The 57,671-nt window shown below is 70.1% G+C and carries 49 protein-coding genes and 1 pseudogene (1 of these 50 running past the window's edge); 28 read left to right on the plus strand and 22 right to left on the minus strand.

The window, feature by feature from the left end; translation table 11 throughout:
* From ABZ260_RS02470 to ABZ260_RS02495, 6 genes are all read right to left on the minus strand, one after another.
* Positions 1 to 1,475: biotin carboxylase N-terminal domain-containing protein (locus ABZ260_RS02470; protein WP_355611926.1), on the minus strand; the 1,475-nt coding region annotated here is incomplete at its 3' end.
* A gap of 2 nt (positions 1,476 to 1,477) precedes the next feature.
* A complete protein-coding gene (locus ABZ260_RS02475) occupies positions 1,478 to 3,010 on the minus strand; it encodes a carboxyl transferase domain-containing protein (protein WP_350955894.1) in 1,533 nt (510 codons plus the stop codon).
* A gap of 47 nt (positions 3,011 to 3,057) precedes the next feature.
* Positions 3,058 to 3,717: a TetR/AcrR family transcriptional regulator gene (locus ABZ260_RS02480; protein ID WP_355554753.1), complete on the minus strand. Its 660-nt coding sequence runs from the start codon at positions 3,715 to 3,717 to the stop codon at positions 3,058 to 3,060.
* A 153-nt stretch (positions 3,718 to 3,870) separates the two neighbouring features.
* Positions 3,871 to 4,881, minus strand: coding sequence for a nitronate monooxygenase (locus ABZ260_RS02485; RefSeq protein ID WP_355611929.1), 1,011 nt, complete (start codon positions 4,879 to 4,881; stop codon positions 3,871 to 3,873).
* A 298-nt stretch (positions 4,882 to 5,179) separates the two neighbouring features.
* Complete coding sequence (locus ABZ260_RS02490) at positions 5,180 to 7,114, minus strand: protein kinase (protein WP_355611932.1); 1,935 nt, start codon at positions 7,112 to 7,114, stop codon at positions 5,180 to 5,182.
* Between the two features lie 212 nt (positions 7,115 to 7,326).
* Positions 7,327 to 8,688: an FAD-linked oxidase C-terminal domain-containing protein gene (locus ABZ260_RS02495; protein WP_355611935.1), complete on the minus strand. Its 1,362-nt coding sequence runs from the start codon at positions 8,686 to 8,688 to the stop codon at positions 7,327 to 7,329.
* 379 nt (positions 8,689 to 9,067) lie between these two features.
* Here ABZ260_RS02495 and ABZ260_RS02500 point away from each other — a divergent pair, with 379 nt between their 5' ends.
* Positions 9,068 to 11,761, plus strand: a complete 2,694-nt coding sequence (locus ABZ260_RS02500; RefSeq protein ID WP_355611938.1) for an immune inhibitor A domain-containing protein — start codon at positions 9,068 to 9,070, stop codon at positions 11,759 to 11,761.
* A gap of 84 nt (positions 11,762 to 11,845) precedes the next feature.
* A complete protein-coding gene (locus tag ABZ260_RS02505) occupies positions 11,846 to 12,784 on the plus strand; it encodes a YegS/Rv2252/BmrU family lipid kinase (protein WP_355611941.1) in 939 nt (312 codons plus the stop codon).
* A 7-nt stretch (positions 12,785 to 12,791) separates the two neighbouring features.
* Here the strand turns inward: ABZ260_RS02505 and ABZ260_RS02510 are convergent, their stop codons facing one another.
* Genes ABZ260_RS02510 through ABZ260_RS02520 form a run of 3 tightly spaced genes read right to left on the minus strand, consistent with a single transcriptional unit; the run spans position 12,792 to position 16,234 of the window.
* Positions 12,792 to 13,985, minus strand: a complete 1,194-nt coding sequence (locus ABZ260_RS02510) for a CU044_5270 family protein (RefSeq protein WP_355611944.1) — start codon at positions 13,983 to 13,985, stop codon at positions 12,792 to 12,794.
* Positions 13,978 to 14,574, minus strand: a complete 597-nt coding sequence (locus ABZ260_RS02515) for an RNA polymerase sigma factor (RefSeq protein WP_355611946.1) — start codon at positions 14,572 to 14,574, stop codon at positions 13,978 to 13,980. Before ABZ260_RS02515 ends, ABZ260_RS02510 begins: the two co-directional genes overlap by 8 nt.
* A gap of 58 nt (positions 14,575 to 14,632) precedes the next feature.
* Positions 14,633 to 16,234 carry an NERD domain-containing protein kinase family protein gene (locus tag ABZ260_RS02520; RefSeq protein WP_355611950.1) on the minus strand — a complete coding sequence of 534 codons (1,602 nt, stop codon included), beginning with the start codon at positions 16,232 to 16,234 and terminating at the stop codon, positions 14,633 to 14,635.
* Between the two features lie 310 nt (positions 16,235 to 16,544).
* On the opposite strand from ABZ260_RS02520, the gene ABZ260_RS02525 reads away from it, so the two are divergent.
* The 13 genes from ABZ260_RS02525 to ABZ260_RS02585 all read left to right on the plus strand — a co-directional run bounded on the left by ABZ260_RS02525 (position 16,545) and on the right by ABZ260_RS02585 (position 28,265).
* A complete protein-coding gene (locus ABZ260_RS02525; RefSeq protein ID WP_355611953.1) occupies positions 16,545 to 16,943 on the plus strand; it encodes a phage holin family protein in 399 nt (132 codons plus the stop codon).
* Positions 16,940 to 17,590 carry a DUF3618 domain-containing protein gene (locus ABZ260_RS02530; protein ID WP_355611956.1) on the plus strand — a complete coding sequence of 217 codons (651 nt, stop codon included), beginning with the start codon at positions 16,940 to 16,942 and terminating at the stop codon, positions 17,588 to 17,590. The genes ABZ260_RS02525 and ABZ260_RS02530 overlap by 4 nt, the downstream gene beginning before the upstream one ends.
* Before the next feature lie 435 nt (positions 17,591 to 18,025).
* Positions 18,026 to 18,586 (plus strand): hypothetical protein, encoded by a 561-nt coding sequence (locus tag ABZ260_RS02535; RefSeq protein WP_355611959.1) that lies wholly within the window; start codon positions 18,026 to 18,028, stop codon positions 18,584 to 18,586.
* 9 nt (positions 18,587 to 18,595) lie between these two features.
* Positions 18,596 to 19,066 (plus strand): VOC family protein, encoded by a 471-nt coding sequence (locus ABZ260_RS02540; RefSeq protein WP_355611962.1) that lies wholly within the window; start codon positions 18,596 to 18,598, stop codon positions 19,064 to 19,066.
* 211 nt (positions 19,067 to 19,277) lie between these two features.
* Positions 19,278 to 20,438, plus strand: coding sequence for an acyl-CoA dehydrogenase family protein (locus tag ABZ260_RS02545; protein ID WP_355611965.1), 1,161 nt, complete (start codon positions 19,278 to 19,280; stop codon positions 20,436 to 20,438).
* Entirely contained in the window at positions 20,438 to 21,265 is an 828-nt protein-coding gene (locus ABZ260_RS02550) for a CoA ester lyase (protein WP_355554726.1), read from the plus strand. The genes ABZ260_RS02545 and ABZ260_RS02550 overlap by 1 nt, the downstream gene beginning before the upstream one ends.
* Before the next feature lie 4 nt (positions 21,266 to 21,269).
* A complete protein-coding gene (locus tag ABZ260_RS02555; RefSeq protein WP_355611968.1) occupies positions 21,270 to 21,707 on the plus strand; it encodes an HIT family protein in 438 nt (145 codons plus the stop codon).
* Positions 21,708 to 21,842: 135 nt separating this feature from the next.
* Positions 21,843 to 23,042: a histidine kinase gene (locus ABZ260_RS02560; RefSeq protein ID WP_350928767.1), complete on the plus strand. Its 1,200-nt coding sequence runs from the start codon at positions 21,843 to 21,845 to the stop codon at positions 23,040 to 23,042.
* 232 nt (positions 23,043 to 23,274) lie between these two features.
* Positions 23,275 to 24,036, plus strand: coding sequence for a LytTR family DNA-binding domain-containing protein (locus ABZ260_RS02565; protein ID WP_211263913.1), 762 nt, complete (start codon positions 23,275 to 23,277; stop codon positions 24,034 to 24,036).
* Positions 24,033 to 24,518, plus strand: a complete 486-nt coding sequence (locus ABZ260_RS02570) for a hypothetical protein (RefSeq protein ID WP_355554719.1) — start codon at positions 24,033 to 24,035, stop codon at positions 24,516 to 24,518. Before ABZ260_RS02565 ends, ABZ260_RS02570 begins: the two co-directional genes overlap by 4 nt.
* Before the next feature lie 49 nt (positions 24,519 to 24,567).
* A complete protein-coding gene (locus ABZ260_RS02575; protein WP_350955866.1) occupies positions 24,568 to 26,067 on the plus strand; it encodes a cation acetate symporter in 1,500 nt (499 codons plus the stop codon).
* A 198-nt stretch (positions 26,068 to 26,265) separates the two neighbouring features.
* Positions 26,266 to 26,595, plus strand: coding sequence for a DUF485 domain-containing protein (locus ABZ260_RS02580; protein ID WP_030908181.1), 330 nt, complete (start codon positions 26,266 to 26,268; stop codon positions 26,593 to 26,595).
* Positions 26,592 to 28,265: a cation acetate symporter gene (locus ABZ260_RS02585; protein ID WP_355611973.1), complete on the plus strand. Its 1,674-nt coding sequence runs from the start codon at positions 26,592 to 26,594 to the stop codon at positions 28,263 to 28,265. The genes ABZ260_RS02580 and ABZ260_RS02585 overlap by 4 nt, the downstream gene beginning before the upstream one ends.
* Positions 28,266 to 28,335: 70 nt before the next feature.
* Here the strand turns inward: ABZ260_RS02585 and ABZ260_RS02590 are convergent, their stop codons facing one another.
* A complete protein-coding gene (locus tag ABZ260_RS02590) occupies positions 28,336 to 29,259 on the minus strand; it encodes an aldo/keto reductase (protein WP_355611976.1) in 924 nt (307 codons plus the stop codon).
* Positions 29,260 to 29,361: 102 nt separating this feature from the next.
* On the opposite strand from ABZ260_RS02590, the gene ABZ260_RS02595 reads away from it, so the two are divergent.
* A complete protein-coding gene (locus ABZ260_RS02595) occupies positions 29,362 to 30,408 on the plus strand; it encodes an alpha/beta hydrolase family protein (RefSeq protein WP_355611979.1) in 1,047 nt (348 codons plus the stop codon).
* 147 nt (positions 30,409 to 30,555) lie between these two features.
* Entirely contained in the window at positions 30,556 to 31,929 is a 1,374-nt protein-coding gene (locus ABZ260_RS02600; RefSeq protein WP_355611982.1) for an NADP-dependent succinic semialdehyde dehydrogenase, read from the plus strand.
* Positions 31,930 to 31,953: 24 nt separating this feature from the next.
* Here ABZ260_RS02600 and ABZ260_RS02605 read toward each other — a convergent pair whose 3' ends face one another.
* The 8 genes from ABZ260_RS02605 to ABZ260_RS02640 form a co-directional block, all read right to left on the minus strand.
* Complete coding sequence (locus ABZ260_RS02605; protein ID WP_355611985.1) at positions 31,954 to 33,453, minus strand: wax ester/triacylglycerol synthase family O-acyltransferase; 1,500 nt, start codon at positions 33,451 to 33,453, stop codon at positions 31,954 to 31,956.
* 267 nt (positions 33,454 to 33,720) lie between these two features.
* Complete coding sequence (locus ABZ260_RS02610) at positions 33,721 to 34,974, minus strand: sulfite oxidase (protein WP_355611988.1); 1,254 nt, start codon at positions 34,972 to 34,974, stop codon at positions 33,721 to 33,723.
* Positions 34,975 to 35,064: 90 nt separating this feature from the next.
* Entirely contained in the window at positions 35,065 to 36,750 is a 1,686-nt protein-coding gene (gene polX, locus ABZ260_RS02615; protein WP_355611991.1) for a DNA polymerase/3'-5' exonuclease PolX, read from the minus strand.
* A gap of 67 nt (positions 36,751 to 36,817) precedes the next feature.
* The gene (locus ABZ260_RS02620; protein WP_355611994.1) at positions 36,818 to 37,486 is read right to left on the minus strand and encodes a cupin domain-containing protein; all 669 of its coding nucleotides are present in this window, start codon (positions 37,484 to 37,486) and stop codon (positions 36,818 to 36,820) included.
* The gene (locus ABZ260_RS02625; RefSeq protein ID WP_355611997.1) at positions 37,468 to 38,307 is read right to left on the minus strand and encodes a PmoA family protein; all 840 of its coding nucleotides are present in this window, start codon (positions 38,305 to 38,307) and stop codon (positions 37,468 to 37,470) included. Before ABZ260_RS02625 ends, ABZ260_RS02620 begins: the two co-directional genes overlap by 19 nt.
* Positions 38,298 to 39,329, minus strand: a complete 1,032-nt coding sequence (locus ABZ260_RS02630) for a Gfo/Idh/MocA family oxidoreductase (protein ID WP_355612000.1) — start codon at positions 39,327 to 39,329, stop codon at positions 38,298 to 38,300. Before ABZ260_RS02630 ends, ABZ260_RS02625 begins: the two co-directional genes overlap by 10 nt.
* Before the next feature lie 43 nt (positions 39,330 to 39,372).
* The gene (locus ABZ260_RS02635; protein ID WP_355612003.1) at positions 39,373 to 40,644 is read right to left on the minus strand and encodes a glycoside hydrolase; all 1,272 of its coding nucleotides are present in this window, start codon (positions 40,642 to 40,644) and stop codon (positions 39,373 to 39,375) included.
* 178 nt (positions 40,645 to 40,822) lie between these two features.
* Positions 40,823 to 41,836, minus strand: coding sequence for a LacI family DNA-binding transcriptional regulator (locus ABZ260_RS02640; protein ID WP_350928793.1), 1,014 nt, complete (start codon positions 41,834 to 41,836; stop codon positions 40,823 to 40,825).
* Between the two features lie 178 nt (positions 41,837 to 42,014).
* On the opposite strand from ABZ260_RS02640, the gene ABZ260_RS02645 reads away from it, so the two are divergent.
* The 6 genes from ABZ260_RS02645 to ABZ260_RS02670 all read left to right on the plus strand — a co-directional run bounded on the left by ABZ260_RS02645 (position 42,015) and on the right by ABZ260_RS02670 (position 51,522).
* The gene (locus tag ABZ260_RS02645) at positions 42,015 to 43,310 is read left to right on the plus strand and encodes an extracellular solute-binding protein (protein ID WP_355612006.1); all 1,296 of its coding nucleotides are present in this window, start codon (positions 42,015 to 42,017) and stop codon (positions 43,308 to 43,310) included.
* Between the two features lie 82 nt (positions 43,311 to 43,392).
* Positions 43,393 to 44,367, plus strand: a complete 975-nt coding sequence (locus ABZ260_RS02650; RefSeq protein ID WP_051751874.1) for a sugar ABC transporter permease — start codon at positions 43,393 to 43,395, stop codon at positions 44,365 to 44,367.
* Positions 44,364 to 45,188 carry a carbohydrate ABC transporter permease gene (locus ABZ260_RS02655; RefSeq protein WP_355612009.1) on the plus strand — a complete coding sequence of 275 codons (825 nt, stop codon included), beginning with the start codon at positions 44,364 to 44,366 and terminating at the stop codon, positions 45,186 to 45,188. Before ABZ260_RS02650 ends, ABZ260_RS02655 begins: the two co-directional genes overlap by 4 nt.
* Positions 45,189 to 45,237: 49 nt before the next feature.
* The gene (locus ABZ260_RS02660) at positions 45,238 to 46,704 is read left to right on the plus strand and encodes a cellulase family glycosylhydrolase (RefSeq protein ID WP_355612012.1); all 1,467 of its coding nucleotides are present in this window, start codon (positions 45,238 to 45,240) and stop codon (positions 46,702 to 46,704) included.
* Positions 46,705 to 46,845: 141 nt separating this feature from the next.
* Positions 46,846 to 49,803 carry an endo-1,4-beta-xylanase gene (locus tag ABZ260_RS02665; RefSeq protein ID WP_355612015.1) on the plus strand — a complete coding sequence of 986 codons (2,958 nt, stop codon included), beginning with the start codon at positions 46,846 to 46,848 and terminating at the stop codon, positions 49,801 to 49,803.
* 144 nt (positions 49,804 to 49,947) lie between these two features.
* Positions 49,948 to 51,522, plus strand: a complete 1,575-nt coding sequence (locus tag ABZ260_RS02670) for a glycoside hydrolase family 43 protein (protein ID WP_355612018.1) — start codon at positions 49,948 to 49,950, stop codon at positions 51,520 to 51,522.
* Between the two features lie 86 nt (positions 51,523 to 51,608).
* Here ABZ260_RS02670 and ABZ260_RS02675 read toward each other — a convergent pair whose 3' ends face one another.
* From ABZ260_RS02675 to ABZ260_RS02685, 3 genes are all read right to left on the minus strand, one after another.
* Positions 51,609 to 52,232, minus strand: coding sequence for a DUF4142 domain-containing protein (locus tag ABZ260_RS02675; protein WP_355612021.1), 624 nt, complete (start codon positions 52,230 to 52,232; stop codon positions 51,609 to 51,611).
* Positions 52,233 to 52,546: 314 nt separating this feature from the next.
* Positions 52,547 to 53,521 carry an aldo/keto reductase gene (locus ABZ260_RS02680; protein WP_355612024.1) on the minus strand — a complete coding sequence of 325 codons (975 nt, stop codon included), beginning with the start codon at positions 53,519 to 53,521 and terminating at the stop codon, positions 52,547 to 52,549.
* 167 nt (positions 53,522 to 53,688) lie between these two features.
* On the minus strand, positions 53,689 to 54,162 hold the full coding sequence (locus ABZ260_RS02685) for an Lrp/AsnC family transcriptional regulator (RefSeq protein WP_350928809.1): 474 nt from the start codon (positions 54,160 to 54,162) through the stop codon (positions 53,689 to 53,691).
* A 170-nt stretch (positions 54,163 to 54,332) separates the two neighbouring features.
* Here ABZ260_RS02685 and ABZ260_RS02690 point away from each other — a divergent pair, with 170 nt between their 5' ends.
* The gene (locus ABZ260_RS02690) at positions 54,333 to 54,962 is read left to right on the plus strand and encodes a nitroreductase family protein (protein ID WP_355612028.1); all 630 of its coding nucleotides are present in this window, start codon (positions 54,333 to 54,335) and stop codon (positions 54,960 to 54,962) included.
* A gap of 162 nt (positions 54,963 to 55,124) precedes the next feature.
* Here the strand turns inward: ABZ260_RS02690 and tnpA are convergent.
* Positions 55,125 to 55,554, minus strand: a pseudogene (gene tnpA, locus ABZ260_RS02695) (IS200/IS605 family transposase).
* Positions 55,555 to 55,569: 15 nt separating this feature from the next.
* On the opposite strand from tnpA, the gene ABZ260_RS02700 reads away from it, so the two are divergent.
* From ABZ260_RS02700 to ABZ260_RS02715, 4 genes are all read left to right on the plus strand, one after another.
* Positions 55,570 to 56,721 carry a transposase gene (locus tag ABZ260_RS02700; RefSeq protein ID WP_355612031.1) on the plus strand — a complete coding sequence of 384 codons (1,152 nt, stop codon included), beginning with the start codon at positions 55,570 to 55,572 and terminating at the stop codon, positions 56,719 to 56,721.
* Between the two features lie 73 nt (positions 56,722 to 56,794).
* Positions 56,795 to 56,989: a hypothetical protein gene (locus ABZ260_RS02705; protein ID WP_355612034.1), complete on the plus strand. Its 195-nt coding sequence runs from the start codon at positions 56,795 to 56,797 to the stop codon at positions 56,987 to 56,989.
* Positions 56,990 to 57,009: 20 nt separating this feature from the next.
* Positions 57,010 to 57,321 (plus strand): hypothetical protein, encoded by a 312-nt coding sequence (locus tag ABZ260_RS02710; RefSeq protein ID WP_355612037.1) that lies wholly within the window; start codon positions 57,010 to 57,012, stop codon positions 57,319 to 57,321.
* Between the two features lie 292 nt (positions 57,322 to 57,613).
* Positions 57,614 to 57,671, plus strand: partial view of a methyltransferase domain-containing protein gene (locus ABZ260_RS02715; RefSeq protein ID WP_355612040.1) — the beginning only. Its footprint extends 1,373 nt past the window's final position; 58 of the gene's 1,431 nt are visible here — the first part of the coding sequence; the start codon lies at positions 57,614 to 57,616; its stop codon lies beyond the right edge, outside the window.

Below are 57,671 nucleotides of genomic sequence, written 5' to 3' on the forward strand. Positions count from 1 at the left end.
GCTCCGGCGGTCTGCCGTCCGGGCGCCGGTCCGGTGAGGCCGTGCTCGGTCAGGAAACCCGTATGGGTCTCCCCGGCGAGGAACGCCGGATGGCGCAGGACCTCGACCAGCAGGTCCCGGTTGGTGACGGGGCCGTGGATCCGCGCGCCCGCCAGCGCGAAGGCCAGCCTCCGCACGGCGTCGGAGCGACTCACGCCGTAGGAGACGACCTTGGCGAGCATCGGGTCGTAGTGCACCCCGATCACCGAGCCGTCCTCGACGCCGGAGTCCAGCCGCAGTCCGTGCCGCCCGCCGGACGCGGGCGCGAAGCGGGAGTCCACGCCGGGGATCTCGAGGCGGTGCAGGGTTCCGCTCTGCGGGAGCCAGTCGCGGGCCGGGTCCTCGGCGTACAGGCGCGCCTCGACGGCGTGCCCGGACGGCTCGGGCGGTGACGCGGGCAGCCGGGCGCCCTCGGCGATCCGCAGTTGCAGCTCGACGAGGTCGACGCCGTAGACGCACTCGGTCACCGGGTGCTCCACCTGCAGGCGGGTGTTCATCTCCAGGAAGGCGACCGTGTCGCCCTTGACGAGGTCGCCCCTGACGAGGAACTCGACGGTTCCGGCGCCGACGTAGTCGATGGCCCGCGCGGCCGTGACCGCCGCGTCGCGCAGCCGCGCCCGCGTCGCCGGGGAGATCGCCGGAGAGGGGGTCTCCTCGATCACCTTCTGGTGCCGCCGCTGGATCGAGCACTCCCGCTCGCCCAGCGCCCACACCGTCCCGTGCCCGTCGGCCAGGATCTGCACCTCGATATGCCGGGCGCCCTCCAACAGGGGCTCGACGAATACCGTGCCGTCCCCGAACGCCGACGCGGCCTCGGCGCGCGCCGACTCGACCGCCTCCGGCAGGTCGCCGGTCAGCCGTACGACGCGCATCCCGCGCCCGCCGCCCCCGGCCGACGCCTTCACCAGCAGGGGAAGGGGTCCGCCCATCGGGGTGAACACGGCGTCCAGGTCCCGTTCCAGGTCGTCCGTCGAGTGGCCGGGACCCGTGGTGAATCCCGGCAGCACCGGGACCCCCGCGGCCGCCATCAGCTCCTTGGCCTCGATCTTGGAGCCCATCGCGGCGACGGCCTCGGCCGGTGGACCGACCCAGGTCAGGCCGGCGTCCCGCACGGCCCGCGCGAAGGCGGCGTTCTCCGACAGGAAGCCGTAGCCGGGATGGACCGCGTCCGCCCCCGATCTGCGGGCCGCGTCGATGATCTTCTCCACCGACAGGTAGGTGTCGGCGGGTCTGACACCGCCGAGCCGCACCGCGTGGTCCGCCTCGGCCGCGTGCGGGGCGTCGGCGTCGGCGTCGGAGAAGACCGCGACGGTCTCGATGCCGAGGTCGCGGCAGGTACGGAAGACGCGGCGGGCGATCTCACCCCGGTTCGCGACGAGCAGGCGGCGGATCGGCGAGGCGGTCACGGGCATGTTCGCGGGCATGTTCGCGGGCATGGTCACATCCGGAAGACGCCGAAGCCCGCGGGCTCCGGGGCGGGGGCGTTGTGTACGGCGGACAGGCACAGGCCCAGGACCGTCCGGGTGTCGCGGGGGTCGATCACCCCGTCGTCGTAGAGGCGGCCGGAGAGGAAGAACGGCAGCGACTCGGCCTCGATCTGCGCCTCGACCATCCGGCGCATCGCCGCGTCGCCCTCCTCGTCGTAGACCTGCCCCCGGGCCTGGGCCGCGGCCCTGCCGACGATGGACAGCACTCCGGCGAGCTGGGCGGGCCCCATGACCGCCGACTTCGCGCTGGGCCAGGAGAACAGGAAACGAGGGTCGTAGGCCCGGCCGCACATGCCGTAGTTGCCCGCTCCGTACGAGGCGCCCATGACGATCGTGAGGTGCGGGACCGTCGAGTTGGACACCGCGTTGATCATCATGGCGCCGTGCTTGATGATGCCGCCCTGCTCGTAGTCCTTGCCGACCATGTAGCCGGTGGTGTTCTGCAGGAAGACCAGCGGTGTGCGGGCCTGGCCGGCGAGCTGGATGAACTGCGCGGCCTTCTGCGCCTCCTCGCTGAACAGCACCCCCCGGGCGTTGGCCAGTATCCCGATCGGGTAGCCGTGCAGGCGGGCCCACCCGGTCACCAGGCTCCCGCCGTACAGGGGTTTGAACTCGTCGAACTCGCTGCCGTCCACGATCCGTGCGATCACCTCGCGCGGGTCGAACGGGATCTTCAGGTCTTCGGGCACGATGCCCAGCAGCTCGTCCTCGTCGTACAGCGGGTCACGCACGGCCCCGGCGGAGGCACCGAGCCTTCGCCGGTTCAGGCCCCTGACGATCTGCCGCCCGATCCGCAGCGCGTCGTGCTCGTCGGCGGCCAGGTAGTCGGCCAGCCCGCTGACCCGGGCGTGCATCTCGGCACCGCCCAGCGACTCGTCGTCGGACTCCTCCCCGGTGGCCATCCTGACCAGCGGCGGCCCTCCGAGGAAGACCTTCGCGCCCTCCTTGACCATGACCACGTGGTCGCTCATCCCCGGTACGTACGCCCCGCCGGCGGTGGAGTTGCCGAAGACCAGGGCGATCGTGGGGATCCCGGCCGCCGACAGGCGGGTCAGGTCGCGGAAGATCCGGCCGCCGGGGATGAAGATCTCCTTCTGGGTCGGCAGGTCGGCCCCGCCGGACTCCACCAGATTGATCAGCGGCAGCCGGTTCTCGAAGGCGATGTCGGCCGCCCTGAGCGTCTTGCGCAGCGTCCACGGGTTGGACGAGCCGCCCCGCACCGTCGGGTCGTTGGCGACGAGTACGCACTCGACGCCCTCGACCACCCCGATCCCGGTGACCACGCTCGCCCCCACGGGGAAGTCGCTGCCCCAGCCCGCCAGCGGTGAGAGCTCCAGGAACGCCGAGTCGGGATCGACGAGCAGCTCGATCCGTTCCCTGGCCAGCAGCCTGCCCCGCGCGCGATGCCGGTCGACGTACTTCTCGCCGCCGCCGGCCACCGCCCTGGCCTGCTCGGCGTCGAGCTCGGCCAGCTTGGCGAGCATCGCGTCGCGCCGGGCCAGGTAGTCGTCACCGGAGGTGTCCAGCCGGCTCACGAACCCGCCTCCTTTATTGACGTTGGCGTCATGTTGTTGCCCCGGCTCGCGGGCGTCAGGCCGATGGCCCGGGCCCAGAGCGTGGAGAGCATGGTTACGGCGGTCCGCTCGTCGGCGTGCTCGCCGAGGTCGAGCCAGACGTGGGCGAAGTGCTCGACCATCCCGCCCAGCATCACGGCGGTCAGCCGGGGGTCCAGCGACGGATCGGCCAGGCCCTGCTCCTGCAGGCGGCGCAGTCCCTCCGCGCCGCGCCGCACGAAGACCTCGCGCAACTCGAGCAGGAGGCCGCGGAACCCCTCGTCGGCGATCGCGACCTGCTCCAGCATCCTTACCAGCCGGGAGTTGGTGGCCCAGGCGCGCAGGTAGAGCAGGTTGGCGGCCTCGATGCGGGCGTACGGGTCGTCGGGAGCGCTGGGCCCGACCACGCTGGCGGTGAACATCTCGCCCACCACGGTGGCCGCCACCTCACGGAACAGCTCCTCGCGCGAGCCGAAGTAGGTGTAGAAGGTGCCGTGTGAGACACCGGCGCGCGCGCAGACGTCGTCGACACGCACGGCGTCGTAGCCTCGCTCCTCGAACATCTCCCGTCCGGCCTGGACGAGCGCCGCTCGCGTGCGCCGGCCCCGGGTGCTGAGCGTCTCAGACTTGACGATCACGTCAGTTACGGTAACCCAGAACCCATCCGCCTGCCAGAGGCCGGGATGGATTCGATGTCGCCCTCACTCCGGCGAGGCCGCGGCTGCCGGCTCCGACGGCGCCGGAGCCGTCCCGCCCGTCGACACCGCTGATCGAGCCCGGCTCTGACCGATTCAGATCGCGGCCAGGTCCACGGTGACCCGCGCCGCCGGTACGGGTCGCGCCCGGTTCCAGGAGGTTCCGGCCCATAGGTGCAGCGCCTCGGCGTCCCCCTGTGCCGCGGCGGCGCGCCGCAGCGGCGCCGTCAGGTGATGGACCTGCGGATAGGCCGCGGGCGCCCGGCCGGAGTACTCCGTCATGAACCGGTTGACCAGGCCACGCGCCGGACGTCCGGTGAAGGCCCTGGTCATGGCGGTCCGGGTGAAGCGCGGATCGGTCAGCGCCGCGCGGTGGACCGCGCCGGTGCCGCTCTCGGGACAGAGGAGGAAGGCGGTGCCCGCCGCGGCCGCGACCGCTCCCGCGGACAGGACCCGGGAGACGTCGGCGGCCGAGGCGATACCGCCGGCCGCGATGAGGGGAAGCCGTGACACCTCACGTATCCGGGGCAGCAGGCGGTCCAGGCCCATTCCTTCTGCGTCCGTGTTGGCGAACGACCCCCGATGCCCGCCCGCTTCCTCTCCCTGGACGCACAACGCGTCGGCCGAGGCCAGCCGGGCCTCGGCCACCGACGTCACGGTGACCATCACCGCGGTCCCCTTGCGGCGGAACGCCCGGACGAGTTCGTCCTCGGGACAGCCGAACGTGAATCCCACCACCGCGGGCGGATCCGCGAGCAGATCCTCGATCTTGGCCGTGAAGTCGTCGTCGCCGCCGCGCGGGACCCCGAGCTCGGTGCCAAGCCGCCGCGCCTCCCCCTCGATGGCTCGCGCATAGGCACCGAGTTCGGCCTGATCGGCCTCGTCGGCCGTAGGCATGAACACGTTCACTCCGAACGGACGAGACGTGAGTTCACGCGTCCGCTCGATCTCCTGCCGCATCTGCGCGGCCGTCTTGTAACCGGCCGCGAGAAATCCCAGACCTCCGGCGCCGGACACGGAGGCGGCCAGTTCGGGCGTGGACGCCCCGCCGGCCATCGGAGCCTGGACGATCGGCAGCCTGGACGGCCACGGCATCGGATCAGGCATCGGCTTCTCCTCTCAGCACTCCATGGTCTGGAAAACCTATGCCGCCGATCAACACATCCCACTCGCGAGTTCACGGTAAATCCAGATCAAGTACCTGGAGCGCCAGGTACCCGGCAAACGCCACTGCGCACAGGTCAGGACGGCCGTATCCATGGCTTTGAAGACATACCCCGGCGTCTCCGAGCGGAGCCGCCTGGAGATCTCCTGCCGGCTCCGGGCCGACCGGATGCCGCGATCGTCCTGGTCGTGGGCGGGACGCTCACGCGGGTCACCGAGGAGCATGCGACAGTCCTCGTGCTCAGCCGCAGTGGCTCCAGCCGCTCTTCCAGGACAGCGACCCGTGTGAGCCTCCCCAGATGACGCACTTCTTGGCCCCGGACAGGCGTACCGGGCCCGCGTAGACGGTGAACTTGCCGGGGTTGCTCCCGCTGGAGCCGCCCTGCACCTGAAGTGTCGCGTTCATTGAGATCTTGGCGGGAATCACATACCTGGACATGGTGACGACGCAGTTCTTGCCCGCGGCGGAGCTGTAGAGCAGGTAGATCGTCGCGACACTGCCCAGGGCCTTGGAGTTGATGACCTTGTAGCCGCTGCCGCAGACGCCGGTGGCCGTATAGGGGTTGGGCTTCTGAGGGGCGGGACTCGGCTTGGTGGTGGGCTTGACGGTGGGCTTGACGGTGGGCTTCACCGTCGAGGTCGGTCGCGAGGTGGCGGTGGGCTTGGCCGTCGGCTCGGGAGCCGATGAGGGCTTGACGATGTCGCTCGGCTCCGCCGAGCCCGGTTGCTCCGCCGGCGGGGTGGGCTTGGCGGTGGTGGCCGCCGGGCTGGAGGTCCGGGAGGGGGGCCTGCTCGGCTTCCCCGTCGGCGCTTCCGCCGCGCGGCTCGGGTTCTCGGCCGGCCGGGATGACGGCCGCGCGATCGGCCGGGACGGGTGGGGCGTGATCGTGAGGAGTTCCTTGTTCTCCGGAGGCCGGGAAGCCTCTTTCCCGGCCGTGGGCGGATCGCCGGGAACGGCCGCCGGGTCGGGGGCCGGGGTCTCCGCCGCGATGGATGCCGCTCCGGCTCGCGCCATCGTGGCCTTCTCGTCGTTCTGCAGGACCGCCACGGTCCCGGCGGTCACGCCGAGCGCGGCCACGACCGCCACCCCGGTGAGCAGGAGCCCCACAGGCCCGCGCGGCTTCCTCTCACCAGGCTCCCCGGCCCGCCCGGGGCCGCCGTGTCCCGGTCCGCCGTGTCCCGGTCCGCCGTTTCCCGGCCCTACGTGTCCCGGTCCTACGTGTCCCAGCGCGGTGCCTCCCGGTCCGCCCGTCGGTGGTCCGTCCTGACGCTGCCCACTCTGTCGCGTGGCCGCCGCGGACACGTGACCGGGACCGGGCACGTGACCGGGCACAGGGCCGGGGAGGGGGGCCGGACGCCGGACCGGGGTGGTGGGGGCGGTGCCCATCAGACGGTTGACGAGTTGCTCGGCGGTGGGGCGCAGTGCCGGGTCCTTCGACAGGCAGGCCGTGACCAGCTCGCGCAGCTCTCCCTCCAGCGCGCCCAGTTCCGGCTCCGTGTTCAGGATCCGGTTGATCACGATGGGGATGGAGTCCTGGCCGAACGCGGGCCTGCCGGTCGCGGCGAAGACCATCGTGACGCCCCAGGCGAACACGTCGGCCGCGGGTGTCACCTCGCCCGCCCCGAGTTGCTCGGGCGCGAGATAGGAAGGGGTGCCCATCGCGACCCCGGTCGCGGTCATCCCCGGGGAGTCCAGCGCCCTGGCGATGCCGAAGTCGATCACCACCGGGCCCTCGGGACCCATCAGCACGTTGGCGGGCTTGAAATCACGGTGCAGGATGCCCGCGCGGTGGATCGCCGACAGCGCGGTGGCGGTACTGACGGCGAGACGTTCCAGGGAGGCACCGCGCCGCGGCCCCTGACTGTCGACCAGCTGGCGCAGGGAGGGGCCGGGGACGTACTCGCTCACGATGTACGGACGGCTGCCGGCGAGGTCGGCGTGGAGCACGGAGGCGGTGCAGAACCGGGCCACCCGTTGCGCGACCGACACCTCGCGCAGGAAGCGCGCCCTGGCCTCGGGGTCGCCGACCAGTCCGTGGTGGAGAAGCTTGACGGCGACCTGCTCGCCCTCAGGCCCCCGTCCGAGGTAGACGATCCCCTGCCCGCCCTCTCCGAGCCGTCCGGTCAGCTCGAACGATCCCAGGCGCGGGGGATCCTCCGTTGTTAGTGGTTCCACCAGATGCCCCCCCGACAAAACCCAAAAAAATGGTTTATGTGGGGCAGAACGCTACCAGCGTGAGAGGGGAGTGAACGGCCATGGAGATCCGAGGAGCCGCGGAATCCCGTGCTCGGTCTGACGGGAATCTGACGGGAATCCGCGGAGGTCCCATCTTTTGCCCTGGTGGGGCGGGATCTGCGGGGTTCCCACCCGGTGTGGTGGGAACCCGCTCAGATGGCCTTGCCGGGGTTGAGGATGCCGAGCGGGTCGAAGACCTGTTTGATCCCGCGGTGGATCTCCTCGGTGACCGGCCCGGTCTCCATGGACAGCCAGCGCTGTTTCAGCAGCCCGACGCCGTGCTCGCCGGTGAGCGTGCCCCCCATCTTCAGGGTCTCCCTGAAGAGCTCGTCGGCCGCCGCCCACACCTCGGGCGGCGGTTCGCTCAGGGTCCTGTCGAAGACGAAGACGGGGTGCAGGTTGCCGTCGCCCGCGTGGGCGACCGTGGTGATCAGCACGCCGTGCTTGGCCGCGATCGCCTCGATCTTCTCGATCATGTCAGGCAGCAGGGAGCGCGGTACGCACACGTCCTCCACCAGGCACTTGCCCAGCCGCTCCTTGGCCTCGTACGCCATCCGGCGGACCTCGATCAGCTGCTCGGCCTCCTGCGCCGACGACGACACCGCCACGAAGGCCGCGCCGTTGGCGGTGCAGAGTTCCGCCATGCGCTCGGAGACGGCCGGGCCGTCCACCGCGTCCGACTGCGCGATCAACATCGCCCGGGTCGACTCCTCCAGCCCGATGTTCCGCCAGTCGTCGATGGCCTTGAGCGTGTTCCGGTCGAGCAGCTCCAGCAGGGACGGCTGGCACCCGGCCGCGATGATCGCGGAGACGGCGGCGGCGGCCTCCCTGAGGGAGGTGAACTCGGCCGCGATCGTCGCCGGGTAGACCGACGGCGCTCTGCGCAGCCGCACCGTCGCCGCGGTGATGACCCCGAGCGTCCCCTCGGAGCCGACGAACAGGCCGGTCAGGTCGTACCCCGTCACGCCCTTCACGGTGCGCCGACCGGTGTTGATCACCCGCCCGTCCGCGAGCACGACCTCCAGGCCGAGCGTCGAGTCGCGGGTCACGCCGTACTTCACGCACCGCAGGCCGCCCGCGTTGGTCGCCAGGTTGCCGCCGATGGTGGAGATCTCGTAGGAGGAGGGGTCGGGGGCGTACATCAGCCCGTGCTCGCGGGCGGCCCGGTCCAGGTCGGCGGTGATGACCCCCGGCTCGACCACGGCTATCTCGTCGTCGGGGGACAGCTCCCTGATGGCCGCCATCCTGTGCAGCGCCAGCACGACGCACCCCTCGACGGCGGTCGCCCCGCCGGCCAGGCCGGTGCCGGCACCCCGGGGCACCACGGGGATTCGGTGACGGGTGGCCCATCTCATCACGGCGACCACGTCGTCCCTGGTGTGCGCGAGCACCACGGCCAGCGGTTTGCCGGGCTCAAGAAAGGTTCGATCCCGGGCGTAGGAGTCGGTCACGTCGGAGTCGGTCAGCACCTTCTCCGGTGCGAGCGCGGCGACAAGTTCGGAGATAGCGGTCACAAGTGGACTGTACGGCCTGGTCCCGAGCGAGTGTTCGGCGGTACGCCGAACCCCCCATACGCCAATTCCGCACCTCAAGGGGCTTTCGGAGGCGGTTTCAGGCGGCGCCGAGCCGGAGCGTAGTGAAAATCACCACCATTACCAGTAAAAGACACTTTATTTCATTTTTACAACATCATTTGGCGTCTTGACTCTGGCTTTACCTTCTCGTCTAACGTCCCCGTTCGGTGCGCTCATCCGGCGCGCCGGAAATGTCCGCATCCGGTAAACCCGGGTGCAGGGAGGGGACACGTTGTCCGGCAGATTCAGCAGAGGAGGCGCTCCCAGACGCCTTCTCGCGATAGTTCCCGTGCTCGGCCTGGCCGTCACGGGACTGGCTGTGAGCGGTGCGTCGGCCGATAGCGACTCCTCGGTCGCGCGTTACCAGCCGACCGCGGCCGACTACTACATCAACTACGCGCCGCCCAGGGACGAGCCGGAGGTCGGCGACCCGGCCGTGCCGTCGGCCAAGGCGCGCAAGACCGGTCCGTCCAGGAAGATCGACCGGAAGTACTCCGAGGGCAACCCCGTCGCCGCGCGGGTGCTGGCCGCCCGCGAGGCCGAGGCGATCAGGACGGGGCTCAACCCCGCGGACCTCCTCTTCAAGAAGGCGAAGACCCCCAAGACGGCCAAGCTCCTCACCCTGCTGGTGGAGTTCAACGACCAGGCGAACGACGACTTCTCCGGATTCTCCCGTCCGGCGAGCGTGACCAGCGAGGACCCGGCCGAGTGCGTCACCGAGCCGCCGGGCACGCGGCTCAACGGCCCGCTGCACAACAAGATCCCCAACCCGGCCACGCTGTCCCACAAGGACAACAACAGCTTCTGGGTGCCCGACTTCAGCCCCGACCACTTCAACAAGATGCTTTACAGCACCGGGGGCATCACCCAGCGCGTCCGCACCGACCTGACCGACCCGCGGGACGGCCGCAAGGGCATAGACATCTCCAAGCACACCCTGAAGAACATGTACGAGGAGATGTCCAAGGGCGCCTACACGGTCACCGGGCAGGCAAGCCCGTGGATCAAGGTCCCGCACTCCGAGGCATACTACGGCGCGCGCGCCTGTGGCCAGCCGGTACAGGACATGAGCGGCCACCCGGACAACCCGCGCGGGGCCGGCCAGCTCGCCATCGACGCGGTGAACGCCCTGGCCGCCGCCGACCCGAACTTCCCGTGGGCCGACTACGACCTCGAGGACGTCGGTGACGCCGACGGCGACGGGAACTTCGCCGAGCCCGACGGCGTGGTCGACCACCTGGTCCTGGTCCACGCGGGCAAGGACAAGTCCTCCGACGGCGGCGCCGAGGGCACCTACGCGATCTGGGCACACTCCAGCGCGGTGGCCGGCGGCTACCAGGTGCCCGGCAAGAACGTGAAGATCTCCAACTACATCGTGCAGCCCGAGGACTCCGGCGTCGGTGTCTTCGCCCACGAGTACGGCCACGACCTGGGCCTTCCGGACCTCTACGACACCAGCGGCCAGGCGTCCTCCGCGGTGGACTTCTGGGACCTGATGTCCAGCGGATCACACAGCGGCCCGATCTTCCAGTCGATGCCCACCCACATGAGCATCTGGAGCAAGTGGGTCCTCGGCTGGGCCAACCCCAAGGTCTTCAACCCCGGTGACCGCGCCCGCGCGGTGACGATCGGCCAGGCCTCGCGTACGCCCAAGCTCACCGAGGACGGCGTCCGGGTGAACCTGGACAGCCCGCCGGTCACGATGGTCGAGCCGCACAGCGGCACCAAGACGCTCTGGTCCAACTTCGACCAGGAGTGGGCCAACGTCAAGATCGCCCGCGACGTTCAGGTGCCCGCGGGGACCGACCTGAAGTTCTGGCTCTGGAACAACTACGAGATCGAGGACGACTGGGACTTCGGCTTCATCGAGACCTCCGTTGACGGCGGCGCCACCTGGAGCCAGCAGAAGGTCTACACCGACGGCGGAGCCCTGGTCTCCACCGACGACGACTACACCGACCCCAACGGGAACCTCGCCGCGTTCGGCGACAAGAAGTACGGCCTCACCGGCGCCACCAACGGCTGGCGGCACGACTACGTCGACCTCACGCCGTTCGCCGGCAAGAACATCAAGATCCGCCTGACCTACAACACCGACGCGGCCTACACCCCGCGCGGCTGGCACGCCGACGACTTCGCGCTCACCAACGGCACCCAGACCGTCTGGAGCGACGACCTGGAGGGCGGCCTCAACGGCTGGACGGCCACCGGCGGCAGCTTCAACAACACCAACGGCCAGGGCTGGGCCCTCAACGACGGCACGCGGGAGGTCTCCCGCTTCTACCTGGCCGAGTGGCGCAACCTCGACGGGTTCGACAAGGGCCTGCAGTACACCTACACCACCAACTACTCGCGTGACGGCGCGTGGAAGGTGGAGAAGGTCAAGTACAACGCCCCCGGCCTGCTCGTCTGGTACCGCGACTCGAACTACACCAACAACTCGGTGGCCAACAACCTCGAACTGGCGCCGAGCATCGGTTCCAAGGGCAGCCTGATCCTGGTCGACTCCCACTTCGACCCGCTGCGGCGGACCGGCGTGGCGGCCACGAAGGATCCCACCACGCTCAAGAACATGTCGGGACGCGTGCAGAGCTCGAACGCCGCCTTCTCCTTCGCCAAGACCTACCCCTTCACCGATTGCATCGAGGGGCCGGACGAGCCCTTCAGCACGTACTGCACCAAGGTGGACGGGCTGAAGGGAGTCTCGGAGTTCACCGACGCCAAGACCTGGTACCCCGGCTTCGAGGCGCGCGGCACCAGCCTGTACTACCGCGACTTCGACGCCTCGACGGTCGTACCGTCGGCGGGCGACCAGCTGTACAGCACCCGGGTCGTCAACGCCGACGGCACCCCCGCCAACGACTGGTACGGGACCGACATGGGCGGCGGCCATGTCCTCGGCTCCGGAAACCCCGGTGACGAGGGCAAGGCGCTGGGCGTGAAGCTCAAGCTCGTCACCCCGCTGCCGGGTAACCTCGGCGCGATCGTTCAGGTCACCCCGCCCAAGAAGTAAACCCCGCAGGAGTATGGCCCCGCTGTCACCGACGGCGGGGCCATACCATTTGAACGGGCAGGCACCCGATCGGATAGGGGCAGCGTGGGAGAGCTTCGAAGCAAGGCCGAGCACACCGAGGCCATCAGGACCGAGGGCAGGGTCTGCGTGGTCGTCAACACGCGCTCGCGCCGAGGCCGGCGCCACTACCCGGAGGTGGTCCGCGCGCTGCGGGCCGAGAGGTTCGGATCGATCCGCTTCTTCCCCGTGGAAGATCCCAAGCGTCTGCGCGCCATCATCGAGGAGGCCCTGGCCGCGGGGCCCGACCTGCTCGTCGTGGGCGGTGGCGACGGCACGCTCAGCTCCGCCGTCAAGCACGTCGCCCACCGCGACGTCGCCCTCGGCGTGCTGCCCCTGGGCACCACCAACAACTTCGTCCGCAGCCTCGGCGTCCCCCTCGACCTCGCCGGAGCCATCGAGGTGCTGCGCACCGGCAAGGTCGCGGACATCGACCTGGGCATCGCCGGAGACCGCGAGTTCGCCAACCTGGCCAGCTTCGGGGTGTCGGTGGAGGTGGCGGGCAAGGTCAGGCACGGGGTGAAACGCCTCCTCGGCCGCGCGGCCTACCCGCTCACGGCACTGACGGTCCTGCCGGGCCACCGGCCGTTCCGGGCCTTCCTCACCGTGGACGGCCGCCGCCACGAGCTGCTCACCCACCAGCTCAACATCGCCAACGGCCGCTTCCACGGCGGCTGGCAGGTCGCCAAGGACATCAGCATCGACAACGGCCGCCTGGTCGCCTACCAGCTCGGCTCGGGCAAGCGGCTGCGCCTGCTGGTGGAGACCATGATCCGGGCCGGCAGCGGCCGCTGGCGCAGCCTCGCGGGAGGTCCCTTCGTGGTGGGGCGCGAGATGCATCTGGAGACCGACCCGCCGCTGGCCGCCGACGTCGACGGCGAGGTCCGCCTGATGACCCCCATCACGATCCGCACCGTCCCCAACGGGCTGCGGGTGATGGTCCCCGAAGACTTCGTCGACTCCTGAGCCGCGTTCAGTCGCGCCGGTCGGGCAGGTCGGGCAGGTCGTCGGTCCAGCCGATCCGTTCGTACACGGCGAACGAGGTGACCTTGTAGGTCCGCCCGTCCCGGAGCCGGTCGAGGCCGTCCCGCTCCCGCGACAGCGGCAGCCCGCTCGACACGTCGATCACCAACCGGTTGGTTCCGTAGACCTTGCTCTCGCCCTGTGGTGTGGTGGTGCTGACCGGGTAGGAGATCGCCTGGCCGACCCGGCCGAGCCTGTCGACGACCTCCCCCTCCGACGTCATCCCCGGCAGGGAGGCCAGCAGCCGATAGGCCGCCGCGCGGGTCGCGGGGGTGACCGGGAGCGAGGTGAGCAACTGCACGCAGTCCTCCAGCAGCCACGGCTCCACCTGCTTCTCGGCCTTCTCGGCCCCCGGCGACTCGGCGGTGAACTCCTTGCCACGCCCGTTCAGGTAGATCCTCAACTTCTCCGGGGTGTCCGGTATCGCGCGCACCTCGGCCCAGGTGAGCAGTCCCTTGGTCAGGTAGCCGGCCGACCCCTTCCACTTGCCGCGCAGGCGGGACGCCTCCCGCTCTCCCGGTTTGGACTCGATCCTGTCCTCGGCGGAGACATAGCCGCCGGTCAGCGCGCCGTCCGCGAACAGCCAGCGGTCGGGGGAGCCGTCCTTCCGCCAGGCCGCCTCGTCCTTGGGAGTCGCCGGTTTCGCGCCGAGGTACTGGCTGATCCTCCAGCTCTGCCCGTCGCGTGCGCGCGACAGCCACATCTCCTCGGCGCGACTCTGCAGGATGAGATAGCCGGCACTCGGCGCGACGCGCTGGTTCCCCCGGACGGTGCGGGTGACCCAGTAGGCGCCCTCCGCCGGTGCCCTGGCCGCCGCGGTGGCCGCGGCCAGCAGGACCTGTCTCGCCTCGGCCCCGGTGTCCTGCGTGCCGGGGGCGGGCAGGTGCGGGAGCGGCGTCGGCGAGGCGGCGGTCGACGAGGTGATCACCAGGGCCGCGGCCGCGGCGGTCCCGGCCAACCCCATCCCCAGGGCCGTCCACCAGGCCGCCCTGCGGCCCCGCCGTGCCTGCAGGAGCCTTCGATCTCCGGGCGGCCCCTGAGGCGACGGCATGGCGGCCAGGAGCCGGTCCCGGCCCGCCGCGATCACTTCGCGGGACGGTTCCGGCTCCGCGAGCAGGTCCCGGACCGCGGTCAGGTCATCCATCGGAGCCTCCGATCATGGGATTGACGCCGCCCAGCGCCGCGCGTAGCTTCCTGCGCACCCGGTTGAGCCGGGAGCCGACGGTGCCGAAAGGGATGTGGAGGATCTGCGAGACCTCCTCGTAGCTGAGATCGGCGAGCGCGACCAGCAGCAGCACGTCGCGGTCGCCGTCGGAAAGGCCGCTCAACGCCGACGCGAGCGGCCCCCGCACGCCCGCGGCGGCGAGGCGGGTGGCCACCCGCTCCTCGTATCCCTCGTCGGTCTCACCCTCGACGGGTGCCCGCTGGAACGCCTCCAGCCTGCGTGTCTCGCTCCTGCGGTGCTGGGCGACCAGGTTGGTGGCGATGCCGTACAGCCAGGGCCGCACCGTCCCCCTGGTGGGGTCGAACGTCTCCCGTCTACGGAACGCCACCAGGAAGGTCTCGGCGGCGACGTCGTCGGCGATCTGCGAGCCGAGCCGTCCGGCGGCGTAGCGGTGGATCTCGACGAAGTAGCGGTCGTAGAGCATCGCGAACAGGTCGGGACGGTGCCGCGACCGTTCTATCAGCGCGGCGTCGTCGACTCTCGTCGGCGCATCAGGGGGAGCGGCCATGTGCCGGGTGTCCCTTCTATGGGTTACACCCCTACTCCGTCGCGGGCCCGGTTCGCCTTCACGACTGTTTTCCGGTGATACGCCGGAACCTCATCCTGAGCCTGTCGAGCAGCGGCTCCTGTCCCGGCCCGCTCCTGTCACGCGGGCTCTCCTCGCGCGCTTCCCCGTTCCGCGCGGGCGCGTGGGCGTCTCGCCGGTGGCGTTCCGGCTCGGGCCCTTCCGGGCGTCCGGGAGCCGCCACACCGGTGTTCGCCGTACCAGGGACCTGAGGGAGGGGGGCCGACGCGCCGGAATCCGGCGCGGTGAGGGCCGCGGGGCGGGGGCGCCGCGCCCGTCGCAGGTCGGACAGGGCCTCGGCGGCGTCCGGGCGCTTGTACGTCGCGTGGTCGCGCATGCGCCGGAGCAGGTCCATGATCTCGGCGGACGCCTCACTGGAAGCGGGTTCGGCGTCGGGATTGGCCGGTGGGAGCTCCCCTGTCAGCAGTTGGAAGGCGATCACCCCGGCCGCGTACACGTCGGAGGCGGCGGTCATCCGCTCGGGCATGGCCTGGCACTCGGGGGCCGCGTAGTGGGTGTCGAGCACGTTGGGCAGTTCGTTGGCGACGGTGTGCGCGCGGGGGCCGGGCTTGGCGTAGTCGAACCCGGTGAGCATCGCCCGGCCGTTCTCCGTCACCAGCACGCACGCGGGACTGAGCGCCCGGTGGATCACGTTGTTGGCGTGCACGTGGGCCAGGCCCAGCAGCATGTCCTCCACCACGTCCAGCCGGGCGGCGGTGGAGAGCGTGCGGGGGGAGGCGGTGAGGTGCAGGTGCAGCGCCTGACCGTGCACGTCGTCGAGGACCAGCACGAACCTGCTCTCGTCGTCGATGGCGAAGAAGTCACGGGCACGCACCACGCACGGGTGCGCCGGGATCCTGGTGAGAGCCTGGTAGGCGTTGGTGATCAGCCGCCGTTCGGCCGCCCTCGGTTCCTCCTCCGCCAGAGGGTCGGCCCGATAGACGCGCAGCAGAACCGTCTCGCTGCCGGGAACCGTCGCGTTGATCGCGCGATACTCGGTGACCCGGTTGTCGCCGCCCAGTTGCTCCTCCACCTCCCAGCTGCCGAACCGCGGCGGCGCCGTGGAGCGTCGCACGCTCCCGTTGAGCGCCTCGATGATCGCGGTGCCGTACGGCGCGGTGTCCGTGGTGTGGCCGCGTCTGACGCGGGAGGCGTCACTCAGCGTGCCGACAAGCCCGGCCAGGTCGGTGACGTGGCGTGAGTCGCGGCCGGCCGGGTCGACCAGCTCCGCGTCGGCCCCGGTGAGCACCACCAGGCTGTCGACGTAGACCCGGTCCAGCTCGCGCCGCTCCTGGGTGAGCAGCCCCTTGAGCGCGCGCCCGTTGCCGCGCAGCTTGGCGACAGGGGAGCCGAACGCCTCCCGCCGCAGCGGGAACCAGCGGTTCCCCGCGACCTCGATCCTGCCCCGGGTGCCCTTGACGTCGATGACGCAGAGCGAGTGGCCGGTCAGGACGATCACGTCCACCTCGAAGGTGTCGTCGCCGCGGGGCACCTCGATGTTGTGCAGCAGCAGCCAGTCTGGCGGGGCGCTGTCTCGCAGGTGTGCGATGACCCGTCGCTCGGCGTCGTTGACCGGGCTTCCGCCGCCGACGATCTGTGCCATCTCTAGCGTGCCGCCTTCCTGATCGTGCTCATCGTGCCACGCAGTATCTCAAGAGGCTCATCTTCGCCCGTACCTTTACTTTTCCACCACTCGGACACGCGGGCCTCCCTATGATCATGGCCTAGTCCTGGCCGGGAGACGTGATCGACGTGTCCGGCACGTCAGGGGTGCGGGCGGTGCCGCCGCTCCTGCGGGTCGTGGTCGTGGGGCGGTGTTACCCCTGAGGCTCCGGTGAACACCGCCGCCGGACGGATGTTTGCCGCGGTGGGACAGGGTAGGCGTCCTTTCCTGTAGGGGGAGGAGGCAATCCATGGTCAACACCAAGGAGTCACTGCCGACGTCCGAGCTGATCCGGCAGATGTCGGAGCAGGTCTCGCGTCTGGTCAGGGACGAACTCCGTCTGGCCAAGGCGGAACTGACGGAAAAGGGCAGGCACGCCGGAATCGGCGCGGGGCTGTTCGGCGGGGCGGGAGTCGTGGCCCTGTTCGGGACAGGCTCCCTGGTCGCCGCGGTGATCCTGCTCCTCGCGTACGTGATGCCCGCCTGGGTGGCCGCGGCGGTCGTGGGCGTGGTGCTGCTGGCCCTGGCCGGTGTGCTCGGGTTCTCCGGCAAGCACCAGGTCGCCGAGGCGTCCCCGCCGACTCCCGCGCGGACCATCGAGAGCGTCAGGGACGACATCTACGCGGTAAAGGAGAGGGCCCACCGATGACTGAGACAGACCCGGGCGGACCCGACCGCTCCCGGGCCGAGGCAGGGATCACCGGATCCCGGAGGAAAAGGGTCGGTGCCCCGATAACGCCGGACGAGAGGGAGTCGCTGAACATCCCGCCGAAGCAGCCGTACGGCACGCCCGGCGAGGATCTCGGCGTTCCGGAGTCCGAGCGCGACGGCACGCCCCGGCTCGCGGAGAACGCGGCCGCCGACGTCGCACCTTACGTCGACACCGGTGTCGGCGAGACGAAGACCGGCAAGATCATCACAAAAGACGAGAGCGACGTGGAAACCGTGCGGCGGGACATCGAGGACGCCCGCCGCGAACTTGGCGACACTGTGGAGGCACTGGTGCACAAGACCGATGTGAAGGGCCGTTTTCAGGAGACCGCCGCCCATGTGGGGGAGGACCTGCGCAAGGCGAGAGCGGCGACCGCCACCACCGCCACCGAGATGGTCGAGCGTGTGAAGGAGGCGGCTCCCGAGGTCGTCGGCCGGGTCAAGGAGGTGACCCCCGCAGAGATCAAGGACGCGGCGGAGAAGGTCACGGCCGAGGCGGGCAAGCGCCCCGTTCTGACGATCGCGGCGGTGGCCGCGTTCGCCCTGGTCGTCTTCCGGGTCCTGCGGAGAGGAAGGAAGCGGTAGCCGTCCGGCGACACCGGCAGGGCCGTCCCCGACGATTCACGGGGGGCGGCCCGAAGCCCTCGAAACCGCCTTGGGGGCCCTCGGGCTGACCGGCCGGTGGGGTGCTCCGAGCGGTCCTCGGCACCGCCGGGAACGATGCGAACCGCCGGATCTCCGGAGATCCGGCCAATACCCGTGCGCCCAGGCGAGCCAAACTCATGTCTGCCGGGGTAATCTGACCGTTTCCGGGCGGGCGGCGGACCCCCTCCTCTCCGCCTGCCCGGACCTTCCCACCGCTGATGTCCCGCGAAACCGCCTTCGCTCCGCCCGGACCTTCGCATCGGCCTGCACCGGCCAGGCCGCGTTTTCATAGCGAAAGGCGAAGTATCCGGACTCAGGCACATGCGTGCCCGAGCGCATGTAGCGTTCTCAGGGCAGGACAACACGGGAGGTCTCATGCGCCACGCTCTCGGGATCGCCGCAGGCCTCGCTCTCATCGCGGTGGCCCTCTCCCCGCTGCCCCGCGCCCAGGCCAGTTGTGTCAGCGTGACCAGGAAATGCCAGGCCGAACCACTGATCGGTATCGAGGTGGCGGCCAGGGCCACGCCCTCCGCGGCCCCGAGCAGGCAGGTCTCCTACACCCTTGACTACTTCATGACCCTGACCCCGTCCTTTGCCCCCTACTGGGGCACCTTCTGGGTGGGGGGCCGCTTTCCCGCGGGGCGAGGCCCCACCAGGGCGGTGCTGCTCGACGCCGCCGGCAAGCGGGTCGCCGTCCTACGCTGCCGCGAGCACTCCGACGGTGTCTGGTGCGCCGCGGGCAGCCACATCCCGCACCGGGGAAGGGTCGTCCTCACCGCCCCCACCGGGGGCAAGGGCGTGACCAGACTCGGTTTCGACAGTTTCGAAGGGCTCGACCGCAAGGAGTCCGAGCGGCGCTTCAGCCGGCGGGAGGCGCGCGAGAGATTCTGCAACCACCGTTTCAGCACGACCGTCACCACGACGCCGGACTCCTGAGGAGACGCGTTGAACGCCGCACTGACCGGTGTGCACCACCTCAAGATCTGGGTGAGCGACCTGGAGCGGAGCCGCTCCTGGTACGAACGCGTCCTGGGGCTGGAGCACCACACCAGCTTCGAGGACGAGGACGGCGTGATCAGGGGCATGAGCTTCAAGGTCCCCGGCGCCGCCTTCCAGATCGCGCTGCGCCAGAACCTGGACCTGGCCAGGGCGCTCTTCGACGCCGACCCCTTCGCGCTCCAGGTCACCCTCTCCGGGCTCGACGCCTGGGTCGCCCACCTCGACGACCTCGGCATCCCGCACAGCCCGATCATCAGGGCCTCCTCCGGCCACGCGCTGGGTTTCGTCGACCCCGACGGCGTCCAGATCCGGCTGTACGCTCCGGACGAGGAGGTCCACGCCGCCCAGGTGGGCCCGGAAGGCGTCTACCGATCAGGCCCGGCCCCCGGCTTCGCCCCCGGGCGGGACGGGGCCTGAGAGGCCCGCCTGCCGGAGCGGCGGCAGGCCTGGCGCGGCCGCGCCGAGCGGGATCCTTCCCGTGATCACCGGAAGGTTCCGGCGGGGGCCCGTGGCCCCGGCCGGGACGGTGCGAGATCATGTCCTTGCGCCACCTGGTGAAGTATCTCCCGCAGGCCAGGACCGGCCCGCTCCCCCTCCGCGGGACCGCTTTTCCGGAAAGGACCTCGTGATGGACTTCGAGCTCAACGAGGAACAGCAGCTGTTCCGCCGGACCCTGCGGGAGTACGTCGACAAGGAGATCGTGCCGGTCGCCCCGGAGTGGGAGCGGACCGGCCGCTACCCCACGGAGATCGTCGAGGGCTTCAAACGGATGGGGCTGTTCGGGATCACGATCCCCGAGGAGTACGGCGGGCTGGCCCTGGACCGGGTGTCGTTCGCCCTGGTCTTCGAGGAGATCGCGCGTGGCTGGATGGGCGTGGCCGGGGTGCTCGGCTCGCACTCCCTGGCCGCCTGGATGATCGCCACTTACGGCACGGAGGAGCAGAGAAGCGGTTACCTCCCGGACCTGGCCACCGGTGTCCGCCGCACCGGCATCGCGCTGACCGAGCCGGCGGCCGGCACCGACCTGCAGGGCATCCAGACGCGGGCCGTCCGCGACGGCGACCACTACGTGATCAACGGCACCAAGACGTGGATCACCAACGCCCGGCACGCCGACCCGATGCCCGTGCTGGTCAAGACCTCGCTCACCGACCCCGCGCACCGAGGCATGTCCCTCATCCTGGTCGAGGCGGGAACTCCCGGTTACACGGTCAGCCGCGACCTGCCCAAGCTCGGCTACAAGGGCACCGAGACCTGCGAGATCGTGCTGCAGGACGTGCGCGTCCCGGCCTCGGCACTGCTCGGCGGGGTCGAGGGGCGGGGCATGCAGCAGGCGCTGTCCGCCCTGGAACTCGGCCGGGTCAACATAGCGGCCCGCGCCGTCGGCGTCTCCCAGTGCGCCTACGACGCCGCGCTGAGCTACTCGCGTGAGCGCCACGCCTTCGGCCGGCCCATCTCCGACTTCCAGGCCATCCAGCTCAAGCTCGCGGACATGGCCACCGACATCCAGGCGGCCCGGCTGCTGACCTACTGGGCGGCGGTCCGCTCCGAGAACGGTGCGGTGAACTCCGAGGCCGCGATGGCCAAGTACTTCGCGTCCGAGGTGGCGCTGCGCACCACCATGGAGGCGATGCGGATCCACGGCGGCTACGGCTACTCCCAGGAGTTCGTCCTCGAACGCCTCTACCGCGACGCGCCCCTGATGGCCATCGGCGAGGGCACCAACGACATCCAGCGGATGGTCATCGCGAGATCCCTCATCTCGGGTGCCGCTAAAGTCGGATGGTGATGCGATCTGCCCTTTATGTACCAGGTGACCAGCCCGAAAAACTCGCCAAGGCGCTCGGCAGGGGAGCCGACAGCCTGATCGTGGACCTTGAGGACGCGGTCCTGCCCGTGCACAAGGCGGCGGCCCGCGCGGCTGTCACCGCGTGGCTGCGCGAGCTCGGCCCCGACAACCCCGAGATCTACGTACGGATCAATCCCGGCGCGGCCGGACACGACGACCTGCGGGCGGTCGCCCTGCCCGGGGTGCGCGGGGTCTGCGTGGCCAAGACCGAGTCGGCCGCCGAACTGGAGGCCGTCGATGCCGTGCTGACCGCCGCCGAGGCGGCCCAGGGAGTGCCGGGCGGCTCCATCGTGGTGTGCCCCCTGCTGGAGAGTGCCGCCGCGATCCTGGCGGCCCCCGAGATCGCCAGGGCGCCCCGTGTCGCGCGCCTGCAGATCGGCGAGGCCGATCTCCGGGCGGACCTCGCGGTCGAGACCGGCCCCGACGAGCGTGAGCTGCTGTGGGCTCGCTCCCAGGTCGTCCTGGCCTCGGCGGCGGCCCGACTCGCCCCGCCCCTCGCTCCGGTCAGCACCGACTTCCGCGACCTCGACGCCCTGCGCGTCTCCACCCTCGCCCTGAAACGCCTCGGTTTCCGCGGCAGAGCCTGCATCCATCCGGCCCAGGTGGCCGTCGTCAACGAGGTGTTCACCCCCTCGGAGGAAGAGCTCGACCGGGCTCGTGACCTGATCGCCCGCTTCGAGGCGTCCGGATCAGGTGTCGTCACCGACGCCAGGGGCCAGATGGTCGACGAGGCGGTGGTAAGGGCCGCCCGCCGCCTCCTATCCTGACGTGATGCCAGATGAACGGTGTCTGTTCTGCGCCATCGCGGCGGGGGAGCGCCCGGCCCACGTCGTCGTCTCCGACGGCGTGGCCGTGGCCTTCCTGGACACGCGTCCGGTCTTCAAAGGCCACGTCCTGGTGGCCCCGCTGACCCACGTCGAGACGCTGGCGGACCTGCCGGCGCCGATGGTCGGCCCGTTCTTCGAACGTGTCCAGGCCGTCGCCGTCGCCGTCGAGCGGGGCCTGGCGGCGGCCGGCACGTTCGTCGCGACGAACAACCGCGTCAGCCAGAGCGTCCCGCACCTGCACGTCCACGTGGTCCCCCGTAACCACAAGGACGGCCTGCGCGGCTTCTTCTGGCCCCGTACGAGATACGACGACCCCGCCGAGGCCGAGACCTACGCCCGCCGCGTCCGCGAGGCACTCGGCCCCGCCCCGCCGGCCTCCTGAATCGCCTGACCGCCTCCGGCCTCGAGGATGGCGGCGAGGAGAGTGGATCCTGCCGCTGTTCTGACCGGATACGGAAGGTCGGTGTGATCCGCATGGGCCGGGCGCGGGTGGGGCTGGGCGTATAAGGTCCGGAGCGTGGAACCCGTCATCGCCGTGTTGCTGGTCGTCGCCCTGATCGGGGTACCCGCCCTGGTGCTGTGGCGGGTGTTGCGAGGGCGCAGGGAACTGGGCAGCAGCCCGGCCGAGCGGGCCACGTTCGAGACCCTGCACACCGCCTCCCTCGCCGCGCCACCGCTGCGGGCCGGGCTGACCGAGGCGGGGGCGCAGAAGGCGTCCCGGCACCTGCGGGAACTGCTGGGCTCCCCGGCGCTGGCGGTCACCGACGAGGAGAGGCTGCTGGTCTACGACGGCGAGGGCGACGACCATCACGCCCGTGAGGCGTTCACCCACGCCGCCAAGACGCTCGCCGGGGGCCGGACCCGGGTTCTCGGCCCCGAGGTCGTCTGGTGCGACCTTCCCGAGTGTCCGATCAGGTTCGCCGTGGTGGTGCCGCTGACCACCGACGGGCGGGTGGTCGGTTCCCTGGCCGCGTACGGCGGGCACGCCTCGGCGGGGCTGGTCAGGGCCGCCCACGAGGTGGCGAACTGGGTCGACTCGCAGCTGGAGCTGGCCGAACTCGACAGGTCCAGGACACGCCTGATGGAGGCCGAGGTCCGGGCGCTGCGCGCGCAGATCTCCCCGCACTTCATCTACAACTCGCTGACGACCATCGCCAGCTTCGTCCGTTCCGACCCCGACCGCTCTCGTGAGCTGCTGCTGGAGTTCGCCGACTTCACCCGCTACTCCTTCCGGCGGCACGGGGAGTTCACCACGCTGGCCGAGGAACTGCGTTCCATCGACCGCTACCTCACCCTGGAACGTGCCCGCTTCGGCGACCAGCTTCAGGTGACGCTGCGCATCGCCCCGGAGGTGCTCGCGGTCGCGGTGCCGTTCCTGTGCCTGCAGCCGCTGGTGGAGAACGCGGTCCAGCACGGGCTGGAGAGCAAGCCCGGGATAGGGCGCATCTCGATCGTCGCCGAGGACGCCGGGGCGGAATGCCGGATCAGCGTGGAGGACGACGGTGTCGGCATGGAACCGGATCGCCTGCGCCGCATCCTGGCCGGTGACGCCGACGAGCGCTCGGGGGCGGGAGGAGTGGGACTGGTCAATGTGGACGAGCGGTTGCGCCAGGTCTACGGGGACGAGTACGGCCTGGTGGCGGAGACGGCCAGGGGGGCGGGGACGAAGGTCAGTGTCCGCCTGCCGAAGTACCACCCGGGTGTCTCCGTCCGTTGAACCGTGCCCGATCAGCCGCTCCGCTCGCGGTCGGGCTCCTTCCGCGCTCTGCCCGTCCGCCCGCCGTGCCGTTCGCCGGCTGCCCGCCAGGATCACCCCCGCCGGTCCGTCCGCCCGGTGACCGGGCGCCCATGCCGGATTGAGTCTTCTCCCGAATATGAAAAAGTTGACAGGCGATGTCTAATTCATCACCCTCTAGAAATTCCCACGTGAACGACCTGGAGGAGTGACCGTGACCGGCCTGCGTGTCCTTGCGGTGGACGACGAGCTTCCCGCGCTGGAGGACCTGGCCTACCTGCTACGGGACGACCCCCGTATCGGAGAGGTCTCCCTGGCCAGGGACGGGGCCGCCGCGCTGCGCGTTCTGGACCGGGCGATCGCCGACGGGCGGCCGATCGACGCGGTCTTCCTCGACATCCGGATGCGCGGTCTGGACGGGGTGGTGCTCGGCCGTCTGCTCTCGCAGTTCGCCAACCCGCCCCGGGTGGTCTTCGTGACGGCCTACGAGGAGCACGCGGTGGACGCCTTCGAGATCAAGGCGGAGGACTACCTGCTCAAGCCGGTGCGGCCGGAGCGGCTGGCCGAGGCCATCCGGCGGGTGTTCGTCTCGGCGGAGCTGCCGGAGAGCGAGGGCGCGGGCCGTACCGACCCCGATACCATCCCGGTCGAACTCGGCGGTGTCACCAGGTTCGTGGCCAGCACCGAGGTCCGCTACGTCGAGGCACAGGGTGACTACGCCCGCCTGCACACCGCGGGCGGCAGTCACCTTGTGCGCATCTCGCTGGCCACGTTGGAGGAGCGCTGGTCGTTGGCGGGTTTCGTCCGGGTGCACCGCAGCCATCTGGTCGCGGTCAAGCACATCGACGAGTTGCACATCGACTCGGGCCGGTGCGTGGTCCGCATCGGTGAGACCGAGATCCCGGTCAGCCGCCGTCACACCCGCGAGCTGCGCGACCTCCTGGTCCGCCGGGCGCGCAAGGGCAGGCCGGAGTGAGCCGCGACCCAGGGGCCAGGGAGGAGGCCGAGCCGCGCCGGTGGATCACCGAGCGGTCGCGCAAGGATTCCGAGCGGTCGCGTAAGGAGCCCGACCGCTCGCGCAGGGAGTCCGAGCGGCCGCGGCGCGAGGTGGTGACCAGTCCTCGCACCATGGCCCCCCGCCACCCCCGCTACCCGGTCACCCGAGAGATCGACGAGCAGACCCGGTTGGGCGAGATCTACATGCACTCGCTGGTCCGCACCCAGTTCCGGCTGGCCCTGTTCGTCTGCACGGTGCTGGGGTGTGTGGTGGTGGGGCTGCCGCTGCTGTTCCTGCTGGTGCCCGAGCTGCACGCGGTCCGTCTGCTGGGGATCCCGTTGCCCTGGGCGGTGCTGGCCGGCCTGATCTACCCGGCGTTCGTGATCGGTGCCTGGCTCTATGTCCGGCAGGCGGAGCGGAACGAGCGCCACTTCGCCGAGTTGGTGGACAGGGCCCGTTGATCCCCGTCCAGGGCCAGGAGCCCGAGGTCTCCACGCCGGGAGGCATCAGATGAGCACCGCGTACGGTGTGACGGCGGTCGTGCTGGTGGTGCTGGCCGCGGTGCTGATCGGTGCCTTCGGGATCCGGCTGTCGCGGACCACCTCCGACTTCTACGTCGCCTCCCGCACGGTCTCCCCGCTGTGGAACGCCTCGGCCATCGGCGGGGAGTACCTGTCGGCCGCGAGCTTCCTGGGTGTCGCCGGGCTGATCCTCACCTACGGCGCGGACATGCTCTGGCTGCCGGTCGGCTGGACGGGCGGTTATCTGGTGCTGCTCGTGCTGGTCTCGGCTCCGCTGCGCCGCTCGGGCGCCTACACGCTGCCCGACTTCGCCGAGGCGCGGCTGGAGTCGATGGCGGTGCGGCGGATGGCCGGGGTGCTGGTCGTGCTGATCGGCTGGCTGTACCTGATGCCGCAGTTCCAGAGCGCGGGCCTGGTCCTGCGGGCCATCACCGGCGCCCCGGAGTGGGCGGGGGGTCTGCTGGTGGCGGCCGTGGTCGCGGTGAACGTGATGTCGGGCGGCATGCGGTCGATCACGTTCGTGCAGGCCTTCCAGTACTGGCTGAAGCTCACGGCCCTGGCCGTGCCGCTGGTGTTCCTGTTGCTGGCGTGGCGGAGCGGGGGGGCGCCGGGGCTGAGCGAGCGGGATGTGGCCACCTGGGCGCTGCCGCTCTCCAGCGGCAGGGAGTACGGCCTCTACTCGACCTACTCGCTGATCCTGGCCACGTTCCTGGGCACCATGGGGCTGCCGCATGTGCTGGTCCGCTTCTACACCAACCCCGACGGCCGGGCCGCCCGTCGCACGACGCTGGTGGTCCTGTCGTTGCTCGGCGCCTTCTATCTGCTGCCGGCCGTATACGGCGCGCTGGGCAGGATCTACGTCCCGGAGCTGGAGGGCAGTGACACGGTGGTGCTCACGCTGCCGGGACGGCTGATCGGCGGTGTGGCCGGCGATCTGCTGACGGCGCTGGTGACGGCCGGGGCGTTCGCGGCGTTCCTGTCGACCTCCTCCGGGCTGACGGTCTCGGTCGCCGGGGTCATCGGGCAGGACATTCTCAAGGGAGGGGTGCGGTCGTTCCGGGCTGCGGCGGTGCTCGCCGTGATCGTTCCGCTGGGCCTGGCGGCCCTGGCCCGCTCGCTGCCGGTCGCCGACGTCGTCGGCCTGGCGTTCGCGGTGGCGGCCTCCTCCTTCTGCCCGTTGCTGGTGCTGGGCATCTGGTGGCGCCGGCTGACTCCCGCCGGGGCGATGGCGGGACTGCTCGCCGGTGGTGGCCTGGCCTGCGGCGCGGTTCTGATGACGATCGGAGGGGGGCCTTATCCCGGTCTGGTGGGTGCCATGCTGGCCCAGCCCGCCGCGTGGACGGTGCCGATCGCCTTTCTCGTCATGGTGCTGGTCTCGCTGCTGACGCCGGGGCGCATCCCGCCGAACGTGGCCCGTACGATGGTGCGCCTGCACACCCCGGAGATCCTCAACCTGGACCGGGGTGACTGGCGGCCCCGCTCCTCCTGACGGGTCCGGCGAGCCGCCCGGCCGGGGTCTCCTCGGCGGTAACCGTTCGTCGCGCGAGACAGACCTTTCACCGCAAGCCACGTCCAGCTGAACGCGACGCGGCGGCGCCTCGGCGAAGAGTCCGCGCGCGGGTCTCCACGAAGGGTGGCGTCCCCTCCTACGTTGTCCGTGATCCAGATCACATCTGTGGGAGGTCTTGTGACCGCCAGGCAACATGACTCATCGGTCTACGAAGAGATTCAGGCCGGTGAACAGTTCCAGGAGTTGAAGAGGCGTTTTCGGGCCTGGGCGTTCCCGATGACCGCGGCGTTCCTCGGGTGGTACCTGCTCTACGTCGTCCTTTCCGGCTGGGCGCGGGACTTCATGGGCACGAAGGTCCTGGGCAACATCAACGTGGCGCTGATCTTCGGTCTGCTCCAGTTCGTGTCGACGTTCGGGATCGCCTGGGCCTACTCCCGTTTCGCCGAGAAGAAGCTCGACCCGCTGGCTGACGAGATCCGTCACCAGGCCGAGGGGAAGACCGAATGAGCCACCAGACCCTGTCCACGATCCTGTTCCTGCTCTTCGTCGCGGGAACGCTGGGGATCACCTTCTGGGCCAGCCGCAACACCAAGGACGCCACCGACTTCTACGCCGGTGGCCGGTCCTTCAGCGGCGTGCAGAACGGCCTCGCCATCGGTGGCGACTACATGTCGGCCGCGAGCTTCCTGGGCATCGCCGGGATCATCGCCCTGTCGGGCTACGACGGCTTCCTGTACTCGATCGGCTTCCTGGTCGCCTGGCTGGTGGCGCTGCTGCTGGTCGCCGAGCTGATGCGCAACTCCGGCAAGTTCACCATGGCCGACGTGCTGGCCTTCCGGATGAGCCCCCGTCCGGTCCGTACCGCGGCGGGTGTCTCCACCATCACGGTGTCGATCTTCTACCTGCTGGCCCAGATGGTCGGCGCGGGCGCGCTGGTCGGCCTGCTGCTCGGCGTCACCTCGCCGACGGGTAAGGCGCTCACGATCGTCGGCGTGGGTGTCCTGATGATCGTCTATGTGGTCGTCGGAGGTATGAAGGGCACCACCTGGGTGCAGATCGTCAAGGCGGTGCTGCTCATGGGCGGCGCCACCCTGGTCACCCTGCTGGTGCTCGGCCACTACGGTTTCAACCTGTCCGGCCTGCTCGGCGACGCCGCCGCGCAGAGCGACAAGGGGCAGGCGTTCCTCGAGCCGGGTCTGAAGTACGGCACCGAGGCGCAGGGCCTCGCGGGCAAGATCGACCTGATCAGCCTGGGCCTGGCGCTGGTGCTCGGCACCGCGGGCCTGCCGCACATCCTGATCCGCTTCTACACGGTCCCCACCGCGCGGGAGGCTCGCAAGTCCGTCCTGTGGGGCATCGGCATCATCGGTGTCTTCTATCTGCTGACCCTGGTGCTCGGTTTCGGCGCGGCGGCGCTGGTCGGTGGCAAGGCGATCGTGGCACAGGACAAGGCGGGCAACACGGCGGCGCCGATGCTCGCCGAAGCGGTCGGCAAGACCATCTTCGGCGACGTCGGAGGCACGATCCTGCTGGCCGTCATCGCGGCGGTCGCCTTCGCCACGATCCTGGCGGTCGTCGCCGGGCTGACACTGGCGTCGAGTTCCTCCTTCGCCCACGACCTGTACGCGCACGTGTTCAAGCGCGGCAACGTCACCGACAAGGAGGAGGTCCTGGTCGCCCGGATCTCGGCCTTCGTCATCGGCGCGGTCGCCATCGGGCTCGGCATCCTCGCCCAGGGGCAGAACGTGGCCTTCCTGGTCGCGCTCGCCTTCGCCGTGGCGGCCTCGGGGAACCTGCCCGCGATCCTCTACAGCCTGTTCTGGAAGCGGTTCAACACCGCGGGCGCGGTCTCGGCCATCTACGGCGGCCTGGTCTCCGCGCTGGTCCTGGTGATCTTCTCGCCGGTGGTCTCCGGCAGTGCCACCGCGCTGTTCCCCGACGCGAACTTCGCCTGGTTCCCGCTGAGCAACCCCGGCATCGTCTCGATCCCGATCGGCTTCCTGGCCGGGTTCGTCGGCGCGCGGCTCAGCAAGGAGTACAGCGCCGGCAAGTACGCGGAGATCGAGGTCCGCTCGCTCACCGGCATCGGTGCCGAGCAGGCCACCTCGCACCAGCCGGGCACCGAGGTCCAGCGGCAGCCCGGCACCGGCCCTGAGCTGGAGCCCAGTGCCGACTAGGCGCCGGCCCGGCACGGCTTCCGAACCCGGCGGGGTCCGGCCTACCATGGCCGGGCCCCGCCGGGTCCTTCTAGCGGGACGCCTCGTCCAGCAGGGCCAGCTCGCCCTCGGACAGCGTCAGGTCGGCGACCGCGAGCAGCGGCCGAAGCTGCTCGACGTTGCGGGCGCTGGCGATCGGCGTGGCCACCGTGGGCTGGGCGGCCAGCCAGGCGAGGGCGACGGTGGCCGGGGCGGCTCCGTGGGAGGCGGCGATCTTGTCCAGGGCGTCGAGCACCCTCGGCCCGCGCTCGGAGTGAAGATACTGCGCCGCCTGGCCCGCGCGGGGGCTGTCCACCGTGATCCCCGGCCGGTACTTGCCGGTCAGGAAGCCGCGGGCCAGGCCGAAGTACGGTGTGCTGGTCAGCCCGGCCTCGGCCACCACGTCTCGCAGCGCCCCCTCGTAGTCGCGCTCGAGAAGGTTGTAGTGCTGCTGCAGCACCCCGTACCGCGCCAGGCCGTCCCGTTCGGAGATCTCCAGCGCCTCCGCGAGCCGCTCGGCGCTGTAGTTCGAGGCGCCGATGTTGCGTACCTTGCCCTCGGTGACCAGGTCGTCGAACGCGCCGAGGGTCTCCTCCAGGGGGGTGGCCGCGTCGTCGATGTGGGCCCAGTACAGGTCGATGTAGTCGGTACGCAGCCGCCGGAGCGAGTCCTCGGCCGCCGCTCGGATGTTGGCCGCCGACAGCCCGGTGCGGCCGTTCAGTGAACCCACCTTGGTCGCCACCACGATCCGGTCACGGTTGCGGCGGGAGGCCATCCACTCGCCGATGACGGTCTCGGACTCCCCGCCGACGTGTCCGGGCGCCCATGCGGAGTAGACGTCCGCGGTGTCGAGGAAATTGCCGCCCGCCTCGGCATAGGCGTCCAGGACTGCGAAGGAGTCGTTCCGGTCCGCGGTCCAGCCGAATACGTTGCCGCCGAGACAGAGAGGAAACAGGTTCAGCTCAGAAAAGCTCATGGGCTAACTCTATTTCTCGAGTAATCGCGCGGGCGCGGGGCATCGGTGACAGCCGTCGGAGCACTATTATGTGCGGCGTCAATAAGACTGTCGGAGGCTCCCATGGCACCCGGTTCACGGTTACGCGGACTCCTCATCGGTGCTGTGATCGCGGGCGGTCTTTTCGTCCTGGCGGTGGCCGCCGCGATCGCCCTGATCTCCAACCAGCGCGGGACCGTCGCGGACCCGCCGGGCCCTTCCACCTCGGAGCGGCCCCGCACGCCGGACGCGTCCAGGAGGCCGGGAGGGGTTCCCGGCGGTGTCGAGGTGGTCGGGGAGAAACGGTCCGGCCGCCGGATGGACCTGACCCTGCGCTCGGCGGCCCTCGACGACGTCACCCGGGTACGGCTGCTGCTGCCCAAGGGCTGGTCCAGGGAGGCGGGCAGGACCTGGCCGACGCTCTGGCTGCTCCACGGGGGGCTCGACGACTACGAGGGATGGTCGAGGTCCGGCGTCGAGAGGTTCACGGAGAACGATCAGGTCATCGTGGTCATGCCCGACGGCGGCAAGTGCGGCAGCTACTCCGACTGGTACAACGGCGGCGAGGGCGGGCCGCCCAGGTGGGCGACCTACCACCTCAAGGAGCTGCTTCCGCTGCTGGAGAGCAGGTACGCCGCGGGCAAGGAGCGGGCCATCGCCGGATACTCCATGGGCGGCCAGGGCGCGATGCTGTATGCGGCGGCCGGTGGTTTCAAGGCCGCGGCCTCCTTCAGTGGCGCGGTGCACATCCTCATGCCCGGGGTCGACCTGGCGGTCATGCTCGGCACCACGGCGGGCTGTTTCGGCACCGACTGGAAGCGGATCTGGGGTGATCCTCGGGAGAATCGCGAGGTGTGGGAGCGGCACGACCCGTACCATCTGGCGGGCAGATTGCGCGGAGTCCGCCTCTACCTGGCCTCGGGCGACGGCGGCAAGGGGGACGGTGAGCTGTTCGGGGACATCACCGAGGAACTCGCCTACAAGGCGACACTGGCCTTCGCCGGCCGCCTGCAGTCGCTGGACATTCCCTTCCAGCCCCACTTCTACTCGGGGCGCCACAACATGACCTACTGGAACCGGGAGCTGCGCCGGGCGCTGCCCATGCTCCTGGAGGCTGTCGGGGCCCGATGAGCCCTTCCGGCTCCTCCCGCCGACCGTGAGGACGAATATTGGACATAAGGGGGCATAAAGGAAGAGGGGAAGGTCGCCCGAACGCTTCGCCGTCCGGCGGCGATGTTTCTCCGGGAGGTAGCGACGGCGATTTTCCGGGAGGCACCGATGGCGATCGCGACGATCAACCCGGCCACGGGCGAGACCGTCAGGACGTTCGATCCGATCCGCGAGGAGGAGGTGGAACGGCGGGTGGCACTCGCCGCCTCCGCGTTCCACGACTACCGGACGGTCGACTTCAAGCAGCGGGCGGCCTGGATGCACGCCGCCGCCGGCCTGCTCCGGGCCGAGCAGGACCGGCTGGCACGGCTGGTGACCACCGAGATGGGCAAGACGCTGGCCGCCGCCCACTGCGAGGTGGACATGTGCGTGCGGGAGATGCGCTTCTTCGCCGACCACGCCGAGGAGTTCCTCGCGGACGAGTCGGCGGACGGGCCCGCCGTGGGTGCGCGGCAGGCGTACGTGCGCTACCAGCCGCTGGGCCCCGTCCTCGGGATCACCTCGTGGGACTTCCCCCTCTGGCAGGTGGTCAGATCTGCCGCGCCCGCCCTGATGGCGGGCAACGTCTGCCTGTTCAAGCACGCGCCGAACGTGCCGCAGACGGCGCTGCAGCTGGGCGGGCTGTTCGCCAGGGCCGGTTTTCCCGAGGGATGCGCGCAGGTCCTGCTGATCGAGCCCGAGCAGGTCGAGCCGTTGCTGCGCGATCGGCGCGTGGCGGCCGTCACCCTCACCGGGGCCGATCAGGAGGGGCGCCCGGTCGCCGCGATCGCGGGCTGGGAGATCAAGAAGACGGTCCTGGAGCTGGGCGGCTCCGACCCCTACGTCGTCATGCCCTCCGCCGACCTGGACGAGGCCGCCGCCGTCGGGGTCACCTCGCGGATGCGCAACAACGGCCAGTCCTCCGTCGCGGCCAAGCGGTTCATCGTGCATGAGGAGGTCTACGACGACTTCGCCGGGCTGTTCGTGGCGCTGATGGGGTCGCTGCGGCTCGGCGACCCCGCGGACGAGGCGACGGACGTGGGACCGCTCGCCACCCGGCAGGGCCGCGACCACGTCGAGTCACAGGTCGCCAACGCCGCGGGGCTCGGCGCCCGGGTGCTCTGCGGGGGAGTGAGCCCGGATCGGCCCGGCTGGTTCTACGAACCGACCGTGATCACCGGCATCACCTCCGAGATGCGGGTGTTCCACGAGGAGGTCCGCGGCCCGGTGGCCGCGCTGTACCGGGTCGCGGACATCGACGAGGCGATCACCCTGGCCAACGCGACCCCCTTCGGGCTCGCCGCCGCCGTCTGGAGCGGCGACGTGGCGGAGCAGGAACGCCTCGTCTCCGAGATCGAGGCCGGCATGGTGTACGTCAACGGGATGGTCTCCGCCTACCCACAACTGCCGTTCGGCGGTGTCAAGAGCTCCGGGTACGGGCGCGGGCTGTCGGCGTACGGCATCCGTGAGTTCTGCGACGCCAAGACCGTCTGGATCGGCTGATCGCCCGCCGCGCCTCGGGGGCCTTCAGGCGGGCACCATCTGCCTGGCCGGGAGGCTGTCCACCGGGTTGAGCCGCCCGGCGGGCTCGATCTGCTCCATCAGCTCGTCCATGGCCTCCTGCAGGTGGCCCATGAGCCGCCACACGTCGGCCACCCGGTCCGGGCAGGACAGGATGCCGAAGTCGAGCGAGCCGTCGTAGGAGAAGCAGGTGATGTTGACCCCGCCGCTCACGTCGGTCAGCACGGACATGGGGTGGTAGGCGAGCACCCTGGCCCCGCACAGGTACAGCGGGAGCTGCGGTCCCGGCACGTTCGAGACGATCAGGTTGATCGGCGGCAGCATGATCGAGGCCAGCCGGAACACCGTGGAGGTCGCCAGCGCGGTGACGGCCGCGGGCAGCATCGACGACAGCTCGCCCAGCCAGCCGGTGGGGGAGCCGGCGAACCGCCGCTTGGCGGTGTGCATCGTCCGCGCCATGACGCGCAGGCGCTCGCGGGGACAGGCCAGGTCGGTCGGGATGGGGGTGACCATGACGGAGATCTGGTTGCCGACCACGTCCTGGGCGCTCGCGGTGCGGACCGCGACCGGGACCGCGGCGATCAGCGGCCGGTCGGGCAGCGCGTCGCGCTCATGTAGCCAGGCGCGCAGCGCCGAGGCGCACAGCGTCATGACCACGTCGTTGACGCTGGCCCCCGAGCTCCTGGCCACCCGTTTGACGTCCGCCAGCGGGATCGACCCGTAGGAGAAGCGCCGCTCGGGGCCGATCGGGCCGTTGAACGGTGTGCGCGGCGCCGTCAGCACGGGCAGCTCCGGCAACTCCCGCACCCTCCCGGTGATCATCCGGGTGGCGGCGGCCACCTGCCGGGCGCCCGGTAGCGCCGAGGCCAGTGGCATCGTGTCGAGTTCGGTCGCCATGCGCCCCAGCGAGTACAGCGTTCTGGCGGGCTGCATCACCGACCTGGCCACGGCCCCGGCGAGCATGCCCGCCAGACCGGGGGCGGTGGTCCGCGGCGTGGGCGCGGGCCGCTCGACGACGCGGGGCTCGGGCGTCAGATCCAGCAGCGCGGCGAGTGTCTCCGCTCCCGAGACCCCATCGATGGCGCAGTGGTGGACCTTGGCGTACAGGGCGACCCGGCCGCCGGTCAGTCCCTGGATGAGATGCATCTCCCAGAGCGGGCGGCCCCGGTCGAGGCGCCGCTCGTGGATCCGGGCCACCTCCTCGGCGAGCTGGGCGTCGTCGCCCGGCGCGGCCAGGGTCACCTCGTGGACGTGGCCGGCGACGTCGAGATCGGGGTCTTCCGTCCAGTACGGCCGGTCGAGGTCGAACGGCACGGTGGCCAGGCGGAGCCTCAGCGCCGGGGCCAGGTGCACCCGCTCGTGGAGCAGCCCGATCAGGCACTCGCGGGTGACGGTCCCCGCCCGGGAGCAGGCGGGGTCGAGGATGGCCAGCCCTGCGACGTGGGCCGCCGTGGTCGCCGATTCTGCGTGAAGGAACTGCGCGTCGAGCGCGGTCAGCTGGCGCATCGGTCGAGCCTCCTGGCGGAAGATGGGAGAACACGTATTGCCATCATCAGGTCGGCACGTTTCCCTCTCGTTTCCTCCGTGGGACCTCGGATGTCTTTCCGGCGAGGTCTGGAGGCCCAGCCGATCATCGCGTTCGGTAACATTCCCATTTCGCTCGGTAGTCACGCCTGCCGGATGGAGGTGTCCCGGCGATTCTTTCCGAAGGTGATACTCGGGTGCGGGCATCCGGAGCCGCGGGCCGGGCCGTTCGGCTGGGCGGGGCCCCGGTCACCCGCTCACGACGGTCACGGGGTGGCGGACGACGGCGTCGAAGAGGTAGCCGAAGTCGTTGTGCGTGGTGTGCGACGGCTGGACCGCGCCGGTCTCGTCGGTGGCGCGGGCGAGCAGGAAGTACCGGCCGGTCTCCGCGGGTTTCCAGGTGACCTGCCAGCGGGTCCAGGTGGATGCCACGTGCGGTCCGCGCAGCGGAGCGCGCTGCCAGGTGGCGCCGTCGTCCAGGCTCACCTCCACGTCGGCGATCCGGCCGTTGCCCGACCAGGACCGTCCGCGCAGCAGGTAGGGGCGCCCGGCGACCAGAGTGGCGTTCCAGGGCAGCTCGAAGGCGCTCCTGACGCCCTGCGTGGTCAGCGGGGCGCTGCCCTGCGGCAGGTAGGCGTCGCCGAACATCCGGTAGAACTCGGTGTTCCAGGGCGAGGACAGCGGCGAGGTGGACACCTCGATGTCGCCGACCCACTTGACCGAGGCCAGGCCGATCCAGCCGGGGACGATCAGCCGCACGGGGTGGCCGTGGTCGGGCGGGAGCGGCTCGCCGTTCATCTCGTAGGCGAGGATGACGTCCCGCAGCGCCTTGGCCACCGGGATCGGGCGGCGTACCCGGCCGTAGTCGACCCCGTCGGCCACGTAGGCGGGGTCGAGTCCGCGGGCCATGACGTCGACGGCGTCCGCGGTGATCCCGGACCGTTCCAATACCGTGGCCAGCGGAACCCCGCGCCAGCGGGCCACCCCGACGCCGCCGAGCCGCCACGGGGTGCCGGTGACCTCCTGGTGCTGCTGGGTGGTGAAGAGGCTCCGCCCGTTGCCCGCGCACTCGATCGCCACGTCGCGCGTCACCGAGGGCATCGCGAGTAGTTCCTGGTAGCCGAAACTCCGGGGGGCGCTCAGGCCCGTGCCGTGCAGCCGCAGCCGCCAGGTGGCCGCGTCGATGATCGGGGTGGAGGTGTGGTTGCGGACGAAGAACCGGTCGTTGGGCACGTGGAACCCGATGTCGCCCATGGCGTCCCAGCGCATCTCGGCATTGGTCTCGTGCTCGACGAACAGCTCCGGCGGCAGCGGCTTGACGATCCCCGTGGCGGACGGATCGTCGTTCGAGGCCCCCCTGTCACCGGCGCTGTCGCCGCCCCGGTCATCGAGGGTCCTGCCGTCGACGGCGGCCAGCCGGAGCCGGTCGGGGGCCTCCCGCGGCAGCTGCCCGGCTCGGGTGCGCTGGTGGACGGCCTCGTCGTCGAGGTTCTCGTACGGCATCCGGCGCCACTCCTCTCTACACCTATTTCCTACCAGTAAACTATGCAATACACGATGGGGACCACGTCCTTGCCGCTCTCAATCATCCCCTCAACGACCGAGGAAAGCCAGCAGCCGCTCCAGGGGCCAGGTGTTTATCACATCGTCGCCGGTGAGCCAGCCGCGCTGGGCGACACCGATGCCGAACCGCTGGTTGTCGAGATGGGGAACCGCGTGGGCGTCGCTGTCGATGGAGAATTTCACGCCGTGGTGTTGCGCCAGCCGCACCAGGTCCGAGGGGAGGTCGGAGCGGTCGGGGAAGGAGTCGATCTCCATCGCGGTGCCGGTGCGGGCCGCGGCGCGAAACACCTCGTCCCAGTCGGCGTCCACCGGCCCCCGGGCGCCGATCCTGCGGGTGGTCGGGTGGCCGATGATGTGCACGTGGGGGTTCTCGCACGCGGTGACGAGGCGCCGGGTCATCTCCTCGCGTGACTGGGTGAAGTGCGAGTGGACGCTGGCCACGCACACGTCGAAGCCCGCCAGCACCTCGGCCGGCCAGTCGACCGAGCCGTCGGGGGCGATGTTCAGCTCGCTGCCGTGCAGCAGCCGCATCTTCGGATATCTCTCCTGCAGCCGGTGCAGCCGCTCGCGCTGCTCCAGGGCCGCCTCCAGCGTCATCCGCTGCATCGCCAGGTCGGGCGCGTGGTCGGTCACCGCGTAGTAGGAGTAGCCGCGAGCGTGGGCGGCGGCGACCATGTCCTCCAGCGAGGCGATCCCGTCGGTCAGGTCGGTGTGGGTGTGCAGGTCGCCCCGCAGATCCTCCAGGGTGACCAGCTTGGGCAGCTCACCGGCGAGCGCGGCGGCGATCTCACCGGTGTCCTCGCGCAGGGTCGGCGGGATCCACTCCATGCCGAACGCCTCGAAGACCTCCTCCTCGGTCGCGGCCGCGATCACCCGCTCCCCCTCGAAAAGGCCGTACTCCGACAGCTTCCAGCCCTTCTTCACCGTGATCTCCCGCAGGTGCACCGTGTGCTCCTTGGAACCGGTGAAGTACATCAGCGCGGCGCCCCACGACTCGGCGGGGACCAGGCGCAGGTCGACCTGGACACCCTGGGCGGTGCGGATCGAGGTCTTCTTGTCGCCCGAGGCGATGACCTCCGCGACGTAGGGCTGGGCCTTGAAGTCGTCCATCAGCGACTCGGGGCCGACCGCGAGGACGTCGACGTCGCCGATGGTGTCCTTCATCCGGCGCAGCGACCCGGCGTAGGCGATCCGCTCGGCACCCGGCAGCGAGGCGATGACCCGCTCCGCCAGGTCCATGGCGGCTCCGATGTGCATCCTGGCGCTGTTCTCCGCCAGGTTCTCGACCCCCTTGAGCAGGTTTTCCACGGTCTTGGCGCCGAAGCCCCTGACGCCCTCGAGACGCCCCTCTCCGATGGCCTTCGCCAGGGCCTCGGGGGAGTCGATGCCCAGCTCCTGGTAGAGGAAGACCGCCTTCTTCGGCCCGAGCGAGGCCACCCGGGTCAGCCGCCGCACTCCCTGGGGAACCTTCCCTCGCAGGTCGTCGAGCTGCCGGAAGCTGCCCCGCTCCAGGTATTCCTCGACCTTCTTGGCGATCGCCTCGCCCACCCCCGGCACGCTTCGCACGGGCACGGCCGTGATGTCCTCGGGAGAGCCCGCGATCGCCTTGGCGGCCTTCTGGTAACTGCGGACCCGGAACGCGTCGCCGCCGGTCATCGCGAACAGCTCGGCGTACTCCTCCAGAGCGGCCGCGACGTCGTCGTTAGCTCGTGCCATGGGGCCAGCCTAGAAGATCGCACCGACAGTTCCCGCTCCCGGCGGTCCGCCGCGCCCGCCGCCGGCCTCAGGCCCCGTCCCGATCGGGAAGGTCCGCCGGATAGGTCAGCAGGTGGCCGCACATGCCGTCGCGGGGCACGGAGGGCATCCGGGTGACCGCCGCCTCGCGCAGGTGGGCCAGGTCGCCGGCGCGGAGCGCGGCCAGCCGGGTGCCCGTCGTCTCCGCCGCGCGCAGCGGGCCCTGGCGCCAGCGGGACTCGAAGGCGTCCAGGTGGGGGCCGACGAGGCCGGCGGCGGCCTCAAGGAAGGCGGCGAAACCGGGGCGGCCCGCGGCGCGGAGCCGCAGGAACCCCTCGACGGCCAGGTCGCGGCGCTCGCGCGGGGCCGAGCGCGCGGCCCCGGCGTAGCCGGCCGGATCGGCGAGGACGTCGGGGGGGAAGGTCAGGACGGCGTCGCCGGCCTCGGGCAGGCCGCTGTTCTGCATGAGGACCACGATGCGCAGGTCACCGCCGTTGACCAGGCGATGGACGGTGCCCGGGGTGAACCAGACGACGGAGCCGGGGGCCAGCGCCGTCTCCTGGTAACCGTCCCAGGTCAGGGTCTGCACGCTGCCGGAACCGGCCACCACGGCGTACGCCTCGGCACACAGGGTGTGCAGGTGCGGCGAGCCACCGCGCAGGCCGTCGGCGGCGGGCCAGTCGTAGACGGTCAGATCGCTCACGCCGGTGCCGAACACGGGTGCCTCCGGACGTACGCCTCCAGCCGGGGGCGGTCCCACGCGCCGGTGGCCACGACCATCCGGTAGCGCAGCCGCAGCGTCGCGCCGGGCGGCAGGATCAGTTCGCGATGGAACGCGATGGACGGGTTGACCGCCGCGAACGGCGTGGTGCGGACGAACCAGACGGTGGGCCGGGCGCTCTGGAACAGCAGGGTGGAGGAGCGGTCGACCTCGTCGTGGGTGCCGGTGTAGGCCAGCCACGCCGACTCCCGGCCCATCATCTCCGGTCCCTCGCCGCCTTCGGCGATCACCCGGCCGTGCTCGAAGGAGCGGGGCCCGCGCCAGAACAGGCCGCAGTACCCGGCCATCGGGCGGCCGGAGGTGGTGGGACTGCCGAAGACCAGGTCCCTTCCGCGTACGTTGGTGATCGCGGTGGACAGCTCCAGCGCCCACGAGTCGTCGCCGACGTCGCCGACCTCGAAGGTCCTCACCTCGTCCACCCAGTGCTCGCCGCCCTGGGTGTGCCAGGTCAGCCGCTCCACGCCGGGGGCGAGGAACTCCTCGTGCCGCATGGTCCCGTTGTTCGGCAGGTCCACGTATCCGGCGGCCGCGCGAACGTAGCTGCCGCCGCCCCAGAAGTTCTCCCCCGACAGGTCCGAGACGGTCAGCTGCAGGCCCCGGTGCCAGCGGTGGTCGTGCGGGCGGTAGGCGCTGACCACGTCGCCCGCCAGGGTCCTGATCGGGTGGAAGTAGGGCTTGGGCGATTCGAACACCGGCGTTTCCGGCCGGTGGACGTAGCGCAGGATCTCGACGCCGCGCTCGGTGAAGGTCAGCTCCATGCGCGTCCGTCCAGGCGGTGGTAGAAGGGGTGATCGGGGGTGAGATCGGTGCGGAGCACGGGCCGGCCGGTGAACGCCGAGGCGTACAGGCCGGTGATCAGTTCGAGCGACCGGCGCCCCTCGGGACCGCTCATGGGCGGGCGCTCGCCGCGCTCGTAGGCGTCCAGCAGCTCCGCCAGCTGCGCCTCGTGCGAGCTCGGCAGGTCGGTCGGCGGGTTCCAGCGCGCCGAGGTGGACCTCCAGTCGGCGTTGCGGTAGCCGTACAGGTGGCGCAGCTCCACCGTCGCCTCGGCGTAGTCGAAGCGCAGGTAGCTCTCCTGGCGCCGGGACAGCACGCTGTTGACCACCGAGGCCATGGCTCCGGAGGCGAAGCGGACGGCGGCCATCGAGACGTCCTCGGTTTCGATCCGGCGGTCCAGCGTGCCGGTCATCGCGCGGATCTCCGACCAGTCGCCCAGGATCGACAGCATGAGGTCCATCTGGTGGATGCCGTGACCCATGGTGGGGCCGCCGCCCTCGGTCTCCCAGCGGCCGCGCCAGGGCGCCTCGAAGTAGGCGTGGTCGCGGTACCAGGCGGTCACGCAGAGCGCGACGAGCGGCCGGCCCAGTTCGGGGGCGAGGGCGCGCAGGTGGCGCGCGCCGGAGCCGAACCGGTGCTGGGAGACCACCGAGGCGTAGCCGGGCCCCTCGGCCGAGGTGATCAGGTCGTACTCGGCCAGCGACCGGCAGGCGGGTTTCTCGATCCACACCCAGGCGCCGGCCTTCAGGCAGGCCCTCGCCTGGGCGGCGTGCAGGTGCGGCGGGGTGCACAGGTGGACGAGGTCGGGCCGCTCGGCGTCGAGCATCGCCTCCAGGGAGGGGTACGCCCGCGGGATCGCGTGCTCGGCGCAGAACGCCCTGACCCGCGCCTCGTCGGTGTCCGCGGCGGCCACCACCCGCGCCCGGTGCGACTGGGTGCGCAGCGCGGGCAGATGGCAGATCCCCGCGATGCCGCCGGTGCCCACGACCGCCACCCGGATCATCCGCGTCCCTTCCGCGTGACGGCCGTCTCCGGTACGGGGCGCGTCAACGTACGACGACCGTGGTCAGGGAACGCGGGGGAAGGGTGAGGGTCCGGTCCGGCCGCAGACCCGCGAGCGGCGTGGCCGCGAGTGAGTGGTCGCCGTCGGTCAGGTAGGAGGTGGCCCGGCCCGCCCGGGTCGTGATCCTGGTGGAGACGGGGACGGTGGCGGTGTTGAGGATCTCCACGACCTCCGAGCCCCCGGCGTTGCGGAAGGCGGTGACCTTCAGCGCCGGGTCGGCGGCCGTGACGGCGAGCCGGATCGCGCCCGGCCGGATGAAGCGGCTGTAGGCGGCCAGTGCCCACAGGCGCTTGGAGACGTGGTAGGTCGAGGTGGCCTCGTCGATCTGGATCAGGCCCCGGGTGGCACCGCGCGAGGCGCCGAACCAGAAGACGTAGCCGTTCGCCTTGCCCAGGGTGAGCGAGTCGTGGATCTGCTGGGCGACCGCGAGGCCGTCGTAGCCGCTGCCGTCGTCCCACGCCTCGTTCCAGGTGCTTCCGTTGGGCGACCACTCCGACATCCAGACCGGCCGGCCGGTGGGCAGCGGGCCGTCCACCGGGCTGACGTAGGGATGGCCGGCGTGCGTGGCGACCCACCGCCGCGCGGCGGGGTCGGCCTCGATGGCGCGGGTGTACTCGCGCTGCTCGGACCAGCCGGCGGCGTCGCAGCAGATCACCTTGAGGCCGGCGCGGGCCGCCGTGGGGCCGAGGACCTTGACGAACTCGGCGGCCTGGCTCGGGGTGAAGCGCATCGAGGCGTACGAGACGGTGAGGTCGGGCTCGTTGGTGAACCCGAGGTCGGTGATCTTGATGCCCTCCCGGGCGTAGAACCTCGCGTACTGGACCAGGTAGTCGGCGTACGCCTGCCGCCACGCCGGGAGCAGGGTGCCGCCGTTGCTGTCGGAGCCGTTGTCCTTCATGTAGCCCGGGGCGCTCCAGGCGTCGGCGTAGAAACGGTTCACGCCGTAGCGTTTGGCCTCCTTGGCCAGCCAGACCTGGCCGCCGTCCTCGCCGTCCCAGACGTACTTCGGCGGCGCGTCCGGGCCGCCGGGGTCCTCGGGCTGGATGGAGGTCATCAGGTCGTACGGGCTGCCGGCCGGGGAGGAGCCGATTCCCAGGCGCAGGATGCTGAGCCCGGCGCCCTTCTCCGGGCTCAGCCAGAGGTCGAGGATCTCCCGCTGCTTGGCGGCGGGCAGCGCGCGGACCAGTTCGTTGCGCCGGAATGCCTGGGAGAAGCCGAAGCCGTCGATCCGCTGGAGGACGCCGTGCTGATCCACCCGGATCGGGGAAGCGCTTTCCTTGATGGCCGGGCTAAGCCCGAGGAGGGGGAGCAGGAGGATCGGTGTCAGTAGTGCCCTGTGACGTCGTGACATGCGGGAACCCGCTTTCCGAAAGTTTCACAAGATTACCGAGACTTTTCGTGTCGATCACCGTAAATGTTTCGGAGGGCGGCAGTCAACAGCCGTCAGGGCGGGCGGTGCTGTCGCGGACCACGAGGTCGGTGGCCAGTTCCACCCGCCGGGGCTCGTGCCCACCGCGGTCGAGGCCGAGCACCATCCGGGTGGCCAGCGCGGCCATCTCCTGGAGCGGCTGGCGCACGGTGGTCAGCGGCGGCCAGGCGGAACGTGCCAAAGGCAGGTCGTCGAAGCCCACCACCGACAGGTCCTCCGGCACCCGCAGGCCACGCTGCCTGGCCGCCTCGAAGACGCCGAACGCCTGCATGTCACTGCCGGCGAAGATCGCGGTGGGCGGGTCCGCCGCCGACAGCAGCGCGTGGCCCAGGTCGCGGCCCGAGCCGACCAGGAAGTCGCCGTACCCGATGAGCGAGGGGTCCACCGCGATCCCCGCGGTCTCCAGCGCGGCGCGGTAGCCGTCGATGCGGGCCCGGCTGCACAGCATGCCGGCCGGGCCGCCGATCATCCCGATCCGGCGGTGGCCCAGCTCCAGCAGGTGACGGGTCGCGGCCAGGCCGCCGTTCCAGTTGGTGGCGCCGACCGAGGCGACTCCCGGCGGAGGCTCGCCCTCCGGATCCACCACCACAAAGGGGATGGACCTGGCGGCCAGCTGGCCATGCTGGGCGGCGCTGATCCGCGAGCCGATCAGGATGGCCCCGTCGGTGCGCCGGGTGGCGATCCGCTCCACCCAGTCCCTGCCCGGGCCCGCGTGGCTGTGCAGTACCGAGACGACCACGCCGGCGTCGACCTCGCGGGCCGCGGTCTCCACGCCGCGCACCAGTTCCATCGCCCACGGGCTCTCGATCTCGGTGAAGACCAGGTCCACCAGGCCGACGGGCTCGTCACCCTGGCCGGTCCTGCGTATGTAGCCGTGCTTGTGCAGCAGGCGCTCGATCCGCTGCCTGGTCTCGGAGGCGACCTCGGGCCGCCCGTTGATGACTTTCGAGACCGTGGGCGCGGAGACCCCGGCCTCCTCGGCGATCAGGGCGATCGTCACCCGCCTCTTGGATGGCATGCGGCGAATACTAACCGAAAACTTTCGGAGACCCGTAAGAGGGCCGTCTCCGTCGCTGTTCGAGCTCGCTACCACGGCGGCTATTGACGCGTAACCAACAGTTTACCTATCCTCCGGGTCACGAAATATTCGGGGAACCTATGAAATTTTTCAGACCCACTCCCGAAAGGGGAACCCCATGCTGAGTCGGCGAGGCGTGGTGGCGCTGGCGGCATCGATGGCGCTTCTTGGAGCCTGCGGCACGAGCGGAGACGACAACGGGTCGAAACCGGGCGCGAGCGCCGGCTCGGAGAAGGTCACCTTCGAGTTCTGGAACCTGGCGACGGCCGAACCGCTCAAGTCCTTCTGGGCGGATCGCGTCAAGGAGTACCAGGCGGCCAACCCGAATGTGACGATCAAGAACATCGGCATCGAGAACGACTCCTACAAACCGAAGCTCGCCACCCTCACCCAGTCGGGGAAGGCGCCCGACCTCTACTCCACCTGGGGTGGCGGCGTCCTGAAGCAGCACATCGAGGCGGGCCTGGTGAAGGACCTGACGTCGGAGGCCGGTGACATCCTCGGCAACTTCACCCCGGCCTCCCTGGCCGCCTACCAGTTCGACGGGAAGACCTACGGGCTGCCCACCGACATCGGCATGGTCGGCTTCTGGTACAACAAGTCGATCTTCACCAAGGCCGGCGTCTCCACTCCGCCCGCCACCTGGACCGAGTTCCTGGACGCGGTGAAGAAGATCAAGGCGACCGGGACCACCCCGATAGCCCTCGCCGGCAAGGCCAAGTGGCCGGGCCACTACTACTGGGCCTACCTGGCCATGCGGGTGGCGGGCCTGGACGCGCTCAGTCAGGCCGGCACCACCAACGACTTCACCGGCCCCGACTTCGTCGCCGCCGGGCAGCGGCTCAAGGAACTCGTCGACCTCCAGCCGTTCCAGAAGGGCTTCCTCAACGCCGACTACTCCACCCCCGATGGACAGGCCGCGACCGTGAGCAACGGCAAGGCCGCCATGGAACTGATGGGCCAGTGGGCGCCGTCCGTGCAGAAGGACTCCGGCAAGGGCCTCGGGGACGACCTCGGGTTCTTCACCTTCCCGTCCGTGGACGGGGGCAAGGGCTCCGCGGGCGACGCGTTCGGCGGCGGTGGCGGCCTGGCCGTGGGCGTCAACGCCCCGCCCGCCGCGCTGGACTTCCTGAAGTTCGCGCTCAAGCAGGAGAACCACTCCAAGGCGGTCGCCGCGGGAGGTGTGCTCCCGGTGCTCAAGGGTGAGGAGTCGGCTGTCACCGACCCCAACATCAAGGTGGTCTCCGACGCCCTGTCGGCCGCGACCGGCTTCCAGCTCTACCTCGACCAGGCGTACCCGCCGGCCGTCGGCCAGGAGGTCAACGACGCCGTGGCCGAGCTGATCGCGGGCAAGAAGACGCCGGAGGAGGTCGTCAAGGTCATCACCGAGACGGCGAAGTCGGAGTCGGAGTAACCGTCCGGATGAAGGTGACAGAGCCGATCGAGGCCAGGAAACCGACGGTGAGCACGGTGAAGGGGCGAGGTCGGTGACGACGATGACCGGGCCGGACGCACGTCCGGCCCCTCCCGGAGGAAGACCCGCCGAGCGGCGAGGACGGCGCGAGGGGCGGCGCCGGGGAAGCGGCTGGATCACCGCGATCCTGTTCGTGCTCCCCGCCCTGGTCCTGTTCACCCTGCTGGTGCTGACGCCGATCCTGGTCGCCGGTTACACCAGCCTCCACAAGTGGAACGGCATCGGGCCGCCGAGCGACTTCATCGGTCTGGACAACTTCACCCGGCTGCTGAACAGCGACATCTTCATCGGCGACCTGCAAAACGGCGGCATCCTGGTCGTGCTCTCCCTGGTGGTGCAGCTGCCGCTCTCGCTGGGCCTGGCGGTGATGCTGAACCAGCGGATCCGGGGGCGCGCCCTCTACCGGCTGCTGTTCTTCGCGCCGTACATGCTCTCCGAGGCGATCACCGGCGTGCTGTTCTCGCTGATCCTCTCGCCCGAGGCGGGGCTGGCCAACCGGCTGCTGACCTCCTGGGGGCTGGAGCCGTGGAGCTGGCTGTCGGAGCCGGACACCGTGCTGTTCTCGATCTTCCTGGTGATCACCTGGAAGTACTTCGGATTCCACATGATCATCTATCTGGCCGGGCTGCAGGGCATCCCCAAGGAGTTGCACGAGGCGGCCAGGATCGACGGCGCCGGTGGCTGGAAGGTGTTCCGGCACGTCACCCTGCCGCTGCTCGGCCCCACCATCAGGGTCAGCGTGTTCCTGTCCGTCATCGGCACGATCCAGCTCTTCGACCTGGTCTGGATCCTCACCGGCGGCGGCCCCTCGCACGCCTCGGAGACCATGGCCGTGAGCATGTTCGAATACGGTTTCAAACGGACCCAGATCGGTTACTCCAGCGCGATCAGCGTCGCCATGTTCCTGATCAGCCTCGTCTTCGCCCTCGGCTACCAGCGGTTCGTGCTGCGCCGAGATCTGGAGGGGGCCAGTACCACGATGGGAGACCACCGATGATCGCCCGGTTCCGGACGGCCCCGATCCACGTGATCGTCTGGGTGGCGGCGGTCTTCATCGTCGTCCCTTTCGTGTACGGCCTGTTCGGTGGTTTCAAGACCACCGCCCAGCTGTCGGAGAACCCGCTCGGCCTGCCCTCCCCCTGGGTCACCGAGAACTACACCGACGTGATCACCACCGGCGCGTTCTGGCGCCAGCTCCTCAACAGTCTGTTCATCGCGGTGGCGACCACCATGCTGGTGGTGTTCCTGTCGGCGATGGCGGCCTTCGCCTTCGCCCGGTTCGCCTTCCGCGGCCGCGAGTTCCTGTTCACGCTGTTCGCCATCGGGCTGATGTTCCCGTTCGCGGTGGCGATCCTGCCGCTGTTCATCCTGCTGCGCACCTTCGGCCTGCTGGACAACCCGCTCGGGGTGATCCTGCCGCAGGCCGCGTTCGGGCTGCCGCTGACGATCATCATCCTGCGAACCTTCTTCCGGTCCATCCCCAACGAGGTCGAGGAGGCCGCCACCCTCGACGGCTGCACCCCCTTCGGGTTCTTCTGGCGGGTGCTGCTGCCGATGGCCAGGCCCGCCCTGGCCACCGTCTCGGTGCTGGCGATCGTGGCGAGCTGGAACAACTTCTTCCTCCCGCTGGTGGTCTTCAACGACCCGAACCTGTGGACGCTGCCACTGGGCGTCCAGCAGTTCCAGGGGGAGTACGCGGCGGACACGGCCAAGATCCTGGCCTACGTCATCGTCTCCATGGTCCCGGCCCTGGCCTTCTACGCGGTCGCCGAGCGCCAGCTGATCAGCGGCCTCACCGCGGGCGCCACCAAGGGCTGAGCCGGGACCTCATCGCTGTGTCGAACGACCGTTGTGGAGAGTGAGAAACATGACCCTGAGTGTCGCCGGATCCCGTCTCGTCGATTCGGCCGGCACCCCGGTACGGCTGCGCGGAGTAGGCCTCGGGGGCTGGCTGAACATGGAGAACTTCATCACCGGATATCCGGCCAACGAGGCCACGATGCGCGCCGCGGTCCGGGAGGTGCTCGGCGACGACCGGGCCGAGCTGTTCTTCGACCGCCTGCTCACCTCGTTCTTCGGCGCGGACGACGCCTCGCTCCTCGCCGGTCTCGGCGTCAACTGCGTCCGGATCCCGATCAACTACCGCCACCTGGAGTCCGACGACCGCCCCTTCGAGATCATCGAGCAGGGCTTCCGGCACCTCGACCGGGTGATCGGCCTGCTCGCCGAGTGCGGCATCTACAGCGTCATCGACCTGCACGCCCTGCCCGGCGCGCAGAACCAGCACTGGCACTCCGACAATCCCACGCATATAGCCTCCTTCTGGCAGCACCGGCACTTCCAGGACCGCGTCGTCCACCTGTGGGAGGCCGTGGCCGACCGCTACCGGGACAACCCATGGGTGGCCGGCTACAACCCGATCAACGAGCCCGGCGACTCCAGCGGGCAGGTGGTCGGCCCCTTCTACGACCGCCTGGTCAAGGCGGTCCGTGCCGTCGACCCCGGACACGTGCTGTTCCTGGACGGCAACACCTACTCCACCGATTTCTCGATCTTCCGCGAGGTGTACGAGAACACGGTATTCGTCTGCCACGACTACGCCCTGGCCGGATTCGCACACGGCGGCCCCTACCCCGGCCACACCCGCGGCGAGTGGGTGGACCGGGCCCAGCTGGAGAAATCCTTCGAGCGGCGGACCGTCTTCCAGCGTGAGACGGGCACCCCCCTGTGGGTCGGCGAGTTCGGCCCCGTCTACACCGGCGACGCGGAGATCGACCGGCAGCGCTACCAGATCCTCCGCGACCAGTTGGAGATCTTCGACTCCTACCAGGCCGGCTGGTCGCTGTGGACCTACAAGGACGTCGGGCTGCAGGGCCTGGTCAGCGCGGGTGAACCGTACATGAGCCGGTTCGGTGACTTCATCGCCAAGAAGGGACGGCTGGGCGCGGACCGGTGGGGCTCGACGATGGAGGAGTCGGCGAGTGAGCTGGCGCCGCTGCACCGGCTGATGGAGACCGAGTTCCCCTCCTGGAACCCCTACCCGTGGGGTGCCCGCTACCAGACCGACGACCTGATCCGGCACATCCTCATCGCGCAGGCCCTGGTCCCCGAGTACGCCGAACTGCTGCGAGGCTGCTCCGACGAGGAACTGACCGCCCTCGCCGACTCCTTCGCGCTCACCCGCTGCGTCCGGCGGCAGCCGCTGCTCGACCTGCTCGCCGAGAACCTGCTCGCCGAGAACCTGCTCGCCGAGAACCTGCTCGCCGAGAACCCGCTCACCGAGAACCTGCTCGCCGAGAACCGGCAGGGTGATAACCCGGGCGGTGACGTCTGAGGAAACCGCACGGCGACCCCGTACGGCGATGCTTGACGGAGTCGTACGGTGGTGGCGCCTGAGGACCCGCGCGGCGACGCCCGGCGGATCCCGCTGTCCCACCGGCACCCCACTCCTACCTGACCGAGGAGCCTAGGAGAGATGCGCACCCCCCGGCCGCGAACAGCGGTCCTGGCCCTGTTGTCCCTCGCACTGTCATTCCTGGCAGGCGCGTCAACCGTCCCCGCCGCGCACGCGGCCGCCGCCACCATCGCCAGCTACGACTTCGAGTCCGGCACGCAGGGCTGGGAACCCCGGGGCTCCGGGGTCTCGGTCACCGCGGCCACGGACTCCGCGCACGGCGGAACCCGGTCCCTGCTCACCACCGGCCGCAGTGCGACCTGGCACGGAGCGGCCGTGACCCCGCCCTTCGAGAAGGGCGTCAGCTACCAGGTGACCGCGTGGGCGCGGGCCGTCGCCGGTCAGCCGTCCTCGACGGTCGCGCTCACCGTGCAGCGCACCCCGGCAGGCGGCACGACGGTCTACGAGCGGGTCGCGGCGGCCACCGTCACCGACTCCGAGTGGGTCCGGCTGTCCGGCACCTACACCTACGCGGCCGACTCGGCCCTGTCGCTGTACGCGGAGAGCTCGGGCGAGACCGTCGCCTTCCAGCTCGACGACATCGTGGTCACCGCCGACACCGACCCCACCCGGTCCGGCCTGACCAGCGACTTCGAGACCGGCACCGCGCAGGAGTGGACCGCGCGTGGCGGCGCCACCCTGACCCCGGGAGACGGCTTCGCGCACACCGGGGCCTACGGCCTGGGCGTGACGAACCGGCAGGCCTCCTGGGACGGTCCCGCACGGACCGTCCTCGGCAAGATGGCCAAGGGATCGAAGTACGACCTGTCGGTGTGGGTGCGCACCGACAGCGCCCAGAGCCTGGGCCTGTCCGTCGAACGGAGGCTGGACGGCACCCCCGCCTACGAGCGGGTGGCCGCGCCCAGGGCATTGGCCGCCGGCGAGTGGACCAGGCTCGCGGGCACCTACACCCTGGCCCACGACGTGGACTTCCTGAGCGTCTACGTCGAGTCGGCCGCGGGGACGGAACCGTTCGCCATCGACGACTTCCAGCTGACCTACGTCGAACCCAAGCCCATCCAGACCGACATTCCCTCGCTGAAGGACAGCTTGCCGTTCACCGTCGGCGCGGCCTTCTACCGGGGCGCCACCCTGGGCGAGCACGCCAAGCTGATCACCAAGCACTACCAGAGCGTCACCCCCGGCAACAGCCTCAAATGGGACGCCACCGAGCCCGCCGAGGGCGACTTCACCTTCGCCGACGGTGACTACCTGGTCGACTGGGCGACCACCAACGGCCTGGAGTTCCGCGGCCACACCCTGGTGTGGCACAGCCAGACCCCCGACTGGGTGTTCGAGGGCGCCACCAAGGAGATCCTGCTCCAGCGGATGGAGAACCACATCCGCGCCGTGATGGGCCGCTACAAGGGCAGGATCGGCACCTGGGACGTGGTCAACGAGGTCATCGACGAGAACCGGCCGGACGGGCTGCGCCGCTCCCCATGGTTCGAGATCGCCGGCCTCGACTACATCAGGACCGCCTTCCGGGTGGCCCGCGAGGTGGACCCGGACGCGACGCTCGTCATCAACGACTACAACACCGAGTTCCCGCGCAAGCGGCAGGCGCTCTACGACCTGGTCAAGAAGCTGCGCGCCGAGGGCGTCCCGATCGACGCGGTCGGTCACCAGTTGCACGTCAACGTCGAGCAGCCGCCCACCTCGTTCATCGAGGACACGATCGAGAAGTTCGCCGGACTCGGCGTCGAGCAGCAGGTCACCGAGCTGGACGTGAGCGTCTACACCGACTTCGTGACCTCCTACGACACGGTGCCCGCCGAGATCCTGGCCCTGCAGGGCCACCGGTACCGGGAGATCTTCGACGTCTTCCGGCGGCAGGCGGACCACCTGTCGTCGGTGACGATCTGGGGCGTCGCCGACGACGCGACCTGGCTGTCGTCCTTCCCGATCACCCGGACCAACCCGCCACTGCCGTTCGACGACGAGCTCCAGGCCAAGCCCGCGTACTGGGGCATCGCCGACCCCGGCAGGCTGCCCCCGCTGACCCGGAGCCTGAACGCGCCCGCGGGCACGGTCACGGTGGACGGCAAGCGGGACGACGAGTGGAACCTGCTGCCCGACGCCCCCATCGCCAGGATCGGCGACCTGTCCGCCGGCTGGCAGGCGCGCACCACATCCGCCGGCCTGTACGTACTGGCCGAGGTCAACGATCCGACCGACAACAAGAACGACACGGTCACCCTCACCGTGGGCGGCACGCCGTACCGGATCCAGCGAGGTGGCACGCACGCCCACGGTTTCAGGGCGCACACCAAGAAGACCGCCACCGGCTACCGGGTGGAGGCGCTGCTCCCCTCGGGGACGGCCACCGGTGTCAAGGTCGTCGTGGCCGACGCGGGTGGTCAGCAGATCTCCTGGGCGGGTGAGCTGACCCCCATCCCGGCGATCAGGACGACCCGCGCGCCGAAGAGGACCCCGGTGGTGGACGGCATCGTGGACGCCGCGTGGAACCAGGCGCCGGAGATAACCACCGGCACCCGGATCCAGGGCACCTCGGGGGCGACCGCCAAGGTGCGGGCGATGTGGAACTCCGGCACCCTCTACGTGCTGGCCCGCGTCACCGACCCCGAGCTCAGCGAGGAGTCGCCCAACGCCTGGGAGCAGGACTCCGTCGAGATCTTCGTGGACCCGCAGAACAACAAGACCAAGGGCTACGACGATGACGACGGCCAGTACCGGATCAGCTTCACCGGCAGGCAGACCGTCGGCGGCACCTTCGACGCCTTCGCGGTCAAGGAGAACCTGACCGGCGCGGCCACCCGCGTCCCCGGCGGCTACGTAGTCGAGGCGGCGATCAGGCTGCCCACGGTCACCCTGGCCAAGGACGCCCTGCTCGGCTTCGACATCCAGGTCAACGACGCCGTCGGCGCCACCCGCGCGGCCGCCGCGACCTGGAACGACCCGACCGGGCGCGGCTACGTCGACACGTCGAGGTGGGGAGTGCTCCAGCTCGTCAAGTAGGCCCGCCCCGGGCCGCCGGGCCCGCCCGCCGTTGGAACGTGCGGGCCCGGCGCCCCCCGGGTACGCGGGTCTCCCGGAAGAGGCCGCCTACCCCGGCCAGGAAGTCGCGCGGACGAAGGATCCGCACATACCAACGGAGGACCCGTGTACGACAACCCCGTCATCCCCGGTTTCCACCCAGATCCCTCGGTATGCCGGGTGGGCGCGGACTACTACCTCGTCACCTCGTCCTTCGAGTGGTTTCCCGGGGTCCCGATCTTCCACAGCCGAGACCTCGTGCACTGGCGGCAGCTCGGTCACGTGCTGGACCGGCCCTCCCAGCTCGATCTGGACGGCGTACGGCCGTCCGGCGGCATCTACGCCCCCACTCTCCGGTACCACGACGGCGTCTTCTACATGATCACGACGCTGATGGACGAGCCGGGCAACTTCCTGGTCACCGCCACCGACCCGGCCGGGCCGTGGAGCGACCCGGTCTGGTTTCCCGACACCCGAGGTTTCGACCCCTCGCTCTTCTTCGACGACGACGGCCGCGCCTGGATGACCGGCAGCCGGGAGAGGGCGGCCAGGCGCTACGACGGTGACACCGAGATCTGGCTGCGCGAACTCGACCTCGCCACGCTCAAGCCGGTCGGTGCGGAGTACGTGATCTGGGAGCCGGTGCAGCGCGGCGGCATCTGGTCCGAGGGCCCGCACATCTACCGGATCGGCGCCCACTACTACCTGCTGACCTCCGAGGGGGGAACCGCCGAGGACCACGCGGTCATGGTCGCCAGGGCCGAGCGGATCACCGGCCCCTACCAGGGCAACCCGCGCAACCCCGTCCTCACCCACCGCCACCTCGGGTTGCGCCACCCCATCACCAGCGTCGGCCACCCCGACCTGGTCCAGAACGCGCAGGGCGAGTGGTGGTCGGTGCTGCTCGCCACCCGCCCCTACGGCGGTCTTCCCGACGACCCGCCCACGACGGCCGCCGCCCGCGCCTTCCGCGGCTACAACCTGGGCCGCGAGACCTTCCTGACCAGGGTGCGCTGGGAGGACGACTGGCCGGTGTTCGACCAGGTCGAGCCGCGGATGCCGGCCCCCTCGACGCCGGTTCGCCGCTGGCCCGCCGGCCCCGCCTGCGACCACTTCGACGCCGGACACCTGGCGCCGGACTGGAACCACCTGCGCACGCCCAGGGAGCCGTACTGGAGTCTGGCCGACAGCCGGCTCACCCTCCGCGCGCTCCCGCAGACCGTGTGCGAGCGGGCCGCGCCCAGCCTGGTCGCCCGGCGGCAGCGGCACATCGCCTTCGCGGCCCACACGGTGATGGAGTTCCGTCCGGAGGGGGAGGAGCGCGCCGGGCTCGTCCTGCTCCAGAACGACGACTTCCACATCGCGCTTACCCTCACCGTGCGCGGTCTGGAACTCACCCGCAGGGCCGAGGGTGTGGACACCCGCCTGGCCCGCGCCGACATCCCGGCCGGGCCGGCCGGACCGCCCGGACCGCTCTGGCTCGGCGTGGAGGCGCACGGCCAGGACTACCAGGCCCGCTACGCGGTACGGCCCGGCGAGTGGATCGACCTCGGAGATCCGGTGGACGGCCGGATCCTCAGCTCCACCGTGGCCGGAGGCTTCACCGGTGCCATGATCGGTCTGTACGCCACCTCCAACGGCCGGCCGAGCAGCAACACGGCCGCCTTCGACTGGTTCGAGTACCTGCCGCTGCCTTCGTGACCGTCGTTCCGTGGCCACCTGGGCAAGGCTCGGTGTCGTGGGAGTCTTCGAGCGAGGAGCCGCCCCAGAGTGCCGCGGTGCTCGCCTCAGCTCTCCGAGGGGCTGGGGCTTTCCGGGAGGCTCGGGCTTTCCGAAGGGCCGGCACTTTCCGAGGGGCTGGGAGTGGAGGCCCTCTCGGCCTTGAGCAGCAGGTCTATGTGCTCCTGCACGATGGGCTTGGCAACGGTGGCGAGCTTCTTCACCTCGGGTGAGGAACCGTTCTCGATCTCCTGCTCCACGGCGGCGAGGGTCTCGTGGTGGCCGTGGAGCTCCGCGCTGATCCAGGCCCTGTCGAACTCCGCGCCGCTCAGGGCAGACAGCTGGTCGAGCTGCTTGCGCTGCTCCGTGTTGGGCGTGTCGGGAAGCTTGACGCCGAGCTGATCGGCCACCCGGCGGACGGCCTTGTCGAGTTTCTTGTGGTCCTTGATGAAACGCTTTGCCAGCTTGCGGACGGTCTTGGTGACCTTCCGGTCCTGCTGGCCGGCGGTCTTCTCAAGGGCGGTCTTGCTCGACTCGATCTCGGTCAGGTTGGACTGGTGCGCCTGGACGAGGAAGTCCCTGTCCTGCTGGGTGACGGCCTGAGGGGAGGGGGAGGGGGAGACGACGGCGCCGGCCGTACCGCCCATCGCGGCCACGGCGACCGCCACGAGGATGATCATCTTTCGAACCATCGGACCCTCCGTTGATCAATCCACGGTCGGAACTACTATCTCTCCCTCATATGCACGTATCTCTGGAGATATAGCGCCACAGGCGGTAAATCCTGACAAAAGGTCACATGTGGTCCTGTTGAGTAAGGCGGCCGGTCGGGCGCCCGCCGAACCTCGCCCGTCCCGCCCGGTACGAACGCGGACGCCCCGCCAGGCTCGGATCTCCTGGCGGGGCGTCATGCCGTGATGTCGGGCGGGCACGGGGCCGGTGAGCGCCGGGCCGCCCGCGTGGGCCTCCCGGACATCGGGTGGCCCACGCGGGTGAGCCGGAAAGGTCAGTGCTTGACGGCCCGGGGGCGGTACGGCTCGGCGAGGAAGGCGAGCTCCTTCTCGCTCAGGGGCAGGTCGACCGCGGCGACCGCGTCGTCCACATGCCTGTTCTTGGTCGCGCCCACGATCGGCGCCGACAGGCCGGGCTGGTGGAGCAGCCAGGAGAGCGCCACCTGGGCGGGAGGGACCTCGCGCTCCCCGGCCAGCTGGGCGACCCGCTCCAGGATCAGCCGGTCGTTGTCGGCGTCGTCGTAGAGGGCCTCGATGCGTGCGTCGCTGCCCGAGCGGGTGGTGGCCTCCGCGGCTCCGGCGCGGGCGAGCAGGCCCCGGGCCAGCGGGCTCCACGGGATCAGGCCCACCCCCTGGTCGCGGCAGAGCGGATTCATCTCCCGCTCCTCCTCGCGGTAGAGCAGGTTGTGGTGATTCTGCATCGAGACGAACTTTGTCCAGCCGTGGACCTCGGCGACGTGCTGGGCCTTGGCGAACTGCCAGGCGTACATGCTGGAGGCGCCGATGTAGCGGGCCTTGCCCGCGCGGACCACGTCGTGCAGGGCCTCCATGGTCTCCTCGATCGGGGTTTCCGGGTCCCAGCGGTGGATCTGGTAGAGGTCCACGTAGTCGGTGCCCAGCCGGCGCAGCGAGGTGTCGATCGAGGAGAGGATGTGCTTGCGCGACAGGCCGCGGTCGTTGACACCCTTGCCCATCGGCATGCACACCTTGGTGGCCAGCACATAGTCGTCCCGGTCGGCGAAGAGCCTGCTCAGCAGCCGGCCGGTGACCTCCTCGCTGCTGCCCAGCGAGTAGACGTCGGCGGTGTCGAAGAAGGTGATCCCCGCCTCGACCGCCCGGCGCACGATCGGCTCGGCGGCGGCCTCGTCGAGCACCCACTCACCCCACTTGGCGGGATCGCCGTAACTCATCATGCCGAGGCAGACCCTTGACACCTTCATACCGGTGGACCCCAGGCGTACGTACTCCATGTCGAACCTCCAGATCTTCACAACCCTGGCCCCACGATACGACCGCCGACTTCACCGGCTCCCGCCCTCGCCTGTCCTGCGGTGCGGTCCCCGCCTCGATTCTCAATGCACGCTCAGGACGGGCCGGTACGACGGCGCGCACGCTGCCGGGGTCCGGCGTGTTCCGTTCAGCGGCCGTCGGCCAGTGGCTGGACCCGGTGGGGGACCACGGTGGACAGGGTGATCACCGTGCTGCTCCGCCGCACTCCGGGGATGGCCAGGGTCTGGTCGATGACCTGCTGGATGTGCTCGTGGTCGCGTCCGGCGATGCGGCACCAGACATCGCCGGGGCCGGTGACGATGTGCGCTTCGAGGACTTCGGGGATCGCTGTGAGGGCGCTGGAGATGTCGGCGCGGGAGGCCTGCTCCACCTCAAGGGTGGTGAAGGCCTGCACCGGATAGCCGAGGGCGTGCGGAGACAGGTTGGGGCCGAAGTCGGTGATCACGCCGTCGGCGATCATCCGGTCCAGGCGGGCCTGGACGGTGCCCCGGGCGACGCCGAGGAGGCGGGCGATCTCCAGCAGGCCGGTCCGGGGGCGCTCCCTGATCAGATGGAGCACCTTACGGTCGAGCTCGTCCAGGCCGTTCCTCCGAGCTGCCAATCTGTCCACCTCCGGAGTGCGGGGCGTGCCCGGTGCTGACAATCTGCCAGTGAATCGGCCGCTGTGTTGCCCTGCTTACAACCATAATTCAGACTACGCCTGCATATATATCAACCATGGAGGCGATCGTGGCACGGGAACATTCCCATCCATTCATTCCGTACCGGCCCGTGCGTTATCCCGAGGCCGAGATGGTGACGCGGGGCCGGGAGTTCTACGAACATATGGACCTGCGCCGGAGTGTGCGCTTCTTCAGCGACGAACCGGTGCCGCGTGAGTGCGTCGAGCTGGCCGTCAGGACGGCGAACACCGCACCCTCGGGAGCCCATCAGCAGCCGTGGAGGTTCGTCGTGATCGGCGACCCGGAGACCAGGAGGCGGATCAGGGAGGCGGCCGAGATCGAGGAGCGGCAGAACTACGAGGGCGGGCGGCTGACCCCGGAGTGGCGTACGGCCCTGGCCCACCTGGAGACCGGCTCCGACAAGGGCTACCTCGAAACGGTGCCGTGGCTGGTGGTCTGTTTCGCGGAGAAGTACGGCGTGCGCCCCGACGGCACCAGGGTCAAGCACTACTACGTCAACGAGAGCGTCGGCATCGCCTGCGGGTTCTTCATCGCGGCCCTGCACGCGATGGGCCTGTCCACGCTCACCCACACTCCGAACCCGATGGCGTTCCTGACCGGCATCTGCGGACGGCCGGGCAACGAGCGGCCCTACATCCTGTTCCCGATCGGCTACGCCGCCGCCGACGCCGAGGTCCCCGACCTGGCCCGCAAACCCTTGTCCGAGGCCATGGTCTGACACGGGCTCCACGGCCAGGTGGTCATCGAGCACTACGGCGAAGGTGAGGACTTCAGCGTGATCTGGCGTGGAACCCCGGGCGTTCACGCCCGGGAGGAAACGACAGCGCAGGAGGGCCGCCAAGGCCCGAGCGGTGGGCTGACCGGTAGGCCGTCGAGCGGCTCAGTCCGGGCGTCTCTGGTCCTCGATGTACTCCTTGATGATCGATAGGGGTGCGCCGCCGCAGGAGGCGACGAAGTACGACGGCGACCAGAAGTGCCCGCCCCACAGATACCTACGGATATGTGCCGGGTACTCCTTGCGCAGTAGCCGGGCGGACACGCCCCTTGAGGCTGTTCACCAGCGTCGAGAGGGCGGCTTTGGGTGGGTGGTGCACGAGCAGGTGCACGTGATCTTCCTCGCCGTTGAACTCGACCAGCTCCGCCCCGAAACTGCCGCACACCTCGATCATGATGTCTTCGCAGTGGCACAGCGGTTCGTCGGTGAAGACCCCGCGCCGATACCTGGGTGTGAAGACCGAATGCGCGTGCAGCGGGTGGACAACGGTTCGGCCCCGGCGGATGTCAAAGTCGGGTTCCCACCGCGGTGACATGGACCAAACGATATTTTGGGCGATGTGAAGCTGGTGGTGCAGGTGAGACTCCTGCCGACGCCCGAGCAGGCGGCGGCGCTGGAGGCGACTCTGCGCGCGGTCAATAAGGCGGCCACCTGGGTCTCGGCGCTCGCCCACCACCGGCGGGTATTTCGCAATTACGACCTGCGTAAGCACGTCTACGGGCAGATCAAGGACGACTACGGGCTGGCGGCTCAGGCCGCGCAGCATGTCGTCAAGAAGGTCACCGACGCCTACGCCACGCTGCACGCCAATGTCCGCAACGGCAATGTGGGCAGGCCCGGCTCCGCGCGGCGCGAGCGGGTCTTGGCCAAGCCGATCGTCTTTCGTCCCGGCGCGGCCCAGCCGTTCGACGACCGCTGTCTGTCCTGGCGGATGGACGCGCGGACGGTGTCGATCTGGACGATCGCCGGGCGGATGAAGAGCGTGGCGTTCACCGCCTCGGCCGATCAGCTCACGACGCTGGCCGCCTACCGCAAGGGCGAATCGGACCTGCTGTACCGCGATGGCATGTGGTTCCTCATCGCCACCTGCGACGTTCCCGACCGGCCGGTCGCCGCCCCGGACGGGTTCCTGGGGGTGGACCTGGGGATCGCCAACATCGCGACCACCAGTGGCGGGGTTCGCCACAGCGGCAAGGGCCTGAACGCGGTCCGCCACCGCCACCGCGAGCTGCGCCGCCGCCTCCAGGCCAAGCAGACCAAGTCCACGAAACGGCTGCTGAGGAAACGCCGCCGCAAAGAAGCGCGCTTCGCCGCCGACACCAACCACACCATCGCCAAACGCATCGTGACCGAGGCGACACGCACCGGGCAAGGCATCGCCCTGGAAGACCTCCAGGGCATCCGCGACCGGGTACGGCTCCGCAAGCCCCAGCGGGTCACGCTGCACTCATGGAGCTTCCATCAGCTCGGCCGGTTCATCGCCTACAAGGCGGCCCGTGCCGGTGTCGCCCTGGTACACGTGGACCCGGCCTACACCTCGCAAGCCTGCTCATCGTGCGGGCACGTGGACAAGAAGAACCGGCCCGACCAGGCGACCTTCTCCTGCACGTCGTGCGGCTTCGCTGAGCACGCCGACGTCAACGCAGCTCGTAACATCGCCTCGCGCGGTGTCACAAGCTGGGCAGTGAGTCACGCTGCCTGACGCGGACCAGACCGTCGAAGCCACCGACGGCGAGGAGCTGCAAGCTCAGTCCTTCAGGACTGAGAAGCTGACATTGAACGAGCCCCTCGGCCACGTGCGCTTCACCCCCGACACGCTCCACGACATCCGCCCGGTCACCAAGAGCGTCGTCGGCCTCCTGTACGGCATCGCCCTGGCCGACGGCCGGGTGCCGAAGCCGCACGAGCCGCCGCTACGGAACTTCCCCGAGTACCCGGACCTCGCGGCGGACCCCGGCGCGCCGCGCTGACCGTCGAGCACGCGCTCACCATGACGCTCGGTCTGGAGTGGAACGAGAACGTCCCCTACACCAGTACGGCCAACAGCGAGATCGCGATGGAGTCGGCCCCCGACCGCTTCCACTACATCCTGAGACAGCCGATCGTGGAAGAGCCCGGCGTCCGATGGTCCTACTGCGGGGGCGCCTCGGCGCTGCTGGCGCGGCTCATTGGTCAGCGGATCTACGTGGCGCCCGCGCTGGACCTCGTGGTCGCCGTCACCGCAGGCCAGTACGACAGGCCCGATCAGCCGACCGCCTCGGTCGTGCTCGACGAGGTGATCCTGCCGGGGATCGTGAGCTGAGGCGCGCTCACCGCTCCTGCGGGGCGTGCCGTACCGTCCGGCCGAACACCAAGAAAGTCACAAGTCCGCCGTCCTATATTGCGGCTGACGGCCTGCCCGGCAGACGTGAACCGCCCCCGGCGTGGTCCTGGCCATGCCCGGCGGTGAACCGTCCGCCCCTACCCTCCTGGTTCTTTTCGCGATGTGGCGACGTCCTCACCGGTAGTCACGATCGGAACCCCGGTCGACCCGCCGCCGGACGCCTCCAACTCATGTGAGCGGTTCGGACGCATCCCCTGAGAGGTCTTTGAGCATGCGCAACGGAAGTGACATCGAGGTCCGCTGGCTGAAATGGGAAGAGGCCGCCGAGG

Origin of the sequence: Streptosporangium sp. NPDC006013 (assembly GCF_040614275.1) — a bacterium.
Taxonomy (GTDB): Bacteria; Actinomycetota; Actinomycetes; order Streptosporangiales; family Streptosporangiaceae; genus Streptosporangium.

Coding starts and splice junctions, on each gene's coding strand:
- ABZ260_RS02610 (WP_355611988.1), bottom strand. CDS start 34,974: ATGCCGTACGAGAACCTCGACGACGAGGCCGTCCACCAGCGCACCCGA.
- ABZ260_RS02630 (WP_355612000.1), bottom strand. CDS start 39,329: ATGATCCGGGTGGCGGTCGTGGGCACCGGCGGCATCGCGGGGATCTGC.
- ABZ260_RS02555 (WP_355611968.1), top strand. CDS start 21,270: ATGCCAGATGAACGGTGTCTGTTCTGCGCCATCGCGGCGGGGGAGCGC.
- ABZ260_RS02605 (WP_355611985.1), bottom strand. CDS start 33,453: ATGCGCCAGCTGACCGCGCTCGACGCGCAGTTCCTTCACGCAGAATCG.
- ABZ260_RS02510 (WP_355611944.1), bottom strand. CDS start 13,985: ATGGATGACCTGACCGCGGTCCGGGACCTGCTCGCGGAGCCGGAACCG.
- ABZ260_RS02710 (WP_355612037.1), top strand. CDS start 57,010: ATGACGCTCGGTCTGGAGTGGAACGAGAACGTCCCCTACACCAGTACG.
- ABZ260_RS02585 (WP_355611973.1), top strand. CDS start 26,592: ATGAGCCACCAGACCCTGTCCACGATCCTGTTCCTGCTCTTCGTCGCG.
- ABZ260_RS02545 (WP_355611965.1), top strand. CDS start 19,278: ATGGACTTCGAGCTCAACGAGGAACAGCAGCTGTTCCGCCGGACCCTG.
- ABZ260_RS02665 (WP_355612015.1), top strand. CDS start 46,846: ATGCGCACCCCCCGGCCGCGAACAGCGGTCCTGGCCCTGTTGTCCCTC.
- ABZ260_RS02640 (WP_350928793.1), bottom strand. CDS start 41,836: ATGCCATCCAAGAGGCGGGTGACGATCGCCCTGATCGCCGAGGAGGCC.
- ABZ260_RS02675 (WP_355612021.1), bottom strand. CDS start 52,232: ATGGTTCGAAAGATGATCATCCTCGTGGCGGTCGCCGTGGCCGCGATG.
- ABZ260_RS02515 (WP_355611946.1), bottom strand. CDS start 14,574: ATGGCCGCTCCCCCTGATGCGCCGACGAGAGTCGACGACGCCGCGCTG.
- ABZ260_RS02525 (WP_355611953.1), top strand. CDS start 16,545: ATGGTCAACACCAAGGAGTCACTGCCGACGTCCGAGCTGATCCGGCAG.
- ABZ260_RS02625 (WP_355611997.1), bottom strand. CDS start 38,307: ATGGAGCTGACCTTCACCGAGCGCGGCGTCGAGATCCTGCGCTACGTC.
- ABZ260_RS02595 (WP_355611979.1), top strand. CDS start 29,362: ATGGCACCCGGTTCACGGTTACGCGGACTCCTCATCGGTGCTGTGATC.
- ABZ260_RS02535 (WP_355611959.1), top strand. CDS start 18,026: ATGCGCCACGCTCTCGGGATCGCCGCAGGCCTCGCTCTCATCGCGGTG.
- ABZ260_RS02575 (WP_350955866.1), top strand. CDS start 24,568: ATGAGCACCGCGTACGGTGTGACGGCGGTCGTGCTGGTGGTGCTGGCC.
- ABZ260_RS02660 (WP_355612012.1), top strand. CDS start 45,238: ATGACCCTGAGTGTCGCCGGATCCCGTCTCGTCGATTCGGCCGGCACC.
- ABZ260_RS02650 (WP_051751874.1), top strand. CDS start 43,393: ATGACCGGGCCGGACGCACGTCCGGCCCCTCCCGGAGGAAGACCCGCC.
- ABZ260_RS02680 (WP_355612024.1), bottom strand. CDS start 53,521: ATGGAGTACGTACGCCTGGGGTCCACCGGTATGAAGGTGTCAAGGGTC.
- ABZ260_RS02655 (WP_355612009.1), top strand. CDS start 44,364: ATGATCGCCCGGTTCCGGACGGCCCCGATCCACGTGATCGTCTGGGTG.
- polX (WP_355611991.1), bottom strand. CDS start 36,750: ATGGCACGAGCTAACGACGACGTCGCGGCCGCTCTGGAGGAGTACGCC.
- ABZ260_RS02475 (WP_350955894.1), bottom strand. CDS start 3,010: ATGCTCGCCAAGCTGGCCGAGCTCGACGCCGAGCAGGCCAGGGCGGTG.
- ABZ260_RS02485 (WP_355611929.1), bottom strand. CDS start 4,881: ATGCCTGATCCGATGCCGTGGCCGTCCAGGCTGCCGATCGTCCAGGCT.
- ABZ260_RS02550 (WP_355554726.1), top strand. CDS start 20,438: ATGCGATCTGCCCTTTATGTACCAGGTGACCAGCCCGAAAAACTCGCC.
- ABZ260_RS02530 (WP_355611956.1), top strand. CDS start 16,940: ATGACTGAGACAGACCCGGGCGGACCCGACCGCTCCCGGGCCGAGGCA.
- ABZ260_RS02645 (WP_355612006.1), top strand. CDS start 42,015: ATGCTGAGTCGGCGAGGCGTGGTGGCGCTGGCGGCATCGATGGCGCTT.
- ABZ260_RS02590 (WP_355611976.1), bottom strand. CDS start 29,259: ATGAGCTTTTCTGAGCTGAACCTGTTTCCTCTCTGTCTCGGCGGCAAC.
- ABZ260_RS02600 (WP_355611982.1), top strand. CDS start 30,556: ATGGCGATCGCGACGATCAACCCGGCCACGGGCGAGACCGTCAGGACG.
- ABZ260_RS02520 (WP_355611950.1), bottom strand. CDS start 16,234: ATGGCACAGATCGTCGGCGGCGGAAGCCCGGTCAACGACGCCGAGCGA.